Origin of the sequence: uncultured Jatrophihabitans sp., assembly GCF_964244045.1 — a bacterium.
Taxonomy (GTDB): domain Bacteria; phylum Actinomycetota; class Actinomycetes; order Mycobacteriales; family Jatrophihabitantaceae; genus Jatrophihabitans.
The window spans coordinates 112,051-167,021 of record NZ_CAXTHK010000005.1 but is presented as its reverse complement, the minus strand read 5'-3'; the positions used below and the strand labels follow the sequence as shown (position 1 = coordinate 167,021).

The 54,971-nt window shown below is 69.6% G+C and carries 62 protein-coding genes and 1 pseudogene (2 of these 63 only partly in view); 37 read left to right on the top strand and 26 right to left on the bottom strand.

Going from position 1 to position 54,971, the window contains the following annotated elements; translation table 11 throughout:
- Positions 1–301, bottom strand: the 5' portion of a protein-coding gene (locus tag ACFFC4_RS06475; RefSeq protein WP_375498934.1) for a DUF305 domain-containing protein. 227 nt of this gene lie to the left of the window's left edge; 301 of the gene's 528 nt are visible here — the first part of the coding sequence; the start codon lies at positions 299–301; its stop codon lies off the left edge, out of view.
- 32 nt (positions 302–333) lie between these two features.
- Between ACFFC4_RS06475 and ACFFC4_RS06470 the strand changes: the two genes are divergently transcribed.
- The 6 genes from ACFFC4_RS06470 (at position 334) to prcA (ending at position 5,346) form a co-directional block, all read left to right on the top strand.
- Positions 334–1,224, top strand: a complete 891-nt coding sequence (locus tag ACFFC4_RS06470; RefSeq protein ID WP_375498932.1) for an AAA family ATPase — start codon at positions 334–336, stop codon at positions 1,222–1,224.
- 31 nt (positions 1,225–1,255) lie between these two features.
- Complete coding sequence (locus tag ACFFC4_RS06465; protein WP_375498930.1) at positions 1,256–2,665, top strand: VWA domain-containing protein; 1,410 nt, start codon at positions 1,256–1,258, stop codon at positions 2,663–2,665.
- An 89-nt stretch (positions 2,666–2,754) separates the two neighbouring features.
- A complete protein-coding gene (locus ACFFC4_RS06460; RefSeq protein ID WP_375498928.1) occupies positions 2,755–2,961 on the top strand; it encodes a ubiquitin-like protein Pup in 207 nt (68 codons plus the stop codon).
- A gap of 19 nt (positions 2,962–2,980) precedes the next feature.
- Complete coding sequence (locus ACFFC4_RS06455; protein WP_375498926.1) at positions 2,981–3,622, top strand: endonuclease VII domain-containing protein; 642 nt, start codon at positions 2,981–2,983, stop codon at positions 3,620–3,622.
- Positions 3,623–3,730: 108 nt separating this feature from the next.
- Complete coding sequence (prcB, locus tag ACFFC4_RS06450) at positions 3,731–4,549, top strand: proteasome subunit beta (RefSeq protein ID WP_375499034.1); 819 nt, start codon at positions 3,731–3,733, stop codon at positions 4,547–4,549.
- Between the two features lie 38 nt (positions 4,550–4,587).
- Positions 4,588–5,346: a proteasome subunit alpha gene (gene prcA / locus ACFFC4_RS06445; protein WP_375498924.1), complete on the top strand. Its 759-nt coding sequence runs from the start codon at positions 4,588–4,590 to the stop codon at positions 5,344–5,346.
- A 15-nt stretch (positions 5,347–5,361) separates the two neighbouring features.
- On the opposite strand, the gene ACFFC4_RS06440 is transcribed toward prcA, so the two are convergent.
- Entirely contained in the window at positions 5,362–5,871 is a 510-nt protein-coding gene (locus ACFFC4_RS06440) for a ubiquinol-cytochrome c reductase iron-sulfur subunit (RefSeq protein ID WP_375498922.1), read from the bottom strand.
- Positions 5,872–6,017: 146 nt separating this feature from the next.
- On the opposite strand from ACFFC4_RS06440, the gene ACFFC4_RS06435 reads away from it, so the two are divergent.
- Positions 6,018–6,527, top strand: a complete 510-nt coding sequence (locus tag ACFFC4_RS06435; RefSeq protein ID WP_375498920.1) for a sigma-70 family RNA polymerase sigma factor — start codon at positions 6,018–6,020, stop codon at positions 6,525–6,527.
- On the top strand, positions 6,520–7,203 hold the full coding sequence (locus ACFFC4_RS06430; protein WP_375498918.1) for an anti-sigma factor family protein: 684 nt from the start codon (positions 6,520–6,522) through the stop codon (positions 7,201–7,203). Before ACFFC4_RS06435 ends, ACFFC4_RS06430 begins: the two co-directional genes overlap by 8 nt.
- Positions 7,204–7,207: 4 nt before the next feature.
- Here the strand turns inward: ACFFC4_RS06430 and ACFFC4_RS06425 are convergent, their stop codons facing one another.
- Genes ACFFC4_RS06425 through ACFFC4_RS06415 form a run of 3 tightly spaced genes read right to left on the bottom strand, consistent with a single transcriptional unit; the run spans position 7,208 to position 9,221 of the window.
- Entirely contained in the window at positions 7,208–7,804 is a 597-nt protein-coding gene (locus tag ACFFC4_RS06425; protein ID WP_375498916.1) for a TetR family transcriptional regulator, read from the bottom strand.
- Entirely contained in the window at positions 7,797–7,967 is a 171-nt protein-coding gene (locus tag ACFFC4_RS06420) for a rubredoxin (protein ID WP_375498914.1), read from the bottom strand. The genes ACFFC4_RS06425 and ACFFC4_RS06420 overlap by 8 nt, the downstream gene beginning before the upstream one ends.
- 33 nt (positions 7,968–8,000) lie before the next feature.
- On the bottom strand, positions 8,001–9,221 hold the full coding sequence (locus ACFFC4_RS06415; protein ID WP_375498912.1) for an alkane 1-monooxygenase: 1,221 nt from the start codon (positions 9,219–9,221) through the stop codon (positions 8,001–8,003).
- A gap of 129 nt (positions 9,222–9,350) precedes the next feature.
- Between ACFFC4_RS06415 and pafA the strand changes: the two genes are divergently transcribed.
- From pafA to ACFFC4_RS06350, 13 genes are all read left to right on the top strand, one after another.
- Positions 9,351–10,709: a Pup--protein ligase gene (pafA, locus tag ACFFC4_RS06410; RefSeq protein WP_375498910.1), complete on the top strand. Its 1,359-nt coding sequence runs from the start codon at positions 9,351–9,353 to the stop codon at positions 10,707–10,709.
- 62 nt (positions 10,710–10,771) lie between these two features.
- Positions 10,772–11,134: a hypothetical protein gene (locus tag ACFFC4_RS06405; RefSeq protein WP_375498908.1), complete on the top strand. Its 363-nt coding sequence runs from the start codon at positions 10,772–10,774 to the stop codon at positions 11,132–11,134.
- A gap of 4 nt (positions 11,135–11,138) precedes the next feature.
- Positions 11,139–11,447, top strand: a complete 309-nt coding sequence (locus tag ACFFC4_RS06400; protein ID WP_375498906.1) for a hypothetical protein — start codon at positions 11,139–11,141, stop codon at positions 11,445–11,447.
- Complete coding sequence (locus ACFFC4_RS06395; protein ID WP_375498904.1) at positions 11,444–11,845, top strand: YbaB/EbfC family nucleoid-associated protein; 402 nt, start codon at positions 11,444–11,446, stop codon at positions 11,843–11,845. The genes ACFFC4_RS06400 and ACFFC4_RS06395 overlap by 4 nt, the downstream gene beginning before the upstream one ends.
- Positions 11,845–12,336, top strand: coding sequence for a hypothetical protein (locus ACFFC4_RS06390; protein ID WP_375498902.1), 492 nt, complete (start codon positions 11,845–11,847; stop codon positions 12,334–12,336). Before ACFFC4_RS06395 ends, ACFFC4_RS06390 begins: the two co-directional genes overlap by 1 nt.
- A 51-nt stretch (positions 12,337–12,387) precedes the next feature.
- Complete coding sequence (locus ACFFC4_RS06385) at positions 12,388–13,110, top strand: hypothetical protein (RefSeq protein WP_375498900.1); 723 nt, start codon at positions 12,388–12,390, stop codon at positions 13,108–13,110.
- 3 nt (positions 13,111–13,113) lie between these two features.
- Complete coding sequence (locus ACFFC4_RS06380; protein ID WP_375498898.1) at positions 13,114–14,031, top strand: hypothetical protein; 918 nt, start codon at positions 13,114–13,116, stop codon at positions 14,029–14,031.
- The gene (locus ACFFC4_RS06375; RefSeq protein WP_375498896.1) at positions 14,028–14,420 is read left to right on the top strand and encodes a hypothetical protein; all 393 of its coding nucleotides are present in this window, start codon (positions 14,028–14,030) and stop codon (positions 14,418–14,420) included. Before ACFFC4_RS06380 ends, ACFFC4_RS06375 begins: the two co-directional genes overlap by 4 nt.
- Positions 14,421–14,546: 126 nt before the next feature.
- Entirely contained in the window at positions 14,547–15,500 is a 954-nt protein-coding gene (locus ACFFC4_RS06370; protein WP_375498894.1) for a helix-turn-helix transcriptional regulator, read from the top strand.
- Positions 15,501–15,528: 28 nt separating this feature from the next.
- The gene (locus ACFFC4_RS06365; protein ID WP_375498892.1) at positions 15,529–16,500 is read left to right on the top strand and encodes a helix-turn-helix transcriptional regulator; all 972 of its coding nucleotides are present in this window, start codon (positions 15,529–15,531) and stop codon (positions 16,498–16,500) included.
- 36 nt (positions 16,501–16,536) lie between these two features.
- Entirely contained in the window at positions 16,537–16,743 is a 207-nt protein-coding gene (locus ACFFC4_RS06360; RefSeq protein ID WP_375498890.1) for a hypothetical protein, read from the top strand.
- 26 nt (positions 16,744–16,769) lie between these two features.
- Positions 16,770–17,726 (top strand): twin-arginine translocase subunit TatC, encoded by a 957-nt coding sequence (gene tatC, locus ACFFC4_RS06355; protein ID WP_375498888.1) that lies wholly within the window; start codon positions 16,770–16,772, stop codon positions 17,724–17,726.
- 91 nt (positions 17,727–17,817) lie between these two features.
- Positions 17,818–18,612 (top strand): diacylglycerol/lipid kinase family protein, encoded by a 795-nt coding sequence (locus ACFFC4_RS06350; protein WP_375498886.1) that lies wholly within the window; start codon positions 17,818–17,820, stop codon positions 18,610–18,612.
- Positions 18,613–18,799: 187 nt separating this feature from the next.
- Here the strand turns inward: ACFFC4_RS06350 and ACFFC4_RS06345 are convergent, their stop codons facing one another.
- Entirely contained in the window at positions 18,800–19,012 is a 213-nt protein-coding gene (locus tag ACFFC4_RS06345) for a molybdopterin-binding protein (RefSeq protein ID WP_375498884.1), read from the bottom strand.
- An 81-nt stretch (positions 19,013–19,093) separates the two neighbouring features.
- Here ACFFC4_RS06345 and ACFFC4_RS06340 point away from each other — a divergent pair, with 81 nt between their 5' ends.
- Positions 19,094–21,823: a DEAD/DEAH box helicase gene (locus tag ACFFC4_RS06340; protein WP_375498882.1), complete on the top strand. Its 2,730-nt coding sequence runs from the start codon at positions 19,094–19,096 to the stop codon at positions 21,821–21,823.
- 65 nt (positions 21,824–21,888) lie between these two features.
- Positions 21,889–22,938: a DUF4333 domain-containing protein gene (locus tag ACFFC4_RS06335; protein WP_375498880.1), complete on the top strand. Its 1,050-nt coding sequence runs from the start codon at positions 21,889–21,891 to the stop codon at positions 22,936–22,938.
- Between the two features lie 9 nt (positions 22,939–22,947).
- Here ACFFC4_RS06335 and ACFFC4_RS06330 read toward each other — a convergent pair whose 3' ends face one another.
- On the bottom strand, positions 22,948–23,850 hold the full coding sequence (locus tag ACFFC4_RS06330; protein WP_375498878.1) for a 5'-3' exonuclease H3TH domain-containing protein: 903 nt from the start codon (positions 23,848–23,850) through the stop codon (positions 22,948–22,950).
- Positions 23,851–24,864 carry a LacI family DNA-binding transcriptional regulator gene (locus tag ACFFC4_RS06325; protein ID WP_375498876.1) on the bottom strand — a complete coding sequence of 338 codons (1,014 nt, stop codon included), beginning with the start codon at positions 24,862–24,864 and terminating at the stop codon, positions 23,851–23,853.
- Positions 24,865–24,981: 117 nt separating this feature from the next.
- On the opposite strand from ACFFC4_RS06325, the gene ACFFC4_RS06320 reads away from it, so the two are divergent.
- From ACFFC4_RS06320 to ACFFC4_RS06310, 3 genes are read left to right on the top strand one after another with little or no spacing between them, the layout of a single operon-like run.
- Positions 24,982–26,457, top strand: coding sequence for an amidohydrolase (locus tag ACFFC4_RS06320; protein WP_375499032.1), 1,476 nt, complete (start codon positions 24,982–24,984; stop codon positions 26,455–26,457).
- A gap of 43 nt (positions 26,458–26,500) precedes the next feature.
- Positions 26,501–28,102 (top strand): apolipoprotein N-acyltransferase, encoded by a 1,602-nt coding sequence (gene lnt / locus ACFFC4_RS06315; RefSeq protein WP_375498874.1) that lies wholly within the window; start codon positions 26,501–26,503, stop codon positions 28,100–28,102.
- Entirely contained in the window at positions 28,099–28,836 is a 738-nt protein-coding gene (locus tag ACFFC4_RS06310; protein ID WP_375498872.1) for a polyprenol monophosphomannose synthase, read from the top strand. The genes lnt and ACFFC4_RS06310 overlap by 4 nt, the downstream gene beginning before the upstream one ends.
- A gap of 15 nt (positions 28,837–28,851) precedes the next feature.
- On the opposite strand, the gene ACFFC4_RS06305 is transcribed toward ACFFC4_RS06310, so the two are convergent.
- Positions 28,852–30,261: a sugar porter family MFS transporter gene (locus ACFFC4_RS06305; RefSeq protein ID WP_375498870.1), complete on the bottom strand. Its 1,410-nt coding sequence runs from the start codon at positions 30,259–30,261 to the stop codon at positions 28,852–28,854.
- A 115-nt stretch (positions 30,262–30,376) separates the two neighbouring features.
- Here ACFFC4_RS06305 and ACFFC4_RS06300 point away from each other — a divergent pair, with 115 nt between their 5' ends.
- Positions 30,377–31,402, top strand: coding sequence for a 5'-3' exonuclease H3TH domain-containing protein (locus ACFFC4_RS06300; RefSeq protein ID WP_375498868.1), 1,026 nt, complete (start codon positions 30,377–30,379; stop codon positions 31,400–31,402).
- Between the two features lie 80 nt (positions 31,403–31,482).
- Here the strand turns inward: ACFFC4_RS06300 and ACFFC4_RS06295 are convergent, their stop codons facing one another.
- The 6 genes from ACFFC4_RS06295 to ACFFC4_RS06270 form a co-directional block, all read right to left on the bottom strand.
- Positions 31,483–31,830, bottom strand: a complete 348-nt coding sequence (locus tag ACFFC4_RS06295; protein WP_375498866.1) for an RNA polymerase-binding protein RbpA — start codon at positions 31,828–31,830, stop codon at positions 31,483–31,485.
- A gap of 158 nt (positions 31,831–31,988) precedes the next feature.
- Positions 31,989–32,729, bottom strand: coding sequence for a thymidine kinase (locus ACFFC4_RS06290; protein ID WP_375498864.1), 741 nt, complete (start codon positions 32,727–32,729; stop codon positions 31,989–31,991).
- Positions 32,730–32,758: 29 nt separating this feature from the next.
- A complete protein-coding gene (locus ACFFC4_RS06285; protein ID WP_375499030.1) occupies positions 32,759–33,505 on the bottom strand; it encodes a glycerophosphodiester phosphodiesterase family protein in 747 nt (248 codons plus the stop codon).
- A 43-nt stretch (positions 33,506–33,548) separates the two neighbouring features.
- Positions 33,549–34,445 carry a hypothetical protein gene (locus ACFFC4_RS06280; protein WP_375498862.1) on the bottom strand — a complete coding sequence of 299 codons (897 nt, stop codon included), beginning with the start codon at positions 34,443–34,445 and terminating at the stop codon, positions 33,549–33,551.
- 106 nt (positions 34,446–34,551) lie between these two features.
- The gene (locus ACFFC4_RS06275; protein ID WP_375498860.1) at positions 34,552–35,388 is read right to left on the bottom strand and encodes an SDR family oxidoreductase; all 837 of its coding nucleotides are present in this window, start codon (positions 35,386–35,388) and stop codon (positions 34,552–34,554) included.
- A gap of 46 nt (positions 35,389–35,434) precedes the next feature.
- Positions 35,435–36,766 carry a cytochrome P450 gene (locus ACFFC4_RS06270; protein ID WP_375498858.1) on the bottom strand — a complete coding sequence of 444 codons (1,332 nt, stop codon included), beginning with the start codon at positions 36,764–36,766 and terminating at the stop codon, positions 35,435–35,437.
- A 131-nt stretch (positions 36,767–36,897) separates the two neighbouring features.
- Here ACFFC4_RS06270 and ACFFC4_RS06265 point away from each other — a divergent pair, with 131 nt between their 5' ends.
- A complete protein-coding gene (locus tag ACFFC4_RS06265) occupies positions 36,898–37,119 on the top strand; it encodes a hypothetical protein (protein ID WP_375498856.1) in 222 nt (73 codons plus the stop codon).
- Here ACFFC4_RS06265 and ACFFC4_RS06260 read toward each other — a convergent pair.
- Both ACFFC4_RS06260 and ACFFC4_RS06255 read right to left on the bottom strand, forming a co-directional pair.
- On the bottom strand, positions 37,067–38,584 hold the full coding sequence (locus ACFFC4_RS06260; protein WP_375498854.1) for a PH domain-containing protein: 1,518 nt from the start codon (positions 38,582–38,584) through the stop codon (positions 37,067–37,069). The two genes, ACFFC4_RS06265 and ACFFC4_RS06260, sit on opposite strands and share 53 nt — an antisense overlap.
- Positions 38,581–39,072, bottom strand: coding sequence for a PH domain-containing protein (locus tag ACFFC4_RS06255; protein WP_375498852.1), 492 nt, complete (start codon positions 39,070–39,072; stop codon positions 38,581–38,583). Before ACFFC4_RS06255 ends, ACFFC4_RS06260 begins: the two co-directional genes overlap by 4 nt.
- Positions 39,073–39,131: 59 nt before the next feature.
- On the opposite strand from ACFFC4_RS06255, the gene ACFFC4_RS06250 reads away from it, so the two are divergent.
- Together ACFFC4_RS06250 and ACFFC4_RS06245 are read left to right on the top strand one after the other, a co-directional pair.
- Positions 39,132–39,524, top strand: a complete 393-nt coding sequence (locus ACFFC4_RS06250) for a DUF2237 family protein (RefSeq protein ID WP_375498850.1) — start codon at positions 39,132–39,134, stop codon at positions 39,522–39,524.
- 309 nt (positions 39,525–39,833) lie between these two features.
- Positions 39,834–41,132, top strand: a complete 1,299-nt coding sequence (locus ACFFC4_RS06245) for an ice-binding family protein (protein WP_375498848.1) — start codon at positions 39,834–39,836, stop codon at positions 41,130–41,132.
- Positions 41,133–41,160: 28 nt separating this feature from the next.
- On the opposite strand, the gene ACFFC4_RS06240 is transcribed toward ACFFC4_RS06245, so the two are convergent.
- Genes ACFFC4_RS06240 through ACFFC4_RS06225 form a run of 4 tightly spaced genes read right to left on the bottom strand, consistent with a single transcriptional unit; the run spans position 41,161 to position 44,827 of the window.
- Positions 41,161–41,823, bottom strand: coding sequence for an MBL fold metallo-hydrolase (locus ACFFC4_RS06240; RefSeq protein ID WP_375498846.1), 663 nt, complete (start codon positions 41,821–41,823; stop codon positions 41,161–41,163).
- A gap of 45 nt (positions 41,824–41,868) precedes the next feature.
- Positions 41,869–43,125: a DUF4032 domain-containing protein gene (locus ACFFC4_RS06235; protein ID WP_375498844.1), complete on the bottom strand. Its 1,257-nt coding sequence runs from the start codon at positions 43,123–43,125 to the stop codon at positions 41,869–41,871.
- 23 nt (positions 43,126–43,148) lie between these two features.
- Complete coding sequence (locus tag ACFFC4_RS06230) at positions 43,149–44,525, bottom strand: mycothione reductase (protein ID WP_375498842.1); 1,377 nt, start codon at positions 44,523–44,525, stop codon at positions 43,149–43,151.
- A gap of 26 nt (positions 44,526–44,551) precedes the next feature.
- Positions 44,552–44,827 (bottom strand): hypothetical protein, encoded by a 276-nt coding sequence (locus tag ACFFC4_RS06225; protein ID WP_375498840.1) that lies wholly within the window; start codon positions 44,825–44,827, stop codon positions 44,552–44,554.
- A gap of 32 nt (positions 44,828–44,859) precedes the next feature.
- Here ACFFC4_RS06225 and ACFFC4_RS06220 point away from each other — a divergent pair, with 32 nt between their 5' ends.
- From ACFFC4_RS06220 to ACFFC4_RS06210, 3 genes are read left to right on the top strand one after another with little or no spacing between them, the layout of a single operon-like run.
- Positions 44,860–46,608, top strand: coding sequence for a proline--tRNA ligase (locus ACFFC4_RS06220; protein WP_375498838.1), 1,749 nt, complete (start codon positions 44,860–44,862; stop codon positions 46,606–46,608).
- Positions 46,605–48,554 (top strand): prolyl oligopeptidase family serine peptidase, encoded by a 1,950-nt coding sequence (locus tag ACFFC4_RS06215; RefSeq protein WP_375498836.1) that lies wholly within the window; start codon positions 46,605–46,607, stop codon positions 48,552–48,554. Before ACFFC4_RS06220 ends, ACFFC4_RS06215 begins: the two co-directional genes overlap by 4 nt.
- Positions 48,551–49,228 (top strand): uracil-DNA glycosylase, encoded by a 678-nt coding sequence (locus ACFFC4_RS06210; protein WP_375498834.1) that lies wholly within the window; start codon positions 48,551–48,553, stop codon positions 49,226–49,228. Before ACFFC4_RS06215 ends, ACFFC4_RS06210 begins: the two co-directional genes overlap by 4 nt.
- On the opposite strand, the gene ACFFC4_RS06205 is transcribed toward ACFFC4_RS06210, so the two are convergent.
- Positions 49,225–49,404, bottom strand: coding sequence for a hypothetical protein (locus ACFFC4_RS06205; RefSeq protein WP_375499040.1), 180 nt, complete (start codon positions 49,402–49,404; stop codon positions 49,225–49,227). The genes ACFFC4_RS06210 and ACFFC4_RS06205 overlap by 4 nt on opposite strands.
- An 86-nt stretch (positions 49,405–49,490) precedes the next feature.
- A pseudogene (locus ACFFC4_RS06200) lies at positions 49,491–49,685 on the bottom strand (carbonic anhydrase); the annotation flags it as partial.
- A gap of 61 nt (positions 49,686–49,746) precedes the next feature.
- Here ACFFC4_RS06200 and ACFFC4_RS06195 point away from each other — a divergent pair.
- Complete coding sequence (locus ACFFC4_RS06195) at positions 49,747–50,013, top strand: CopG family transcriptional regulator (protein ID WP_375498832.1); 267 nt, start codon at positions 49,747–49,749, stop codon at positions 50,011–50,013.
- Positions 50,010–50,384, top strand: a complete 375-nt coding sequence (locus ACFFC4_RS06190; protein ID WP_375498830.1) for a type II toxin-antitoxin system death-on-curing family toxin — start codon at positions 50,010–50,012, stop codon at positions 50,382–50,384. The genes ACFFC4_RS06195 and ACFFC4_RS06190 overlap by 4 nt, the downstream gene beginning before the upstream one ends.
- Here ACFFC4_RS06190 and ACFFC4_RS06185 read toward each other — a convergent pair whose 3' ends face one another.
- On the bottom strand, positions 50,385–50,849 hold the full coding sequence (locus ACFFC4_RS06185) for a PPOX class F420-dependent oxidoreductase (RefSeq protein ID WP_375498828.1): 465 nt from the start codon (positions 50,847–50,849) through the stop codon (positions 50,385–50,387).
- A 61-nt stretch (positions 50,850–50,910) separates the two neighbouring features.
- On the opposite strand from ACFFC4_RS06185, the gene uvrA reads away from it, so the two are divergent.
- Positions 50,911–53,844, top strand: a complete 2,934-nt coding sequence (gene uvrA / locus ACFFC4_RS06180) for an excinuclease ABC subunit UvrA (RefSeq protein WP_375498826.1) — start codon at positions 50,911–50,913, stop codon at positions 53,842–53,844.
- Positions 53,845–53,848: 4 nt separating this feature from the next.
- On the opposite strand, the gene ACFFC4_RS06175 is transcribed toward uvrA, so the two are convergent.
- Entirely contained in the window at positions 53,849–54,337 is a 489-nt protein-coding gene (locus tag ACFFC4_RS06175) for a GNAT family N-acetyltransferase (RefSeq protein WP_375499028.1), read from the bottom strand.
- A complete protein-coding gene (locus ACFFC4_RS06170) occupies positions 54,337–54,855 on the bottom strand; it encodes a GNAT family N-acetyltransferase (RefSeq protein WP_375498824.1) in 519 nt (172 codons plus the stop codon). Before ACFFC4_RS06170 ends, ACFFC4_RS06175 begins: the two co-directional genes overlap by 1 nt.
- A gap of 75 nt (positions 54,856–54,930) precedes the next feature.
- On the opposite strand from ACFFC4_RS06170, the gene ACFFC4_RS06165 reads away from it, so the two are divergent.
- On the top strand, positions 54,931–54,971 hold the 5' portion of the coding sequence (locus ACFFC4_RS06165) for an MFS transporter (RefSeq protein WP_375498822.1). 1,183 nt of this gene lie beyond the right edge of the window; 41 of the gene's 1,224 nt are visible here — the first part of the coding sequence; its start codon is at positions 54,931–54,933; its stop codon lies beyond the right edge, outside the window.

Below are 54,971 nucleotides of genomic sequence, written 5' to 3'. Positions count from 1 at the left end.
GGTGCAACGCCATGGTCGCGCCGGCAGCGGTGTCGACCGTCGTCCCTTCCGCCTGAGTGCGCATCCTGCTGAGCTCCGGCGTCTGCTCGCGCACGATGCGCCGGGCGAACGCCCGCACCCGCGGGTCGCTGGCGCGGGAGACGCCCAGCTCCGCGACCGCGATGGCCCGCTCGTGGTGCGGGATCATGTCCGATAGGAACGTCCGGTCCGCATCGTTCGGCTTCGGGTCGCTGCTGCAAGCACCGAGCAGCCCGACGGTCACGACGGCCGCGACGAGGGCGGCGGCGCTGCGGCGAGGCACCTGCCCACCGTACGTTCGGCCGTCGGGGCAGGATGGGCGGTGTCGTCCCGCCGTCGTCTGGAGCCCGCGTGTTCTCTTCCCCCGCCGAGGTCGCGCGCCAGCTCGCGAGCGTGCACTACCTCGCCGACACGGCGACGGCCACGACCGTGTTCGTCGCCGATTCGTTGCAGCGGCCGCTGCTCGTCGAGGGGCCGGCCGGCGTGGGCAAGACCGAGCTGGCCAAGGCGATCTCAGCCGCAACGGGCGCCGAGCTGATCCGGTTGCAGTGCTACGAGGGGCTCGACGAGGCGCGGGCGCTGTACGAGTGGAACTACCGCAAGCAGCTGCTGCGGATCCAGGCTTCAGGAGACCAGCAGTGGGAGCAGACCCACGACGACATCTTCACCGACGAGTTCCTGCTGACCCGTCCGCTGCTCACCGCCATCCGTCGCGACGGGCCGACGGTGCTGCTCATCGATGAGGCCGACAAGACCGACATCGAGGTCGAGGCCCTGCTGCTCGAGGTGCTGTCGGAGTTCCAGGTGACGATCCCCGAGCTGGGGACGATCACCGCCACCCGTCGCCCGTTCGTGCTGGTGACCTCGAACGCGACGCGCGAGCTATCCGAGGCGCTCAAGCGGCGCTGCCTGTACCTGTACCTCGACTACCCGACGCCCGAGCGCGAGAAAGAGATCATCGTCGAGCAGGTGCCCGAGCTACGGGCCGACCTCGCCGAGCAGATCGCCCGGACCGCGGCCACGCTGCGCACCCTGGAGCTGAAAAAGGCGCCGTCGGTCGCCGAGACGATCGACTGGGCCCGCACGCTGCTGGCGCTGGGCATCGACGATCTCGACGAGGCGGCCATCGCGCGGACGCTCGGCGTGGTGCTGAAACACCACTCCGACCACGGCCGGGCGACGCAGGAGCTCGGCCTGCATGAATGAGCGACGCTCGCGGAGCGAACAGGGGGCCAGCGTGCGTTCTTTGCTGGATCGGCACATTGCGTTCGTCGACGCGCTGCGGGCTGCTGGCCTCACCGTCTCGGTGGCCGAGGGGCTCGACGCGGTGCGGTCGATCGGGAGCATCGACCTGCTCCAGCGCGAGCAACTGCGTGCGGCGCTCGCCGCGACGTTGGTCAAGCGGCAGTTGCAGCGGCCGACCTTTGACACGATGTTCGACCTGTACTGGCCGAACGTCACGGGGGAGTCGGCGGCGGCGTCGAGCGACACGCAGGCGCCCGAGCGCGATCCCGCTGCCGCGCCTCGCGGGCCGCTCGAGGATTCCGACCGCGACCGGTTCCGTGAGGACCTCGCCGACTACCTCGCGTCGGGCGACGAATCACGCTTGGACGCGCTGGCCCGCGACGCGGTCTCGACGTTCGGCCAGGTGCCGGGGCGCAAACGGGGGCAGACGACGTGGTCGAGGTTGAGCACGATGCAGCGGGTCTCGCCCGAGACGTTGATGGCCCGCATCCTGGCCACCGTGCTGGGCGAGGCCGACCGGGGTGGCCTCGGCGAGCGGCAGGCCCGGACCATGATCGCCGAGCGCATCCGGCGCTTCGAGCAGCGCGTCGACGCCGACGTGCGCCGTCGCCTGGCCGAGGAGGGCGACCCGGAGCGGGTCGCGAAATCGTCGGTACGGCCGAGCCTGGAGCAGGTGTCGTTCCTGAACGCGACGCGCGACGACCTCGCCGCGTTGCGCCGCGAGATCCAGCCGCTGGCTCGCCGGCTGGCCGCGCGCTTGACCCTGGACCAGCAGCGTTCTCGGCGGGGGCAGCTGGACTTCCGGCGCACGGTGCGTGCTTCGCTGTCGACCGGCGGCGTGCCGATGCAGACGCACCACAAGCCCAAGCGGCCGAACAAGACCGATCTCGTGGTGATCTGCGACCTCAGCGAGTCGGTGGCCGCCTTCGCGCAGTTCACCTTGCTGTTCGTCTACGCGCTGCGCGAGCAGTTCAGCCGGGTGCGCGCCTTCGGCTTCGTCGACGAGCTGGACGAGCTCACCCGGTTCTTCGTCCCCGGCGGCGACGTGCTCGACGCGGTGACCCGGCTGACCCGCGAGGCCGACGTGACCTGGGTGCTCGGGCGCACCGACTACGGCCGGGCCTTCGAGCTGTTCGGCCAGCGCTTCCCCGACGCGGTCGGGCCGCGGACCTCCTTGCTGGTGCTCGGCGACGCGCGCTCGAACTACGGCGTGCTCGGCCTCCCGGTGCTCACCCGGCTGGCGTCGACGGCCAAGCACACCTACTGGCTCAACCCCGAGCGGCAGGCGATGTGGGACACCGGCGACTCGCGGGCCGCCGACTTCGACAAGATCGTGCCGATGACCGAGTGCCGCAACCTCGCGCAGCTGACCGCGTTCGTGAAGGAACTCGGCCCGCGCTGAAAACTGCCTGCTCCGCATGTCGTTGCCGACGCAGAATTGTCATACCTGCGAGCTATGTTTGAGCCATCTTCAACGAGAGGAGGCCGCCCATGCCCACCCACGACAGCGGCCAGAACCGGCAGCAGCGTACCCATGAGGACGAGGTCGAGCAGACCGTCGAGTCCACCTCCGACGTCGCCGAGCGACACGAGAAATTGACCGAGGATGTCGACGCGATTCTCGATGAAATCGACGACGTCCTGGAGGTGAACGCCGAGGACTTCGTTCGGGCATTCGTTCAGAAAGGGGGCCAATGATGTTGATCTTGTTACAGGTATGGACATGAAACTTTGCCCTGATTGCAAACAAGATCTGCCGTTGACTGAGTTCCTTCGCAACGCCCGTATGAAGGACGGCCTGTCGTTCTACTGTGCCGCTTGCTCGCGGGTCCGCAGCCTGATCAGCAAGCGCAAGCGACTCGGTCCGCCACGAACTCGAAATCGACAAGGCCCGGCGAGTGTGCCGGAGGGCCAGAAGTGGTGTCCGGACTGCGGAGGGGTTTTCGACCTCGATTACTTTGCGCGCAACCGAACACAGGTGAGCGGTCGAAACCCTTACTGCAAGAAGTGCCATGCAGTCAGAAGTCGGCAATCGCATCTCCGCCGCAAGTACGGCCTCACCCCGGCCGATGTCGACCGGATGCTCGAGGAGCAGGGCGGGCTGTGCAAGATCTGCCGCGAGGCACCGGGTGTGCACGTCGACCACGACCACGCGACCGAGCGGGTGCGCGGGCTGCTGTGCTTCAACTGCAACGGTGCGCTGGGCCAGTTCCGCGACCGTCCCGACCTCATGCTGCGCGCGTCGATGTACCTGCAGGGCGGCCCGCAGCAGGTCACCGACTTCCTGCCGTTCAGCCTGGCGCTGGTGCACGGCGAGTTCGAGAGCCAGCGCCCGGCCGACGAGCCGGCCCCCGTCTGACCGACGCGCGACCGCTGACGCCGCCTGGGTAGGGTCGGATGACACCCAGCCAGGCAGTAGCGAGGAGCGACGTTGAGCATCGATCGATCCGGTTCATCGAGCGCCCCGCTGGGCGGCGTGCACGGGATCCTGCGTTACGCAACGCAGCCCGGATCGTCGTCGTTCAGCGATTTCCTGCACACCGCCGCACCCGAACTGCTGCCCGTCGCGCCTGATCCCGCCACCGTCGCCGCTCTGCCGCACGCCACCACGATCGTGGCGGCGCAGTACGCCGACGGCGTCGTGATGGCCGGCGATCGGCGCGCCACCATGGGCAACCTGATCTCGCAGCGCGACATCGAGAAGGTCTACGCGGCCGACGAACACACGCTGATCGCCATCGCCGGCGTCGCCGGGCTGGGTCTTGAGATGGTGCGGCTCTACCAGGTCGAGCTCGAGCACTACGAGAAGATCGAGGGCACCGACCTGACCCTCGACGGCAAGGCCAACCGGCTGGCCACCATGATCCGCGGCAACCTCGGCATGGCCCTGCAGGGTTTGGCCGTGGTCCCGCTGTTCGCCGGCTTCGACGTCACCGCCGCGGATGTCTCGTCGGCCGGCAAGATCTTCAGCTACGACGTCACCGGGTCCTGCTCCACCGAGCGCTACTACCACTCGGTCGGCTCGGGCTCGCTGTTCGCGCGCGGCGCGATGAAGAAGCTGTGGCGTCCGAACCTCTCCCTCGACGAGGTCGTCCGCGTCGTGGTCGAGGCGCTGTACGACGCGGCCGACGACGACTCCGCCACCGGTGGTCCCGACGTCACCCGCGGTATCTATCCGGTGGTCATGACCGCCACGGCAGCCGGTACCGAGCGGATCGACGACGACGTGTTGGGCACGGTGGTGCGCGAGCTGCTCGTCGAGCGCGAAGCCCGCCCGGGCGCCTGACGCCGCCGCCGAACGCCTGAGCAACCAGGGAGCCAGCTATGTCGATGCCGTTCTACACCTCGCCCGAGCAGATCATGCGCGACCGCTCGGAGTACGCCCGCAAGGGCATCTCCCGAGGACGCAGCGTTGTGGTGTCGACGTATGCCGACGGCGTCCTGTTCGTCACCGAGAACGCGAGCACGGCACTGCACAAGGTCAGCGAGATCTACGACCGCATCGGCTTCGCCGCCGTCGGGCGGTACAACGAGTTCGAGAGCCTGCGCGTGGCCGGGATCCGGCTCACCGACCTGCGTGGCTACAGCTACGACCGCCGCGACGTCACGGCGCGGGCCCTGGCCAACGCCTACGCCCAGACGCTTGGCGCCATCTTCACTGAGCAGCAGAAGCCCTATGAGGTCGAGCTGTGCCTGGCCGAGGTCGGTGACTCCGCTGAGCGCGATCTGCTCTACCGGCTCACCTACGACGGCACCATCGTGGAGGAGCCAGAGTTCATGGTCATGGGCGGGCAGGCCGAGCAGCTCACCACCGAGGTGCGGAACAACTTCGTGGCCGGGCAACAGTTGCGCGAGGCGCTGAACGTCGCGGTGTCCACTCTCGGCAGCGCAGGAGGCAAAGACGGTGCCCACCGGACCATTCCTGCCAACCAGCTCGAGGTAGCAGTCCTTGATCGCAACCGCGGTCAGCGCAAGTTCCGGCGTGTCACCGGCCTGGCCCTGACCGAGCTGTTGCCCGAGCCCGCCGCTGACGAGCCGACGGCTGAGCCGGCTCCGGCCGACATGCCTCCGCACGACGCCTGAGGACCGAGCGAACGGTCAGGCTTCGGTCACCGCGCCGCCGGTGACTGCAACGTCGATCTTCGGCAGCGGTGACGGAGCGGGGCCGCCCAGCACCTTGCCCGTCTTGGCGTCGAAGGTCGACCCGTGACATGGGCAGTCGAACTGCCCGCCCTTCGGTTTCACCGTGCAACCGGTGTGCGTGCAGATGGCGCTGAAACAGACGGCCGTGGCCGTCCCGGTTCGGGTGACGATGGCCGGCTTACCGTCGGCCAGCTTCACCGCCTTCGACGACCCCACGGTCAGGTCGTCCAGCGCGACCAACGACTTCCCGGCAGGCGCGCTCGCCGGCGACGTACCTGCCGCGGTCGAAGTCGCCGGAGCGCTGCTCGACACCTCCGGCTGCGCCGTCGTCACGTTCGACGCGGGCGGAGAGACGACGTCGGCCCCGCTACTGTCGTCGGACTCGGTGGACCCGCCGGAACACGCCGCCAGGACCGCCACCCCCGCCACTCCGGCCCCGGCCGTCAGGATTCCTCGCCTGCTCACAGCTCTCTCGATGGTCACGTGACGTAGAACGGTTGAGAGCTCTACCAGGTTCGCCAGCCAGGGCTTCGAACCAAGACCACCCCCGATCCGTAGTGCTGTCCGTGCGGACAATCCTCCGGTCGGCCGACCGACCTCGTGAGGGAGCCGTGCGCACCGACGACGCCGAGCTGTTGCGCGAGCTGCACGCCGAGCACGGCACGGCGCTGTGGGGTTACGTCGTCGGGCTGACCAACGGCGACCGCGCTCAGGCGCAGGACGTCGTGCAAGAGACGATGCTGCGGGCCTGGCGCAATCCGCACGTCCTCGCGCAGGCCAACGGCTCGGCGCGCGGCTGGCTCTACACGGTGGCCAAGCGCCTCGTCATCGACGACTGGCGCACCGCGCGCTCACGTCGCGAGCGAGTGACCGGCGACGTGCCCGAGCGACCGGTGGCCGACTACACCCAACGCGTCGTCGATCGACACGTCGTCGTGCAGGCCATGCAGACGCTGTCCGTCGAGCATCGTGCCGTGCTGCACGAGTGTTACTTTCGTGGCTCGTCGGTGAGCGAGGCCGCGCAGGCCCTTGGTATCCCGCCGGGCACCGTCAAGTCGCGGACGCACTACGCCTTACGCGCGCTTCGACTCGCTCTCGAGGAACTGGGCGCCGATGCCTGATCCCGACCCCTTTGCCCAGCTCGACGCGGCCTACAGCCTGGGTGCGCTGGACGCCGACGACCTCGCCGCCTATGAGGGGCATCTGCGCGGCTGCGCCGCCTGCCGTGTGCGCGTCGAGCAACTGCGCCCCACCGTCCGCCTGCTGGCCGCGGCCCGGGTGGACGACCCGACCGTCGACGCCGTTCCCGACACGCTCCTGCCCGACACGCTCCTGCCCGGCCTGCTGCGTCGAGCCGAACGCGAGCGAACCCGCCGGCGCTGGGTCGTACGCAGCATCGCCGGCTTCGCTGCGGCCTGCCTGGTCACCCTTGTCGTGGTGCTCTGGCCGGCCTCGACGTCGCGACCGGCCTCGCGAGCGCTCGTGGCGGTGCGCACCACACCGGTCGAGGTCGAGGCAACCGCCCGTCTGGTGGCCAGGCCGTGGGGAACGGAGATCGACGTGCGCTGCCGGCACGAGCGCTACGCCGCGTCGTCGAGCGGTGGGGCGCGAGGTGGCTCGAGCTACGGCCTGCGGGTCATCGACCGTGACCGGAACACCTACAACCTCGGCACCTGGTCAGCGGAGTCCGAGCGCGCCATCTCCTTCACGGGGGGCACTGCGGTCCGCCGGGAGCGCATCGCCCGCGTGCAGATCACCCTCCCGGACGGGACGCCCATCCTGCAGCTCGTCCTCTGACCATTCAGCCCAGCACCGAGTCGACGAACGGTGCAAGCAGCCGGCTCACGTCGCGCGCAACAACGTCCGGCGCGCCGGCGGGCAACAGTGCGTGGCTGATAGCCAGCCGTACGAGCGTTTCGGCGACGGCCTGGGCATCGGCGCTGTTCACCTGCGGCCAGACCTCCCGGATCAGCATCGCGATGCGACCGCCGGCCAGCGCGTGGCCGATGCCGGTGAGCAGCTGCATGAGCTCGCCCTCCGACGACGTGTCGGACACGATGATCTTGACGACGGGCTCGTCGGACGCGAGCTCGAGAAACAGCGCGAACGCCTCGCGTAGCGCGGTGTGCGCGTCGTCCGCATGCTGGCGTACCGCTTCGGATGCGGCGATGACCAGCCGCTCGATCTCCTTCGCGACGTAGGCCTCTACCAGCGCATGGCGCGAGCCGAATTCGTTGTACAGCGTCTGCCGGCTCACGCCGGCTGCGCGCGCGACGTCGGACATCGTGGTCGCCGACCAGCCGCGGGCCCGGGCCAGGTCGTCGACGGCGGCAATGACGGTGTCGCGCAGCAACGTCCGGGCCGCGGTGGCATACGGCACCGCCGCGGACTCAGTCATCGGCGATGGTGACGAAGTCGACCTTGTCGCGCACGCCGCAGTCCGGACACGGCCAGTCGTCGGGAACGTCAGCCCAAGCCGTGCCGGCCGGGAAGCCCTCGCCCGGCGCACCTGTCGACTCGTCGTAGGTGTAACCGCACACCTCGCAGCGGAACCTGGCCATGCCGCCATCCTCCCCACGCTGCGACGCGCCCAGTCAGGCGGCCTCGGCCGACCTCTCTGCCGAGCCCGCCCCGTATCGGGCGAGCAGCCGCTCGCGGGCGTGCGGCGCGATGTTGGCCTGGGTGAGGTCGCCGTCATAGTGCGCGAAGACCCGCTTGTCCATGACGCGTCGCCACAGCGGCGGCAGGTAGGCCAGCAGGATCATCGCGGCATAACCGGCCGGCAGCTGTGGGGACTCCTCGAAGTGCCGCAGCGACTGGTAGCGCCGGGTGGGGTTGGCGTGGTGGTCGCTGTGCCGCTGCAGGTGGTACAGGAACAGGTTCGTCGTGAGGTGGTTGCTGTTCCAGCTGTGCCGCGGGGTAACGCGTTCGTACCGACCGTTGGGCAGCGAAGCCCGGCGCAGGCCGTAGTGCTCGATGTAGTTGACGGCCTCGAGCAAACTGAAGGCCAGCACCGCCTGCAGGAGCAGGTACGGCCAGATGCCGACACCGAACAGGACGATGGTGACGGCCCAGAGTCCGACCGTCATGGCCCAGGCGTTGAGGACGTCGTTGTGCAGCGACCACACCGACCGGTCCATGCGTCGCAGCCGGGTGCGCTCGAGACGCCAGCCGTTGCGAACGCTGCCCGCGACCGTCCGCGGCCAGAACCGCCAGAACGACTCGCCCAGGCGGCTGGAGGCGGGGTCGTCGGGCGTGGCCACCCGCACGTGATGCCCTCGGTTGTGCTCGACGAAGAAGTGCCCGTAACCGCACGGGGCCAGGGCGATGCGGGCGAACCAGCGCTCGAGGTGTTCCTTCTTGTGGCCGAGCTCGTGCGCGGTGTTGATCGCGACCCCGTTGAGCATGGCCAGCGAGACCGCGAGCCCGACGCTGTCGACGACGCCCAGCCCACCGTGCCGCGTCATCAACCAGAAGCCGGTGAACCACGTGACGAACTGGCACGGCAGGAAGAGGTACGTGACCCAGCGGTAGTAGCGGTCCTGTTCGAGCCAGGCAAGCGCGTCCTCCGGCGCGTTGGACGGGTCGTCACCAATGACGAGGTCCAGCGACGGGATGAGTACGTAGATGACCATGGGCCCGATCCACCAGAACACGCCGGAGCCGGTCAGGTTCACCAGGCCCCAGCCGACGAACAGGAAGAGCGGCACGATCGTGCCGAGCAACCACAGGTAGCGCTTGCGATCGCGCCACAGCGGACGTTCGGGCGACGTCGCCCCGCTCGCCAGTCGGCCCGAGAGAGATCCTGCGCGCATGCCGCCTCCACGTTTGACATCGTCGTCGTCGAAATCCAGACAGTAGACAACAACGCATCTTTTGTAAAGACAGCGCGTAACGGGTAGTTCGGCAGCCGTCCACCCAGGGCCGTGGTTACTCTGCAAGGTATGTACAAGCGCATCCTGGGCCTGGAGAACGAGTACGGGGTCACGTGCACGTTCCACGGTCAGCGGCGCCTGTCGCCGGACGAGGTGGCGCGCTACCTCTTTCGCCGGGTGGTGTCCTGGGGTCGTTCGTCGAACGTGTTCCTCAAGAACGGGGCGCGCCTCTATCTCGACGTCGGCAGCCACCCCGAGTACGCCACCCCGGAATGCATCACGCTCGAGAGCCTCGTCGCGCACGACAAGGCGGGTGAGCGCGTCCTGGAAGGACTGGTCGTCGACGCCGAGAAGCGCCTGCACGACGAGGGCATCGCCGGCGACATCTACCTGTTCAAGAACAACACCGACTCCGCCGGCAACTCCTACGGCTGCCACGAGAACTACTCGGTCGGCAGGCACGGCGAGTTCAGTCGGCTCGCCGACGTCCTCATCCCGTTCCTCGTCACTCGCCAGCTGATCTGCGGCGCGGGCAAAGTGCTGCAGACGCCGCGCGGCGCCGTCTACTGCGTCAGCCAGCGGGCCGAGCACATCTGGGAGGGCGTCAGTTCGGCGACCACCCGCAGCCGCCCGATCATCAACACCCGCGACGAGCCGCACGCCGACGCCGAGCGCTACCGACGCCTGCACGTCATCGTCGGGGACTCGAACATGAACGAGTCCACGACGTTCCTTAAGGTCGGCTCCGCTGACCTCGTGCTGCGCATGATCGAGGACGGCGTGCAGTTCAACGACCTCACGCTCGAGAACCCGATCCGCGCCATCCGCGAGATCAGCCACGACCTCACCGGCACCCGGGCGGTACGCCTGGCCGCCGGGCGCAGCGCGTCGGCGCTACAGATCCAGCGCGAGTACTACGGCAAGGCTGTCGATTTCGTTGCCCGCAATGGTGAGGACGCGTCGGCCAAGCGAGTGCTCGAGCTGTGGGGTCGCACGCTCGACGCGATCGAGAAGCAGGATTTGAGCCTCATCGACCGTGAGATCGACTGGGCGACCAAGTACCAGCTCATCGAGCGCTACCGGGCCAAGCACGACCTGCCGCTCAGCTCGCCGCGGGTGGCGCAACTGGATCTCGCGTACCACGACATCTCCCGTACCCGCGGGCTCTACTACCTGTTGCAGCGCAAGCATGCCGTCGAGCGCGTCGCCAGCGATCTGGAGATTTTCGAGGCCAAGAGCGTGCCACCCCAGAACACCCGCGCCAAGCTGCGCGGCGACTTCATCAAACGTGCGCAGGAGCGGCGCCGCGACTTCACCGTTGATTGGGTGCACCTCAAGCTCAACGACCAGGCGCAGCGCACCGTGCTGTGCAAGGACCCGTTCCGCAGCGTCGACGAGCGGGTCGAGAAGCTCATCGCCTCGATGTGAGCGGTTGACACCGTCGCCTGTTCGTACGCAGATGACCGGCTTGTCCGCTATAGGCTGCGCGAATGGCTGACGACCCCGGCGCCGTCGTGGACGCCCTGCTGGACCGGCTTGTCACAGTGCTCTCCGGTACCGCCGGCGACGCCCCCTCCACGACCGGCACGGCAGCCGACGATCAGATCGTGGCGGTGCTGCGGCGGGGACGTGTCGAGTCGTTGAGCCTGGATCCGCGGGTGCTGCGCGATCGCGGGCGGGTCGCAGCCGACATCGTGACCGCCGTCAACGCGGCAATGGATGCCGCGCCCCGAGTGGGTACGGGGTCCTCGATTGTCGAATCGCTGAAGGCCATCCAGGAGGACTCGCTGCAGGTGACCGGGCAACTCAACGGTTCGCTGCTTGCCTCGCTCGAGCGCATCAGAGGAGCGTGACGCAGTGCCCGGTTTCACCGTGCGACCCGACGACCTGCACCGGGCGGGACAGGCCCTGGAGCAATCCGGCCGTGACCTGCACGAGCAGTGGCAGGCGCTGAAGGCCCGCACCCAGTCGATCAAGTTCGGCACAACCGACACCGTGTCCCCGCTCATCCAGATGACGCTGATGGGGGCAGTCCTGATTGCCGACGACTGCTTCGGCTCGTCCAAGGGTGCGCTTACGAACCACGCCGCGGCCCTGCAGAACGCGGCCGGCCACTACTCGAACGCCGAGGCGACCAACGTGGGTCTGTTCGGGGCCGGCGAGTGAGCGCGGACCTCGACGACCTGATCGCACGCGCCCGTACGGCGCTCGCCGAGGGCGGGGCGACCGACGTCGTCGAGTCGGAAGCCGGGACCTATGTGGGTACGGCGGCCGACGGGCTCGTCCGCGTCGAGGTCAGCGCTGTCGGCCGGCTCACCTCGCTGCAGATCGACCCGCAGCTGTTCGACGGGCCCCTCGAGGATGTCGCCGATGCTGCACGGTCAGCGATCAACGTCGCCCTCGACCGTCGGCCGGGGCAGGTCGACTTCGCCCCCGTGATCGACGTCGTCCGAGCGACCCAGGTCCAGGCCCGCCGCCAGCTGGACGAGATCACCCGCGGCATCGCCGACGTGACCGGACATGTGCAGGCCGCCCGTCCGGCTACGAGCGCGGAGGCGAGCTGATGGGCCTGACCCTGCCGGGCGAGCTGGAACGACTGCTCAATGACCTCGGGTTCACCTGGCCGGAGGTCGACGAGCAGGAGCTGTTCGAGGTGGGCGGAGAGTGGTGCTCCTTCGGGAGCGTGGTGGCCGCCGCGCATCAGTCGAGCACCGGAGCCACGGAGGAGTTGCTGGCCACCAATCAGAGCGCGGGACTGGATGCGTTCTCGACCCGCATGCAGCACCCGCAGTCGCCGCTGTCGGTGCTCGGGCAGGCGAGCACCGGCGTCGAGGCGGTCGGCGCAGCGATGTACTGCGCGGCCGGGCTTGTGCTCGGGTTGAAGATCAACACGATGATCAACCTGATCGCGCTGCTCTGCGAGATCATCTCCGCCATTGCCGAGGCCGTGCCCACCTTCGGTGCGTCGCTTGCCGAGATCCCGGTCTTCAAGGAGATCACGAACCGCATCATCAACGCGATCGTCAACGAGGCCGTCAATGCCATCCTCAGCTGAACGCCGGAACTCGCAGTGGTAGCGGGCGAGGCGGCGGTCGAGCGCGAGGCGGTGGGCATCATCGCCAAGATGGCCAAAGATGCCCTGCCCAGGGCGGAAGAGATCTTCGGCGAGCGGGCGGCTCGTGACGGGTTGTCCGGAACAGCGAGAGACATCCTCAAGGGGCGTGAGGAGGCCGCCGTCGCGAAGTTGTCGCAGGAAGGCCGCGATGCGGCGGCGGACGTGGCCCGCCGCGCCGCGACCAACGAACCCGCCATCACCAGCACGCTCGAGCGGGTCGTCGCCGACACACCGGGCGCCGAGCTGGTGGGTAAGGAGTTCCGGCTCAAGTCCGACGACTCGCTACTTCGCAAGGTCGCCGGCGACGTGGACGGCGGCAAGACGGCCTCCGAAGCCGCCGGCGGCATCAACGACGCCGTCCGGTACACGATCACCTCCTCGCCGGAGGAGTACTCCACGGTGACGTCGGACGCGATCGCGAAGATGCGCAGCGAGGGTTTCGAGCCGATCGCGATGAAGAACAACTGGGGCGACGAGGGTTATCAGGGCATCAACTCGACTTGGCGCTCGCCGAGCGGACAGACCTTCGAGATGCAGTTCCACACCCCCGAGAGTTTCGCCGCGAAGGAAGCCACACACACGATCTACGAGATGGAACGGGTGTTTCCCAAGGAAGATCCGATCCGCAGACTGCTCGGCAGGGAGCAAAACCCGGTGTTCGGGCAGGTGACCCGTCCGCCGGGCGCGCGGGTCTTCGATTTCGGTGGGGGGTAGCCGATGATCGACTGGCAATACGTGCTTGTCGGTTCGAACGACGATCACGACCGGGCCCTCGCCGCAGCGCTGGACGACGACGCTTCGACGGTGCTCGTCCGCACCGTCGAAGGATTGGCGGCCGATGACCTGCTGCGTCCCGACGGCAGCTGGCACGACACCGACCGCCTGCGGCGGATCACCCACCGCGGTGACATCGCCTGGGCCGTGCCGATCACCCACGCCGAGGCGCGTCGCGTCGTTACCTCATGGCGTGCTGCGGGCCGGCTGCATGCCGACCCCGAGCTCGACGAGCCCGTTCCGGCCGAGCTCCTCGCGCAAGCACGTGTCGATGAGTGCGCTGCACGCCTGCGCGCGGCGCCCCCGCTCGCCGCCGCGGCCGTTCAGCGGGTGCGCGGCGAGCTGCTCGACCCGTCGGGCGAGCTGGCCGGGCCGTGGCTGGCCGGCGCCGGCCGCCTGGCCGTGCCCGTGCAGTCTGCGATCGGGTTGCACTACCCGGACGACATCGAGCGTGTGCGCGCGGCGTTCGCGTCCGTCGGGGCCGAGACGCTCTGGGCGGTAAGCGTCGCCGACGCCGACAAGATCGCCCGCTGGGGTGTGCCCACCGCCGTCGAAGTGCCGAATGAAGGCGATTGGCTCGGTGCTTTCGGGTCGGTGTACTTCGCTACCGGTGACGTAGTCCTGACGACCACGCAACTGGACGCGGTCATCCTGCAGCGCGTCGATCATGGCGTGCTCGCCGGAGAGATCGACTTCGTCCGTTGCGTGCTGGGCGGCAGTCCCGAGGACGCATGGGAGGCGTTCGCGGCTTACCTGCGCGGCGAGTCCTACCGCACGCCGACACGAGATCTCACCGGGGTGGCCGAGCGCTACGGCCCCAGGAAATGGACGTCCGCGAGCGAGGAAGGAGCGCCGTCATGACGTCGGCCGAAAGCACGCAGTGGGAATACTTCCTGGCGGGTGAACCCCTCGATGACGATCACCGGGGACAGGGGTTGATCCGATTGCCCGCAGGAGGGCCGGTGTCGCTGGCCGAGTCGGTGGGCCCAAGCGGGGAGTGGCAGCTAACCGACACGCTGTGGAAGAACCGCTACGAGGGCAGGGACGAGCCGGTGCACCCGATCAACGTCCGGGATGCCGAGGCGCTGCTGCTCCGCTGGGTCAGCACCGGACGGCTGGCGAGATACCCGTCGGCTGGTTCGAACATCCCGCCCCAGCAGGCCGAGCGGCTGACGCAGGCCGATCATGAGGCGCGAGCGGTCTGGAACCGAGTGCAGGCGCCGCCGGGTGCCACCGAGATCAGTTTCTGACCGGCACTGTGCCACCGCGCTTCGGTATTCGCGTTTCCGCTGGGGTGCCTGATCGGCCATGATCGGGCCATGACGGGTGAGCGTGCCGCGGAGCGCAAGCCGCGGGCGCGGATTAGCTTTGAGGACATGGCAGCCAGGCGTGCGGAACGACTCGTCAACCTGGTCATCTGCCTGCTGTCCACCCGTCAGTTCCTCACCGCCGAGCGCATCCGCGACGCCGTGCCGGGCTATGAGGCCGCCGACGGCGCGAAGGCCACCGACGAGGCGTTCAAGCGGATGTTCGAGCGCGACAAGGCCGAGCTGCGCGACCTGGGCATCCCGCTCGAGACCGGCCGCAACAGTCACTTCGACGCGGAGGACGGGTATCGCATCCGCCGGCGCGACTACGAGTTGCCACCCATCGAGTTCGATGCCGCCGAGGCTGCCGCGGTGGGCCTGGCCGCCCGGCTCTGGCAGTCGGCGACGCTGGGTGAACCGGCCCGGCAGGCGTTGATCAAATTGCGGGCCGCGGGGACCGACGTCCGCGCGTCCGACGCTCCGGGCGCCGTGCCGCAGCTCGACGCGAGCGACCCGAGCCTGCCGCCGCTGCTGACCGCCTCGCGGTCGGCAACCGTCGTCCAGTTCGACTACACGAAGCCCGGCGCGGCGCAGCCCGAGACCCGCACGCTCGAGCCGTGGGGCGTGCTGTCGTGGCGTAAGCGCTGGTACGTCGCCGGCTTCGACCGCGACCGCGGCGAGCCGCGCAGCTTCCGGTTGGGCCGCATCACCGGCACGGTCCGGACGGTTGGCGAACCCGGCGGCTTCGAGCGACCCGAGCACGTCGACCTGCCGAGGCTGGTCACCGGAATCAAGCCCGAGCGCGACCGGGTGGCGTTGGTCGAGGTCACCGGCGCGGGTGCGGGCCAGCTGCGCCGCATCGCGCAGTCCGAGCGCGACGGGTTGCTCACCATCGACTTCACCGACACGGAGTGGTTGGCCCGCATCATCGCCGGCAGCGGCTCGGCGGCGCTGGTCCTCGAGCCGCCGGACCTGGTCGCGGCCGTGATCGCCCGGCTGCGTGCCGTTGCGGCAGCGACATGAGGGCACCAGAAGCGGGAGGGTCGAGCTGATGGCGATCAACTCGAACGAGCAGCGGCTCCCGCGCCTGCTGGCGCTCGTGCCCTACCTGCAGGCCCGACCGGGCATCAGTGTCGAGCAGGCCGCGGCGGACTTCGGGGTCACCGACGCGCAGCTGCGCCGCGACCTCACGCTGTTGTGGATGTGCGGGCTGCCCGGGCACGGACCAGGTGACCTGATCGACCTGTCCTTCGAGGGCGAGAACGTCGAGGTCCTCTTCGACGCCGGCATGTCCCGGCCGCTGCGGCTGACCGCCGAGGAGGCGCTGGCCCTGGTCGTCGCGCTGCGCACCCTGGCCGAGACGCCGGGGCTGGCCGACACCGACGCGGTGCAGCGGGCACTGGCCAAGGTCGAGTCGGTGGCCGGCGAAGCGGTCCGCGACGAGACCGTGGCCGTGCAGCTCGACGCCGCTGAGCGGCTGCTGCCGGTGCTGCACAACGCCGTGGACCGGCGCCATGCCTTGCGGATCCGCTACTACAGTGCCTCGCGCGACGAGACGAGCGAGCGCACCATCGACCCGCTGCGGATTTTCAGTGTTTCCAGTGCCGACGACACCTATTACGTGGAGGCCTGGTGCCGGCGCGTCGAGGGCATGCGGGTCTTCCGGCTCGACCGCATCGAGGACGTCGTCGAGCTCGACGAGCCGTCCTCGGTGCCGGCCGGCATCGAGCTGCGTGACCTGTCCGAAGGTGTGTTTCAGCCCGCCGCCGAGCACCTGCTCGTCGGGCTGCGGCTCGGGCCGGCCTATGCGTGGGTCGCGGATTACTACAGCACCGAAACCGTCGAGACCGGGCCCGGGCCCGAGGACGGCCAGCTCCTGCGCATCGAGCTGCGGGTGGCCGACCCCGCGTGGGTACGGGCACTCGTGTTGGGCTCGGCGGGGCAGGTCGAGGTGCTCTCGCCGGAGTGGCTTGCTGAGGACGTGCGCGCCGAGGCGGCCCGCACACTCGCCGCCTACGGCTAGGCGTTTCCTCCGTCGACGCGACGTAGAGTGCTCGTCGTGGAGTGGATCCCGATCGGCGCCTGGCTCGCCGCGGTCGTCGTGGCGATCGTGGTGCTCGGGTTCTGCGCCTACGAGCTGGCCTGGAAGGCGCGCCGCCTGCGCCGCGATGTCACGCAGCTGCAGAGCCTGAACGGTCAGCTCGTCGAGCTGCAGAGCGGCATTGCGGCCGCTCAGGAGCGCATCGCCGCAACCGGACTGCGCTGAGCACCGATGCCGAAGCGGGGACGGGCGTGACCCGGGCCGACGAGCGGCGCAGCGACGTGCCCAAAGCCGTCGTCAAGGTGCGCAAGCCGAGGAAGAAGCGACCCCCCAAGACCCCCGACGGCCGGATGGCCGTCCTGGACCACCTGCGCGAGCTGCGTCGGCGGATCATCTGGGCGATGGTGTTCATCGCGGTCGGAGCGGTCGTCGGGTGGGTGCTGTACCTGCATACCCTGGATTTCCTCAAGCAGCCCTATTGCGACGTCCCGGCGAAATACCGGGTCGTCTCGGCCGCCAAGGGCGCGCCGCCGTGCCCGCTCATCTACCACGGCGTGCTCGACGGGTTCACCGCGCGGCTGAAGGTCTCGGTCATCTCGGGAATGATCTTCACTGCCCCGTTCTGGCTGTACCAGATCTGGGCGTTCATCACTCCCGGGCTGAAGAAGAACGAGCGCAGGTACACGATCTCGTTTATCGCGGCCTCGACCGTGCTGTTCGCGGCGGGCATGTCGCTGGCCTACATCGTGCTCTCGAAGGGTCTGCAGGTCCTGCTCGAACAATCCGGTTACGGCACTCAGGCCCAGCTGACCATCAACGACTACCTCTCTTTCGTCACGTTGATGCTCGTCGTGTTCGGTGCCGCGTTCGAGCTGCCGCTGCTCGTCGTGATGGCGAACATGGCCGGCGTGCTGTCGGCGAAGGTCCTGAAGAAGTCCCAGCGCATCGCGATCTTCCTGATCTTCCTGTTCGCGGCCGTCGCCACGCCGTCGACCGACCCCTTCACCATGTGCGCCATGGCCATTCCTATGGTGATCCTGTTCGAGGCCGCGGTGCTGTTCGCCGTCATCCACGACCGCCGCAAGGCCCGGCGCAAGGCGGTCGAGCGCGCCGACCCGCATCTGGAGGACGACGCCCCTTCGGTGGTCGACCCGATCCCGCAGCGGCTGCCGATCGCTCCGTCCGACAGCTGGTCCGACACCACGTGACCCGCCGGCGCGTCGCCCTCGTCGTCAACCCGGCGTCGGGTGTGGCAAGGCGGCCCGCGTCGCCCACGCCGTGGCCGAGCGACTCGGGGCCGTGGCCACTGTGCAGATCCACCAGGCGTCCTCACCCGAGGGTTCGCGCGAGCTGATCGCCGGGGTCGCCGCGTCGTGTGATGCGGTGGTTGTGCTCGGGGGCGACGGCATCGTGCACCTCGCGGCCCAGTCGCTCGCACAGACGTCCGTGCCGCTCGGCATCGTGGCGGCGGGCACCGGCAACGACGTCGTCGACACGCTCGGGCTGGCGGCCGATCCGCTGGCCGGCGCCGACGCCATCGTGGCCGCACTGGACGCCGGGACCTCGCGTCGCCTCGACCTGGGTCGCACCGAGGACGGCCGGTGGTGGGTGACCGTCCTGTGCGCCGGGTTCGATTCGGCGGTCACCGAGCGCGCGAACGCATTGCGCTGGCCGAAGGGCCCGCGCCGTTACGACGTTGCCATCGCCGCCGAACTCGTCCGCCTCGCCCCGCGACCGTTCCGCTTGGAACTGGACGGCGAGGTGCTCGACGAGCCCGCAATGCTCGTAGCCATCGGCAACGGGCCGCAGTACGGCGGCGGCAAGCGCATCTGCGAGGGCGCCCGGATGGACGACGGGACGTTCCTGGTCACCGTCGTGCGGCCAGTGGGCCGGCTGACGTTCGCCCGGATCGCGCCGAAAATGGCCACCGCCGGCCACCTTGGTCACCGGGCTGTGACGCAACACGTCGCCCGGCGGGTCACCGTCTTCGCTCCTGACACCCCCGGGTATGCCGACGGCGAGCGGCTAGGACCGCTGCCGCTGACCACCGAGTGCGTGCCCGGAGCGCTGCGCGTGCTCGTCCCGCCCCGCTGACCTCTCCCGACGCCCGAGAGATGGGTGCGGACCGCTCGCGTTCTGCCATCACGTGCGATGGCGGACCGAGTGACTGACTGTTACACCAAGTAGTCATTGCGTGCGGCCTGCTTGCCATCGCAGGCAATGGCAGGCAATGGCAGGCAATGGCAGAACGCTAGCGGCGGCGACAGGTAGCTGTCGACTCTTAGCTGTCGACGCCGATCATCACTTCGGTGGACTTCACCAAGGCGGTCACGGGCGCACCGACGGTGAGTCCGAGGTCGGCGACCGCGTCCCTGGTGATCGATGCGGTGATCTGCTGGCCGCCGTCGAGGTCGACCTTGACGATGCTCATGACCGAGCCGTCCTCGATGCTCGCGACGGTGCCGGTGAGTTGGTTGCGGGTGGACAGGCGCATGTGAAACTCCTCTGCGGGAAATCGATTGAGGCGGGCTCGGCGGATCGGGGTCGACGGTAACGCCCTCACTAGTGTGGAGGGGTGTCCTCGCCGAGTGAGCGGTACGCCGCGTCCCGGCGCCGACGGGGCCGGCCGATCCTCATCGACTTTCGCGCCGAACTGTCGTTCCTGCTCGACCCGTTCCAGGAACAGGGGTGCGAGGCGCTCGAGGACGGCTACTCGGTTCTGGTGTGCGCACCGACCGGAGCGGGGAAGACCGTCGTCGGTGAGTTCGGAGTGCACCTAGCGCTCGCAGCCGGGCAGAAGTGCTTCTACACAACGCCGATCAAGGCGTTGTCGAACCAGAAGTACAACGACCTCGTCGACCGCTACGGGCCCGGTCAGGTCGGCCTGCTGACGGGTGACACGTCGGTCAACGCCGATGCGCCCGTGGTCGTGATGACCACTGAAGTGCTGCGCAACATGCTGTACGTGGGCAGCCCGGCGCTGACCGGTCTCGGCTACGTGGTGATGGACGAGGTGCATTACCTGGGCGACCGCTTCCGCGGCGCCGTCTGGGAAGAGGTGATCATCCACCTGCCGGCGGCGGTGCGGCTGATCTCGCTGTCGGCGACGGTCAGCAACGCCGAGGAGTTCGGCGAATGGCTGGTCTCGGTGCGCGGCGAGACGAGGGTGATCGTGCACGAGGAACGGCCGGTCCCGCTGTGGCAGCACGTGTTGGTGGGCAACCGGATGTTCGACCTCTTCAGCGCGGACGGCTCGTCCGTGGACGCGCAGCTGATGCGCCATGTCGCCGACCGCACCCGCTATGTCGATCCGGTACCCAATCGCCGAGGCGGGAGGGGCCCGCGCGGGTGGCGACCCCCGAACCGTCCCGAGATCATCGCCCGGCTCGATCGCGAGGGCCTACTGCCGGCGATCACCTTCATCTTCAGCCGGGCCGGATGTGATGCCGCAGCGAAGCAGTGCGTCTGGGCCGGCATGTGGTTGACCACCGGGGACGAGCGGATCGAGATCGACGAGGTCATCGACGAACTGACCGTCGACGTCCCGCGCGAGGACCTTGACGTGCTCGGCTACTGGGAGTGGCGCGACGGGCTGCGGCGCGGCGTGGCCGCGCACCACGCCGGGCTGATCCCGGCCTTCAAGCAGACGGTCGAGGAGCTGTTCGTCCGCGGTCTCGTCCGGGCCGTGTTCGCCACCGAGACCCTAGCGCTGGGCATCAACATGCCGGCCCGCACCGTCGTGCTCGAACGACTGACCAAGTACAACGGCGAGGCGCACGCCGACGTCACGCCGGGGGAGTACACCCAGCTCACCGGCCGGGCCGGGCGTCGCGGCATCGACGTCGAAGGGCACGCCGTCGTCGTCTGGTCGCCCGACGTCGACCCGCAGCGGGTTGCCGGTCTGGCGTCGAACCGCACCTATCCGTTGCGCTCGTCGTTTCGACCGTCGTACAACATGGCGGTCAACCTTGTCGGTCAGCTCGGCCGGCCCGCCGCGCGCGACTTGCTCGATGCCTCCTTCGCGCAGTTCCAGACCGACCGCGGCGTCGCCGGGTTGGTGGCGCAGATCCGTCGCAACGACGAGACACTGCGTCAGCACAAGCGGCACATGCAGTGCCATCTGGGCGACTTCGCCGAGTACGCCGACCTACGTCGTCGGGTCGGCGAGCGCGAGTCGCTGCTCGCGCGGGAGGGCGCCCGCGAACGGCGCGGCGCCATCGCGGCCTCGCTCGAAACGCTCAAGCGCGGTGACGTCATCAGGGTGCCCCGGGGCCGCCGAGCCGGACTGGCGGTAGTGCTCGACCCGGGCGTGGCGCCGCGCGACGACCCGCGCCCGCTGGTGGTCACCGAGGGGCGGTGGTCGGGACGGTTGTCGCTCGTCGACTTCCCGACCACGGTGGACGTCCTGGGCACAGTGCGGGTGCCCAAGCACGTCAACCACCGCTCGCCGCAGGAACGACGCGATCTTGCCGCCAGCCTGCGTGCGCTCGACCTGCCCGACGACGTTCCCCGCCGGTCGAAGCGAGCGAGTGCAGACGTCACGTCCGACGGTGACGCCGAGGTGCTGCGGCTGCGCCGCGCGCTGCGGGCCCATCCGTGCCACCAGTGCGCCGACCGCGAGGAGCACGCTCGCTGGGGTGAGCGCTACAGCCGGTTGGCCCTCGAGAACGAGGGTTTGCGACGGCGCATCGACGGTCGTACCGGGTCGCTCGGCCGCACCTTCGACCGGATCTGCGAACTGCTCGACGAGCGGGGTTATCTCCGCGGCGACGAGACGACGCAGGCCGGCCGGCAACTGGCCCGTATCTGGTCGGAGACCGACCTGCTCACCGCCGAGTGCCTGCGCGCCGGAGTCTGGGAACATCTCGATCCCGCCGAATTGGCGGCGGTCGCGTCCTGCCTGGTCTACGAGGCGCGCCGTGAGGAACTGCTGGTCGACACCATGCCGAGCCCCGCCGTACGCGACGCGCTGGCCGGCACCGAACGGATCTGGGCCGACCTGGCCGACGCGGAGGAGCAGCGACAGCTGCCGCCGAGCCGAGGCCCGCAACTCGGCTTCGTGTGGGCGATCTACCGCTGGGCTCGTCAGGAACGGCTCGACCGCGTGCTGGGCGTAGCGGCCGAGCGCGGCAGCGAGCTGTCGGCCGGCGACTTCATCCGCTGGTGCAAGCAGGTGCTTGACCTGCTCGAACAACTTGCGGCGGCGCCTGGCCCGGGCGGTGGCACCTCGGCGATCGCTGCCACCGCGCGCAGCGCAGCAGCAGCCATCAGACATGGTGTCGTCGCGCAGAGCATGCGGCCCTGACCCACGCGCGCGGTGACAGGCGATACCGTGAGCCCGGCTCGAACGACCAGACGGTGAGGTAGCGCATGTCCGACCAGAACAACGAGGGTGGCAACGCCGGCCAGCAGTGGCCGCAGAACACCCCGCCGCAGCAGCAGAGCTGGCCCCCCTCGCCGCCGACGAACGACGAGCCCGGCGGGGACACTCCGCGCAGGGACACTCCACCCAGCGACGAGCCTGACGACGCGCACGCGACGATGGTGGTCCCGCGGTTCAGCGGCGACCCCACCCCGGGTGGGCAGGCGCCGAGTCAGGGCGCGCCGCCGCCGTTCCGCCAGCAGCAACCGCAACAGCCCGAATACGGCCAGCCCCAGTACGGCCAGCCCCAGTACGGCCAGCCCCCATACGGGCAGCAGCAGCCGCAGTACGGTCAGCCCCAGGCTCCGGCGAGCCAGCCCCAGGCGCCGCCGAGCCCGTGGAGCTCGCCGAGCTCACAGCAGCCAGCACCTCGTCCGCAGCCTCCGAGCGCAGCCGGCGGAGCGAGCCACGAGACCATGGCGATCCCGGCCGGCTCGTTCGGCGCTCAGAGCCCGTACGGCCAACCCGGTTTTTCGCAGTCGTCGAGCGCCCTCGGCCAGGGCGACCAGGGCTACGCCCAGCAGGACTATGGCCAGCAGGGCTATGGCCAGCAGGGCTATGGCCAGCAGCCCTATGGCCAGCAGCCCTATGGCCAGCAGCCCTACGGCCAGCAGCCCTACGGGCAACAGACGTACGGCCAGCAGGGCTACGGGCAGCCCGGTTACGGTCAGCCCGGCCCGTCCTCGCCCCAGCAAGCGGGAAAGAGCAAGAAGGGCCTGTGGCTCTCGCTCGTCGCGCTCGTGGTGGTGATCGCCGTGGCCCTCGTCCTGGTCTTCGCGGTATTTAAGCCGTTTGCCGACAAGAAGCTCAGCCACACTGCGGTCGAGAAGTACATCGCGTCGCACTTCAGCACCAGCAACGTGACGTGCAACGACGGCAAGAACGCGACGGTCAAGAAGGGCGCCACCTTCACCTGCACGGCGTCGGGCAACACGACCTACCGGGTGCGCATCACCGACACCAGCGGGGCCAAGTACACCGTCCAACCGAAGGGGTAACGCGACGGATCAGCTGCGGGCGGCGGCAACAGCCTTCGTGAGCCGCTCGATCGAGCTCTCGATGCCCAGCTCCGCGGTGAGGTGCGCCAGCCGCTCGGGATCGCGTGGTTCGAGCGGCAGCTCGTCGTCGACCTCATCGACCGGGGCGTCGATCCGGCCGCGAACGGCGGCCGGTGCCTTGGCCAGGTAGTCGAGTGCGGCGCGCACCTTCGCCGCGGCGCCGGCGGGGAATCCGTCGTCGCCTGCCTGCGCGGCGAGCACGATGTCCTCGACGGCGCCAAACCGGCTCACAAGCGCCGCGGCGGTCTTCTCGCCCACGCCGGGCACGCCGGGCAGCCCGTCGCTGGGGTCGCCGCGCAGGACGGCGAAGTCGGCGTAGTTCGTGGCCGGGATGCCGTACTTGGCCCGCACCGCCGCCGGCGTCATCTCTTCCATCCTGGCGATGCCCTTGCCCGTGTACAGCACGGTGACCCGCTCGTCGGCGAGCGCGAGCATGTCGCGGTCGCCGGTGACGACCTCCACGAAGTCGGTATCGCGATAGGCGAGGGTGGCCAGCACGTCGTCGGCCTCGAAGCCCTCGGCACCGGCACACGCCAGGCCGAACGCGGTCAGCACCTCGAGCAGCAACGGCACCTGCGGGCTCAACAGGTCGGGCACCTCCTCGCCGCCATCGGGGGCCACCCGATGCGCCTTGTAGGTGGGGATCAGTTCGACGCGGAACGCGGGCCGCCAGTCGAGATCGAGGCAGGCCACCCAGCGCGACGGGCGACGCTTGTCGATCAGCGAAGCGGACATGTCCAGGAAGCCGCGGATCGCGTTCACCGGCCGGCCGTCGGGCGAGGTCACCGACTCGGGGACGGCGTAGAACGCCCGGAAGTACAGCCCGGCCGCGTCGATCAACATCAGCGTCATTCAGACGCCGCCCTCGGTGCTCGCCCGCAGGACGAGCTCGGTGGGCAGGACGACGGCCGGTTCGCGCGGCAGCTCGTCGTCCGGGCCGGCGATCAGGGCGAGCAGCCGCGTCGTAACGTCCAGCGCCTGGACGCTCACCGGCTGGCGCACCGTCGACAGATCCATCAACTCGGCGTAAGGCTGGTCGTCGAAACCCATGACCGCGATGTCGACGCCGGCCTGCAGACCCGAGCGGTGGATCTCGCGCAGGGCGCCGTACGCCATCTCGTCGCTCTCGGCGAACAGCGCCGTGGGCCGCTCCGGCAGGTCGAGGAAGTAGCGGGTCGCGGCCTGGCCACCTTCGACGGTGAAGTAGCCGAGCCGCTCGAGCGCCGGGTCGAAGTCGATGTCCGCGTCGGCCAGGCTCTGGCGGTAGCCGTCGCGGCGGTGCAGCGGCGGGGTGAAGCGCATCGGGTCGTCGGTGTCGCCGCCGATGAGGCCGATGCGGCGATGCCCCAGGCCTGTCAGGTGCGTGACGGCCGACTGCGCGGCCGCGACATCGTCGATGCCGGCCGACAGGAAACCGTCGCGCTGGATGCCGAGCAGGCCCACCGGACGGTTGAGTGCGGTGAGGGCCTCGAACTCGGCGTCCTCGAGCACCAGGCTGGCCACGAGCACACCGTCGACGCGCTTACGCATCGGCATCTCGTCGAAGAAGCGTTTGCGGCCTTCCTCGCTACCCAGGTTGTAGAGCAGCAGGTCGAGTCCGGCGCGGCGCAGCTCGGCCTCGACGCTGTCGATGACCTCGGCGAAGAACCAGCGGTTGACGAACGGAACCACCAGCCCGATGGTCGCCGTACGCCCGCTGGCCAGGCGCGCCGCGAAGGGGGAGGCGACGTAGTTCAGCTCGGTGGCCGCGGTCAGGACGCGATCGCGGGTGCCGGCGGCGACGTCGGGGAGCCCGCGCAGCGCCCGGGAGACCGTCGCGATCGACACTCCGGCCCGCCGGGCGACGTCCTCGATGCTGGCGACCACGAACACTCCCTCTTCGTCGAGCGGTGGTTACGTGACTGTAAACGCTACCGTCGCGGGGTGCAGACCCTCTACCGCCACGGACGTGTCCACACCTCGGCCGGGAGCGATGACACCGCGATGCTGGTCGACGGGGGCGTATTGCAGTGGATCGGTGACGAGCAGCGAGCCGACCAGTCAGCCGGTCTCGCCGGCGTACGGGTAATCGACCTGGACGAGGCGCTGGTAACCGCGGCGTTTGTCGACGCGCACGTGCACGCGACGTCCACCGGCCTGGGATTGACCTCGCTCGACCTCACCGGGTGCCGATCGCTGGCCGAGGCCCTGCGCGCCGTCGAGATCGCGGCGCGCGCCGCCCGCGGCCGACCGCTGATCGGCGGGGGGTGGAGCGAGATCGACTGGCCCGAGGGTCGACCACCGACGTCGGCCGAGCTCGACCGTGCGTCGTACGGCGGCGTTGTCTATCTGGCCAGGGTGGACGTCCATTCGGCTGTCGTGTCGAGCGCCCTGCGCGCGGCGGTGCCGGGGCTTGCCGGTCCCGGTGTCGGCGCCGACGGGTGGATCCGCGAGCCGGCGCACGACCGCGTGCGCGAGGTGGCGCTGCAGACCGTGACCCGCGGCCAGCGCCGCAACGCACAGCAGGCCATGCTGCGCCGCGCCGCGTCGCTCGGGATCGTGGCGGTACACGAGATGGCCGGCCCGGTGATCTCGACCGAGGACGACCTGCTGGAACTGATCGACCTCGCCGCCGACCCCGCGCTGCCCGATGTCGTGCCCTATTGGGGCGAGCTCGGCGCGGTCGACAAGGCGCGCCAGCTCGGGGCCGTGGGCGCGGCGGGCGACCTGTTCTGCGACGGTTCGCTGGGCTCGGCCACTGCGGCTCTACGTGAGCCCTACCTCAGTCACCCCGGCGAGACGGGGCTGCTGCGCTTCGCCACCGAGGACATGGCGGCGCACGTCGAGAGCTGCGTGGCTGCCCGCCTGCAGACCGGCTTCCACGCCATCGGCGACGCCGCCGTCGATCAGGTGCTCGACGCCTTCGAGCTGGCCTCGACGCGGCTTGGCCGCACGGTCGGCACGGGGCAGCGCATCGAGCATGCCGAGTACGTCCGCGACCCGGCCCGCCTGGCCGCGTCGGGGCTCACCGCGTCCATGCAGCCCTGCTTCGACGCGCTGTGGGGCGGCACCGCCGGTATGTACGCGCAGCGGGTCGGTGCCGACCGCTCGCTGGCGCTGAACCGCGTGGGGGACCTGGCAGCAGCCGGCGTGCCCCTGGTGTTCGGCTCGGACTCGCCGGTGACCGAGCTCGGCCCGTGGGCGGCGGTGCGGGCCGCCGCGCACCACCACGACCCCGCCGCTTCCATCAGCGTGGCCGCGGCGTTCGAGGCGCACACCCGTGCTGGTTGGCGAGCCGGCGGTAGTACCGAGGACGGCGTCCTTGCGCCCGGCCGGCCCGCCACGTTCGCGGTATGGCGCACCGGGCTGATCGGCGGCGATACCGGCCTGCCTGCGTTGACACCCGATCGGCCGCTACCGGAGTGCCTGGCTACCGTGTTGCGCGGGTCGGTGCTGCACGACACCGGTCTGCTTGCCTAAGGCGGTGCGCCTCGACTCAGCTCCGCTCGGCGATACTGGACCGATGCGCTCCGCCTTGCCGATGCACGCCGCTCGTGCGCCCCGCTTCCCGGCGCGCTGGGCGGCGCTGGTCGCGGTCGGCGGCGGGGCGGCCGGGGTGCTTGCGTTCCCGCGTTTCGGGCTGTGGCCCTTCGCGTTCGTCAGCGTGGCCATGCTGTCGGTGGCCGTGGACGGTCGGCGCCTGCGCACCGGATTCTGGCTCGGCTACCTCTACGGCGCGGCGTTCCTGCTGCCGCTCGTGCACTGGACCGGCATCTACGTCGGCCCCGTCCCGTGGTTGATCCTCTGCCTGTTCTTCGCCTTGTTCTTCGCGGTCCTGGGCGCCGTGCTGACCGGTCTCGTGCGCCTGCCGCTGCGCCCGTTCTGGGTGGGCGCGGCGTGGGTGCTGCAGGAGTTCCTGCGTGACCGCATCCCGTTCGGTGGTTTCCCGTGGGGGCGCCTGGCGTTCAGCCAGGCCGAGTCCCCGCTGAGGTGGTTTGCCGCGCTCGGCGGGGCACCGCTGGTCACCTTCGCAGTGGCGGTGGCCGGCGCGGGTCTTGCCGAGGCCGGGCTGGCGCTCGCGCCGCTCGCCCACCGCACGGTGGTCGGTGGGGTGGCCGTCCTGGTCGCCGTGCCGGCCCTCGGCCTGCTGCTCGGCGTCCCGCTCGACCCCGGCCACGGCGGACGGCACGAGACGATCGCGCTCATCCAGGGCGGGCTGCCCGACACCGGCAGTCTTGACATCGAGACCCGCGCCGAGCAGGTGCTCGACAACCACGTCCGGCAGACGTTGAGACTTGCAGCTCGCGTCGATGCCGGGACCGTCGCGCGTCCCAGCCTGGTGCTGTGGCCCGAGAATGCCTCCGACGTCGACCCTTTCGAGAACCCCGACGCCTACGCCAAGATCGACAAGGCGGTGAAGGCGGTCGGTGCGCCCGTGCTCGTCGGCGCCATCCTGGACGGTCCCGGTGCGAACCACCGCCGCAACGTCGGCATCCTGTGGTCGCCGGCCACCGGACCCGGAGCGCAGTACGTCAAGCGGCACCCGGTGCCTTTCGCCGAGTACATTCCGCTGCGCGGCATCGCCGAGGCGGTCAGCTCAGATGCCAAGACCGTCACCCAGGACATGGTCGCGGGCACGGGCGACGGTCTGGTGCGCGGTGGCCCGATGCCGATCGGCGACGTCATCTGCTTCGAGGTCGCCTACGACGACCTCGTGCGCTCGTCGGTGTCGGCCGGCGCCCAGCTGCTCGTCGTGCAGACCAACAACGCCACGTTCGGGCACACGGCCGAGACCTACCAGCAGCTGGCCATGAGCCAGCTGCGGGCCGTCGAGTTCGGCCGCACCGTCGTCCAGGTGGCCACGACCGGCAAGTCCGCGGTCATCGGTCCGGACGGCGAGATCATCGACAGCTCGGGCCCGCTGTTCCGCTCGGCGATCCTGGTCGATTCGATGCAGGTGCGGACGGCCACTACGCTCGCCACCCGTGTCGGGGCGGTGCCGGAGTACGCGCTCAGCCTGGCGGTCATGGCCGGTCTGGCCCTCGCCTTCTGGCGATCTCGCCGCGACCGGATCGGGGAGTCAGTTCAGCCCGTCGATGCGCAGGAAGAGTTGATCACGTCATGAGCAGGGTGTTGGTCGTGGTCCCCACCTACGACGAGCGCGAGAACATCGAGCGCATCATCGCGCGCGTCACGGCCTCCGTACCGGGCGCGCACCTGCTGGTGGTCGACGACGGCAGTCCCGACGGCACCGGCAAGATCGCCGACGAGATGGCCGACGGTGATCCGCGCATCCACGTCCTGCACCGCACCGAGAAGGCCGGTCTCGGCGCGGCCTACATCGCCGGCTTCGACTGGGGCCTCGCGCAGGGCTACGACGTTCTCGTCGAGATGGATGCCGACGGTTCGCACGCACCGGAGCAGCTGCCCCGATTGTTGGCCGCCCTCGACGACGCCGATCTCGTGCTGGGCTCGCGCTACGTCACGGGCGGGGCCGTCGTGAACTGGCCCCGCTCGCGTGAGCTCATCTCGCGTGGCGGCAACCTCTACACCCAGCTCGCGCTCGGCCTGCGGTTGCGCGATGCAACCGGTGGGTACCGCGCGTTCCGTCGCACCGTGCTCGAGGGCATCGACTACGCTGGCGTCGCCTCGCAGGGTTACTGCTTCCAGGTCGACCTCGCCCGCCGCGCTGTCGAGGCGGGTTTTCGTGTCGTCGAGGTGCCGATCACCTTCGTCGAGCGCGAGCGTGGCGAATCGAAGATGAGCGGCGAGATCGTGCGCGAGGCTTTCCTGCGCGTCACCCAGTGGGGCGCCCGACATCGCGCGCAGCAGCTGCGCGCAACCGTTCGGCGCCGCTGATTCGCGCGGCGGTGCCTACGCCGCGACGGGGTGGTCGTGCTCGTCGTGGGGTTTGCCGTCGATGGCTTCCTCGATCTTGGCCAACGTCATGCCCTTGGTCTCGGGCACCTTGGCGATCACGTAGACGAGCGACAGTGCCGTGACGACGCCGTAGGCGACGAACGTCCCGGTGCGCCCGATCCAGGAGATGATCGACAGGTAGGACACCGCGACCGCCAGGTTGGCCAGCCAGTTGGCCATGGTCGCGATCGACGCGGCCTGGCCGCGGACCCGCAGCGGGAAGATCTCGGCGATGAGCAGCCAGACGATCGGGCCGAGGCTGATCGCGAACGAGCCGACGTAGAACGCGAGTGCGATGGTGGCGAAGACGGCGCCGCTGCCGCTGAGGCCGATGGCGAACGTGGCGGCCAGCGCCCCGATGCCGACAATCATGCCGACCATGCCCCAGATCAGCAGCGGGCGGCGCCCGACGCGATCGAGATAGCGCACGGCCAGGACGGTCATGAGCACGTTGGTGACGCCGACGATGACGAGCGCGAGCAGTGAGGCGGACGATCCGAGACCGGCCTCCTGCAGCACGGTGGGCGCGAAGTAGATGACGGTGTTGATGCCGGTGATCTGCTGGATGACCGCCAGCATGACCCCGAGAATCAGCGCCGGACGGAGCCGGCGGTCGAGCAGGTCGCCGATCGAGCTCTTGCTCTCCTCGCGTGCGACGTCCTTCACCGACGCGATCTCCTCGTCGATGGCGTCGTCATCATCACGGAGGCCGCGCAAGACCTCCCGGGCGTCGTCCTCGCGGCCCTGCCGGACCAGCCACGCAGGGCTCTCCGGCTCACGCACGATGCCGAGACCGAGAACTATCGCCGGCAGCAGCGCCAGGCCGACGCTCACCCGCCAGTCACCGTGCCCGGACAGCCCATAGGCGACGAGCTCGCTGACCAGGATGCCGATCGTCACCGAGAGTTGGTTGAGCGAGACGAGCGCGCCGCGCCGCTCGGGTGGCGCGATCTCGCCGATGTAGAGCGGCACGACGAACGAGGTCGACCCGACCCCGACGCCGATGACGAACCGGCTGATCCAGAAAACCCACAGCGCGGGGGCGAGCGAGGACAACAGCAGGCCGACGACGAAGACAATGCTGGTCAGCAGGATGGTGCGCCGGCGGCCGAGCTGGTCGGCGATACGGCCCGCGACGAGCGCACCCACCGCGGCCCCGGCGAGCAGGATGGCCACGACGAGGCCTTCGAGGAACGGCGAGTTGAGGTCGAAGTCGCTGGAGATGTTCGGCAGGACGCCACCGACGACGCCGGTGTCGTAGCCGAACAGGATGCCGCCGACCGCGGTGAGCGCCGCGGCCTTCGTAACAGCGTTGCGGTGCTGCTTCGCGAGCCCGGACCGGCTCGTCTGCTGCGTCCGTGCCATAGCCCGCTCCTGTGGGGGTGCTGTTGAAACCTCGACGAAACGTTTACCCAGGGCAACCCGATTCGGCACGCGGCGATGGGCGGAGTTGTCCGTTAGCGGTGGCAGAGTGGGGCACGTGGAACAGCCGGTAGTTCTTGCCGTCGACGGCAACTCGCTGGTGCACCGCAGCTTCCACGCGCAGGCGCAGACCGGGCAGCCGTCGTGGGCCGTGCGCGGGCTGCTGACCCAGTTGGTCGCCGCGGTCGAGCGGGTGCGGCCCGCGTTGGTCGTGGTGGGTTTCGACGATCCCGAACAATCCCTCCGCCGCGAGCGCTGGCCGTCCTACAAGGCAAACCGTGTCGACAAGCTCGAGACTCTCGTCGAGCAGCTGCTCGAGGCTGCGGCGGTGCTGCGCGAGATCGGCGTGGCCGTGGTCGTGCCCCCAGGCCTCGAGGCCGACGACGTCCTTGCGTCGGCGGCGGCGTTCGCGCCACGGCACGGCGCCCGGACAGTGATCGCGACGTCCGACCGCGACGCCTTCGCCCTCATCGACTGCCATACCCACGTGTTGCGCATTATCAACGGCGGCGTCGACGCCTCGCCGACAATGACCGCCGAGCGGCTAGTGATGCTGCTCGGCGTGCGTCCCGAGCAGTACCGCGACTTCGCCGCGCTGCGCGGTGACCCGTCCGACAACCTGCCCGGCGTGCGGGGGGTCGGACCCAAGCTGGCCGCGCGCCTGCTGGCCGAATTCGACTCGGCCCGCGCCGCCTTCGACGACCTCGACGCGGTTGCCGCCCGGCTCGGCGCCGCAGCGGCGCGGCGGCTGGCTGCTGAGGGCGCTCGCGCGGCGTGGGAACTGAACTGCCAGGTGATGACGATGCACGCCGATCTCGAGCTCGGCCTCGACCTGGGCCAAGGTGCCGGCGTGTTGCCGCTGGCCGCCGACCCGGTTGCCGCGGCGTTCCGCGCGCGCAACCTCACCTGGTCGGCTGGCAACGCCGTCCGGGTGTTGGCCGAGGTAGAGCCCACCGACGCCCCGTCGGTTGAGCATGCCGCCGAACGGCAATGGTGGCGCACGTCGAGCCCGCGACGGCTACCCCCACTCCCTACGCGGGCAGCGAAGCAGCGGGCGGCCGTCGGCCAGCTGTCGTTGTTCTGACAGACCCAACCCCTTCAAACCCGATACGCGACAAAGCCGCCCGGACCTACTGATCCGGACGGCTTCGGCAATGTCGTGCGTCAGGCGCTCTTCTGGCCCCTTCGGGCCCGCAGGACGTCGAGCCGCTCCGCGAGAACCTCTTCGAGGTCGGCGATGGTGCGGCGCTCCATGAGCATGTCCCAGTGGGTACGTGGCGCCTTGACCTTCTTGGCCTCGGGCTCGGGGCCATCGATCAGCTTGGCGACCGTTCCGTCGAGCCGGCAGTCCCACGTGCTGGGCAGCTCGGCCTCTTCGGAGAACGGAACGGAAAACTCGTGGCCGCGCTCGCATCGGTACGCGGCGACATTACGTGGGGCCGGCTCTGCCCCGTACTCGGTCTCGTAGCTGATGGCGCCGAGCCGACTGCCTCGCAAAGTGCGATCTGCCATGGTGGGCACCTCCTCGGACGAGCTGATTGAGCCCGCGGAATTGCCTGGGCTCTCTGTGGTGCACAACGAGTGTGCTCCCTTGAACGTTCCCATATGCTGCCGGTGGTAACGATGTCAAGCCCGCGTCGCTCAGAGTTCTGCCAGGGTGCGGGTCCCCGTCAGACGTCCAGACTCAGCTGCCCGCGCACGCTCGTGTCGCCCAAATCGCCGCGCCGATGATGCATGCGGCACAGCACCTGGTAATGCACCGTTGGCTTGTCGGCCGCGCCGCTGTCTGAGTCCTCTGGCGCCGTGTCGGCCACGACGACGGTGTCGCCCTCGCGTACCACGCGGCCGTCGACGACTCGGGCGTTGAGCCGGCCGGGCCGACCGCACCAGCACAACACCTCGACGTGCACGGGTGCGATCTCGTCGGCAAGCTCGACCAGCCGCTGGGCGCCGGGCAACAGGCGGGTACGGAAATCCGTCGCCAAGCCGAAGCAGTAGACGTCGACATGCCAGTCGTCGACCAGTTCGGCCAGCTGGTCGACGTGCCCAGCGGTGAGGAAGCCGGCCTCATCGACAATCAGGTAGTCGACGTGCTGCCCGGCCGACCACCGCTCGTGCACCAGACGGCGCAGGTCGGTGTCGTCCTCGACCTCGATGGCATCGCGGGCCAGCCCGACCCGGGTGGTGATGGTCGCGCCGCCGGAGCGGTCGTAGCGTACGAGGCGCAGACCGTGCCGGCCCTGCCGCGCCTGGTTATGGTCAATCTGCAGTGCCAGCGTGGACTTGCCGCAGTCCATCGGGCCGTAGAAGAACTTCAGCTGCGCAGGCATCGGCGTAGCCCGGCGATTGCCGGCCGCGGGAACGGACGACAGCGCCCCGACCGACACGTTGGTGCCGCGGGGCTCGACCACGCGGCGAGGCTACCGGGTTCGCGGGCCGGTCAGCTCCACTCGCCGCGCTCGCGCAGCACGTCGCGCAGCACATCGGCCCGGTCCGTCATCACGCCGTCGACGCCCAGGTCGAGCAGCCGCTCCATCTCGGCGCGCTCGTTGACCGTCCAGACGTGGACGCGCACGCCGAGCCGGCGGGCGGCGGCGAGATAGCCGGCGTCGACGAGTGGAACCGCCCCGATGCGCAGCGGCACCTGCGCGCAGCGACCACGCAGCCCGGCCGCCGCCGAACCCCGGGCCAGCCGCAGACCGAGCGCCTCGAAAGGCGGGAGGCCGGTGACGAGGTCCGGGCCGAGCAGCCGCCGCATCGTCCGAACCCGCCGTCCCGAGAACGCGCCGACACACACCCGGGGCAGCGCTGCTGTCACCCGAACCGCGTCGGCCGTTGGGCCCAGGCCGCTGTCGGCCTTGACGTCGAGATTGACGCACACGTCAGGCCAGGCGCCGAGGACGTCGGCGAGCAGCGGGATGGGTTCGCTGCCGCTGATTCGGGCCCGGCGGACCTGTGACCACGGCAGCCGGTCGATGCGCCCGCGGCTGTCGGTGACCCGGTCGAGCGTCGAGTCGTGGAACGCCAGGGCGACGCCGTCTGCGGTGACCCGGACGTCGGTCTCCAGGTAGCGGTAGCCGAGGTCGATGGCCGCCTGGAACGCAGCCATCGAATTCTCGCCGCCGTGCGGTGCGAACCCGCGGTGGGCGAAGGCGATGGGGGAGTCGGCGTCGAGGAACCGGGTCAGCGCAGCTCCACCTCGTCCGGGACCGGGACCTGTCGCTGCGCGCTCATGGTCCGGTGGGGAAGTTGCTAGGCAGGCCGCTGGGCAGGGTGGTTGGGAAGCCGCTCGGCAGGAGGCTCTGCAGTTCGCTCGGCACGCCGCTCGGCAGGATGCTCTGCAGATCACTCGGCACGCCGCTGGGCAGAAGGCTCTGCAGATCACTCGGTAAGCCGCTGGGCAGATTGCTGGGCAGGCCGCTCGGCAGGGTGGTCGGCAGGCTGTTGGTGAGGCAGACCTTCCAGTTGCCGCTCTCCTTGACGGTCGGCAGGTCTACCGACTCGGGCTTGCTGCGGCCCGTCGAGGTGGCCGTCACCCGCACCGTCGCCTTGTCGGCACTCTGCTGCGTGGTCTTTCCGATCGTGTAAGAGGTGACGCGCCCGCCGTCTGTCAGGGACAGCCCGGTGGTGGCCAGCGCCTGATCGGCACGGCACAACGCCTCGCGCGCACCGGAGACGTCGTTGTTCTTGGCCGCCTCGAGCAGGGCACGCGCCGCGGCACTGGGCGAGGACGCGTTGCCGCTGTCGTTGCCGCCGAGGACACCCGTCAGGAACAGCGCCAGCACGACGACGCCGGCCACCACAACCGCGCCCGCGGCGAGCAGGAGACCCTTGTTGCGGCCCGAGCGTCCGGGCTGCGTTTGCCCGTACGGGGGTTGCCCGTACGGGGGTTGCCCGTACGGGGGTTGCCCGTACGGGGGCTGGCCGTACGGGGGCTGGCCGTACGGGGGCTGGTCGTACTGGGGTTCGCCGTATTGGGGCTGCTGCGGTTGCCCGTACTGGGGCTGGCCGTATTGGGGCTGCTGCGGTTGCCCGTACTGGGGAGGCCCCGGTTGCGACCACTGGGGCTGACCCGGCTCGCCCGGCTGTCCCGGTTGCCCGGGCTGACCCCACTGCGGACCGCTCATGATCATCCCTCCGGCGTGCACGCGCCGCGCCCCGAAGCGGGAACCGGCCGGCTTCATGGTTCGGCGCGCCACGGGGGCGCGTCAAGGCGAAACGATCTGCATCGCCTTACAGGAAGATGTCGATCTCGAGATCGTCCTCGGTCCCGTCGCCGTAGCGGTAGCCGGACAGGTCGGTGATGCCGGCCTCGGCCAGCACCTCGTCGTCGATGAAGGTGTTGCCGGTGCAGTCGCGCGACGAACGCGTCAGCACGGCGTACGCCGCGTCGGCCACGATCTCCGGGCGGCGGGCCTTCGCAAGCTGCGCGTCACCGCCGAGCAAGTTCTGCACGGCGGCGGTCGCAATGAGGGTGCGCGGCCACAGGCAGTTGGCGGCGATGCCCTCCTCCCGGCGGCCCTCGGCGACACCTAGCGTCAGCATCGTCATTGCGTACTTGCTGATCGTGTACGGCGCGTGGCGGGCCAGCCACTTGCGGTCGAGGTTCAGCGGCGGCGACATCGTGAGCACGTGCGCATTGTCGGACTTCGCCAGGTGCGGCAGGGCGGCGCTCGTCAGCAGGAAGGTGCCGCGCGCGTTGATGTCGAGCATGAGGTCGTAGCGCTTCGGCGGCAGCTCGCCGATGGTGCTGAGGTTGATGGCCGAGGCGTTGTTGACGACGATGTCGATGCCGCCGAAGCGCTCGACGGTCTGTGCCACGGCGCCTGCTACCGACGTGTCGTCTCGTACGTCGCCCACGATCGGCAACGCGTTACCACCGGCCGCGGTGATCTCCGCGGCGGCACTGTGGATGGTGCCGGGCAGCCGCGGGTCGGGGGTGTCGGTCTTGGCCAGCAACGCGATGTTTGCGCCGTCGCGGGCAGCGCGCACCGCGATGGCCAGGCCGATGCCGCGGCTGCCGCCGGACATCAAGATGGTGCGGCCGGCGAGGGACGGGGACGAGGTCACGGTGGCTGCCTTCCGATAGGGATGCTTGTCATCGTCACACGGCCCGTCAGAGCCGGTGCAGGATCACCGGCAGGCCGTCTCTGGGGCGGGGCAGGGACGACCAGTCGAGCGGCATCTCGTAACCGTCCGGCACCGAGAGGCGGTACCTGCGCAGCAACTGATGCATCGTCGCCTTGATCTCCATGCCGCCGAAGTACATGCCGATGCACTTGTGCACCCCGTTGCCGAACGGCATGAACGCATGCCGGTGCACCTTGTCCTCGCGCCGGTCGTCGGCGAACCGGCCCGGGTCGAAGCGCTCGGGGTCGGGCCACCATTCCTCGAAGTGGTGCACGCCCCAGAGGTTGGCGGCGACGAAGGTGCCGGCCGGCACGTGGTAGCCGAGCAATTCGGTGTCGGCCGAGGCCCTGCGGATGACCCCCGGCACCGGCACGACAAGACGCAGGGCCTCCTTCATGACCAGGTCCAGGGCGACGAGCTTGTCGAGGTCGTCGTAGGCCACGGTGTCGGTGCCCAGCGCGAGCGACTCGTCGCGACAGCGGTCCTGCCACTCCGGATTCGTGGCCAGGTAGTAGGCCATCGAGGTCAGGGTGATCGTCGACGTGTCGTGCGCAGCCATCAGCAGGAAGATCATGTGATTGACGATGTCGGCGTCGGTGAAGCTCTCGTCCTCGACCTGCGCGTGACACAGCGCCCCGAACAGGTCGGTGCCGTCACCAGCTCGCTTTGCTGCGATGCGCGGCGTCAGGTACTGCTCGAGCGTCGTGCGTCCATGTAGGCCGCGCGACCACCGCAGGCCTGGCACCGGGAAGCGCACGAAGGCGTTCGCTGCTCGGACGGCGTCGACGAATGCGGTGTTCAGCCGGTCGGCATCCACACCGGTCTTGGCGCCCATGAAGGTGTTGGTCGCAACGTCCAGGGTCAGCTGTTTGATGCTCGGGTAGAAGGCGAGCATGCCGGCCTCGGGCCAGCCGGCCAGGCTTTCGGTGATGGTGCGGTTCATGGGCTCGAGGTAGCCGGCCAGCCGCCGCGCAGTGAACGCCTCCTGCATGATGCGCCGGTGCGAGTGATGCTCGGCGCCGTCGAGCAGCATGAGCCCGCGCCGGAAGAACGGGCCGATGAGGAAGCCCCAGCCCGGACCGCTGTCGAACACGCGGTTGCGATTGGTCAGCACCTCGCCGACGGCGTCCGGGCCGAGGGCCGACACCCAGTTCTTGCCGAGCGCCCGCATCGACGACACCGGCCCGTGCTTGTCGAAGCGGGCTCGGCTCGTGGTGAGACGGCCGCTGACGAAGTCCCACGACTGGTGGATGAGCGGCAGCCCGGCGTCGCCGGGCAGCTCACGCAGATCGGTGCGGGCGGGTCGGGTTGTCGTCATGCTCAGCTCCCCTGCCGGGCCAGGGGTCCGACCCTAGTGTGATGACGAGCTGGCACGAGGAAGGCCTGGCGGTATCAGCGTGCGTTCGGTCTGTGTGCGCGCGCCAAGCGCCGGCCACGACCATCGCTCAGGTGCGCGTGACCATCGACGCCGGGTACGGCGTGGTGGCCGGTGACCCCCACAAGGCAACTGCCATGCTGGTTAACGCCTTCCCCGACCTCGTCATCGACACCATCTCGGTGCTGAACTCGCTCGGACTGGCCGAGCGCCGCCGGGCCCGGGCCACCGTCGTCGACGAACTCACCGCATCGTGGCTCGGGGCGCTGGGGCAGGTCGCCGCCGGAACTGGCTGAGCAGCTCGGGCGTGACTGCGTCGGCCAAGGCGATTGCCACCGGCGTCTCGACGTCGAGCACCCGGTAACCCTGTCGGCCGGCGGCGGTGGTGGCCGTCAAGGTGCTCAGACCCGCACGGCGCTGGAACAGCGAGGCGTGCAGCGTCCAGCCGATCACCGCGTGGTCGGCCAGCACGACTCGGCGCCGGATGAGTGAGCCGGAGCGGGTGACGAGAGCGCCGTCGACGTGCGCGTGCCCAAGCGCGGCGGCCCGGTCGGCCGCAAGCGGAACGCTGGTCGCGAGAAGAACCACCGCGACCGGCACCGGCCACAACGAGCCGCCGGTCTGCCAGCCCACGCCGGCTGCGGTGACGAGCACGGCGCCGCCGGACAGCGCACGCACATAGCGCCGTCGCCGTGCCCTGAGCCCGTGCGACACGAGGTCGACGGTGAGCGCCGTCGCCCCGTTCAGGACACGTGCGGCGGCCGCGCGGGCCCGGTCCACCGGCGCCGGTGGCAGCAGCACCTCGCCGCCCTTCTCGGCGCCACGCCCGACCCGGAGCCCGGTGGCGATGCTGAGGGTGCGAGCGCCGCCCACCGCTCTGAGCAGCAGCGGCCGCGACAGTTCGATGCCCACCAGTCGACGTCGTTCGATGGTGGTGGCCCGGGTGGTGAGCAACCCGCGGGTGACCTGCACGGCGCCCCCGTCGTGCCGGACGAGCCGGAAGTTCCAGAACGCCAGTACGTAGCCGATCACGGACGTCACGGTGACGAACACCAGGATCGCGGCCCCGACGACGACCACCGCCAGCGCGGTAGGCGCCGCGTCGAGACCGTGCCCGACGGCTCGCAGCGGACCCGAGTGCAGCAGATCGACCCCGGACTCGCCCTCCACGCGCCAGGCAAAGCCCCACACGAGCAGGCCGGTGACCACGCCGGACAGCGTGAACGGCGCCAGCGCGATCCAGCTGCGTTCGAGCCGGGCGAGTTCGTCAGCCGGTTCCGATCCTTGATTGGTCATGGCGACCGGCGTGCGGTGCAGCAGCTCGCGTCGCAGGGACTCAGCGCCCACAGCGGTCAGACCGTCGAGGACGATCCGGGACTCGTTCTTGCGATCGGACGTGCCGGTACCGACGACCACCCGCGACAGGCCCAGCACGCGATGCAGCAAGTGCGCGGTGACGTCGACGGTGCGGATGCGGTCTCGGCGGGTGGCCACGGTGCGTCGTCGCAGCAGGCCGTGTCGCAGCTGCACCTGCTCATCGGTGATTCGCAGTCGCGTCGTGAACCAGCGGGTGATCGACACGGCCACCACTGCAACGGCAACCGCGAGGCTGGTGAGCAGGCCATGACCGCCGGCGTGCCCCGCGAAGAAGACACCGACCAGCGCGGGCAGGGCGCGGCCGAGCTCGATGATCGGATGGATCGCCAGCATCCGCGGGCTCAGCCGGTGCCACGTCGGCGCGGACGTCGGCTGGACGCTCATGTCCCGTCCCCGGTGCTGGCCTGCGCGCGTTCGGTGAGCCATTGCACGACGTGCTCGGCCACCGCGCTGTCCAATGCGTGGATGCTGATCGGGCCCTTTGCCGACGCGGTAGTCACCGTCACGTCGGCCAGCCCGAACAGCTGCTCGAAGGGTCCGCGACGCGTGTCGACGGTTTGCACCCGGGCCAGGGGAGCGATGCGCCGTTGCTGGGTGAGCCAGCCGGTCTGGGTGTAGACGGCGGTGTCGGTGATCTCCCAGCGGTGCACCCGGAAGCGCCACTGCGGCATGACGACGAGGCGGGTCAGCGCGAGCGCGGCCGTGACCACGACGAGCGGGACCACTACCGCGGGGCGGGCGTCGGTGGCGAGCAGCACCGTCGTCTCGAGCACCGCGATGGCGAGCCAGGCCGGCAACGCCCGCACCGTCCAGTAGAGGCGGGCCCGCTCGCTCACCAGGTGCGCAGGTTCGCGCAGCGCGATGACGGACACCCGCTCATGGTGTCACCGGCGTTGCCCCACGCCATGATCACCCGTGTCAGACTGCGGTCGTGCCTGTTGATCGCAACGTGCTCGGTACCGAGCTCGACGAGTGCGGCACCGAACCGCTCACCGGATTCTTCCGCGACGGCTGCTGCACGAGCGGACCGCAGGACGTCGGCAACCACACGGTGTGCGCGGTGGTGACGGCCGAGTTCCTGGCCCATCAGCAGCGCGTCGGCAACGACCTGTCGACGCCGCGACCGGAGTTCCGCTTCCCCGGATTGGAGCCCGGCGACCGCTGGTGTGTGGTGGCACTGCGCTGGCTGCAGGCGCACGAGGACGGGGTCGCACCGCCGGTGGTGCTGTCGGCCACCAATGAGCGTGCGCTCCAAGTCATCCCGCTCGAGGTGCTGCAGACGTACGGCGTCGACGTGCCCACTGATCCCAGCGCCTTGTCCTGACCTGCTCACGCAAATTTAACGTATGGTTACCGTAGGACGGTTCCGCACCCCCCGGATGGCGGGCCGTCCGCGGACTGACCCGTGCCGCGCGTGCGGGCCGAGAACCGCGCACGTGATCTCACCCGCCGCGTCGAGGCACCTGACGATGCCGCGGTGACGACGACACACCGAGCTGCGGGAGCTCGGGAGTACTGCCCCGTAGCTCTACGGCGTAGCCCGACGACGACTGCGAGTCGTGTCATGTCTCCTCGCCCCTCCCTAGCGACGACAACCCGACGCCGGGTCGGTGCCGCCGCGCTCGTTCTCGGCATGGCCGCAGCTGTGGTCCTGAATGCGGCCGGGCCGGCTGAGGCGACGGACCGTGTCGACCTGACCACCGCCGCGAGCTTTGCCGTGCTGGCCGGTACCTCGGTCACCAACGACGCGGTGGACAGCACCAGCACGACCACCATCTCCGGAGACGTCGGCGTGAGCCCCGGTTCGTCCGTCACCGGTTTGACTCCGGGCATGGTCAGCAGCGGATCCATCCACAGCAACGACGCGGCGGCGATCGCGGCTCAGAACGGGCTGAGTGACGCGTACGCCGCCGCGGCGCCGTCGACACCCCCGGCCGGGGCGGAGACCCTCGGCGGGCGAACGATCTACGCCGGGGACTTCGGTGGCACGACGCTGGCACTCACCGGCACAGTCACGCTCGATGCGCAGGGCGACCCCAATGCGGTGTTCGTGCTGCAGGCGACGACCAGCTTGGACATCGCCGCCGCCGGTGTTGTCGTGCTCGCAGGCGGGGCTCAGGCCTGCCACGTCTACTGGCAGGTCGGCAGCTCAGCCACGCTGGGTGCAGGCGCCACGCTCGCCGGCAGCTTCCTCGCCGACTCCACGATCACCGTGGGCGCCGGCACCACGATCGACGGGCGCCTGCTCGCGAAGTCGGGAGCTGTCACGCTCATCGACGACACGGTGACCCGGCCGATCTGCGCGCCGCCTACCGAGACGAGCACCGCCACGACGTCGACCGGTCCATCGACCGACGCGAGTACGGCCTCGACGGGCTCCACCAGCACGACTTCGACAAGTACGGGTTCGACTACCAGCAGTTCTACCAGCACCGGTTCGGCCAGCACGGGTTCGACTGACAGCGGCTCGACCACCAGCGGCTCGACCACCAGCGGCTCCACCAGCACCGGCTCGGCCAGCACGGGTACGACCGACGCGGCGCCAGTCGTCGCCACGATCGGCCCCGCCAGCGGCCCGTCGTCCGGTGGCACGACCGTGACGTTGCACGGTTCCGGCTTCGTGGCCGGCGCAACGACGGTGACAGTCGGGGGTGTGCCGGTGCCGGCCGGCGACGTGCAGGTGCTCAGCCCGACGCGGCTCACGTTCGTAACTCCAGCCCACGCGGTCGGCGCGGTGTCGGTGGTCGTCACCACGCCCCGCGGGTCCAGCGGCACAGGCTTGACCTTCAGGTACGCCGGCGAGACCTCACTGGCGACGACGGGCCCGCCGGACACGCTGGTGGTCGGTGGCACGGCATTGGCCCTGCTCGCGGCCGGCGGCCTCATCCTGGGCCTCGCCCGCCGCCCCCTAACCGCCGGACGACACCGCTAGTCGCACGGTGCCGGCTCGGCCGGTTGCCTCACCAGCCGCGGGTACGCCACTCGGCCAGGTGCGGGCGCTCGGCTCCGAGCGTCGAATCGTCGCCGTGGCCGGGGTAGAACCAGGTCTCGTCGGGCAGCACGTCGAAGACGCGGGCCTCGACGTCGTCGACGAGCTGCGTGAAGTCCTCGGATGAGCGGGTCTTGCCCACGCCGCCGGGGAACAGCGAGTCGCCGGTGAACAGGTGCGGCACGCCCTCGGGGTCGCGGTACAGGACGGCCACCGAGCCGGGGGTGTGCCCGCGCAGCGCGATGATCTCCAACGACAGATCGCCCAGCGTGACGTGGTCACCGTGGGCAAGCCGTTCGTCGACGGCGACCGGCAGCTCGTCGGCATCCTCGGCCCCGGCGTAGACGGCCGCACCAGCCGCATCGACCGTCTCGGCCAGCGCCTGCCAATGGTCAGGGTGCCGGTGCGTGGTCAGGATCGCCGAGACCGGCGGCCCCTCGAACTCGACAAGCTCGCGCAGCCGCGGCGCCTCGTTGGCGGCGTCGATCAACATCGCCTCGTCGGTCTGCGTGCACCGCAGCAGGTACGCATTGTTGGACATCGGCCCGACGGCCAGCTTGGCGATGGTCAGCCCGGGCAACCGCCGCACGTCCATCTCGCCGCCGACGGTGACGGCTCCGGTGTACTCGCTCATGGGTCGAAACTATCGGTCGCGCGGCGGGGGTGGGCGAGCGGGCGCTCAGTCGAAGATCGGCGTGAACTCCTGGGTGGGCGGGCCCTGCGAGAAATCGACGCGGGTGTCGGGGAGGTCCTGCAGCACAGTGCCGACATAGGACGCGACGGCAGCGGACCGGCCCACGTCGTAACCCTGCGCCTCGGACTGCAGCCAGCGGTGCTCGTTGATCTCGTGGTAGAGCTCGGCGTCGGGCAATTTCACCCGCAGTTCCGGCGGTACGAGGCTGAGCGTGCCGTAGAACTTCTCGTTCATCCACCGGCGTGCGGCGGCAGCGTCGTCGACGGTGATGCCGGTGCCGGACTCCCATTTGGCCTTGAAGCGGGCGAGGTCGCTGAGCAGGGCACGGGCCTGGTTCTCCTGAACCCGCAGGCCGGTCAGGGCAAACAACCGGCGTTGGTGGTGGCCGGGCTCCACGACCTGCGGGTCGAAACGCAGCCGCAGGCCCTCTGGTTCGGTCCTCACCGACAGCTCGCCGATGTCGAAGCCCAGCTTGTTCAATCGCCGCAGCTGGGCGTTGATGCGGTAGTTCTCGCCGGGCGGTACCAGGACGTCATGGGTCAGCTCGTCCCACAGACCGTCGTAGCGTTCGGACAGCGTCTGGGCCTGGGCGATGACGTCGACGTTCGGGTCGAGCAGGCCGGCGGCCTGCAGGTCGAACATCTCACCGGCGATGTTCTCCGTCGCGATGTCGAGGTCGTGGCGGCGCTGCCCGGGTGACAGCTTGTCGTGCAGCTCGCCGGTCTCGGCGTCGACCAAGTAGGCGGCCAGCGCACCGGCGTCGCGGCGGAACAGCGTGTTCGACAGCGAGCAGTCACCCCAGTAGAAGCCGGCCAGGTGCAGTTGGACGAACAGAGCGGCCAGCGCGTCGAGCAGCCGGTTGCGCAGCTCGGGCAGGCCGCGTCCCGTGAACAGCGAACGGTAGGGCTGCGAGAACTGCAGGTGGCGGGTGAAGAGCAACCCACCGAGGGTCTCGCCGTCGTCGGCAACGCGCTCGACGACCGTTCCGAACGCCTCGACCACCGGCACCGACCGCTCGGCGATGGCCCGCAGGAGGTGGTGCTCGCGAAGCACGTAGCGGTCGGTCGCCTCCTTGACGGCGAACACCTCGCCGGTGAGTTCGACGAAACGCACGACGTGCCGGGACATCCCGCGCGGCACGTCGACCAGGATCTCGTCCGGCCACTCGAGCAAGGGCAGCGTCAGGGGCAGTTCGAGGACGGCGGTGTTCGACCCGAGCGCGGTCAGGCGGAAGCTGCCCACGAGACCAGTCTAGGAGGACGGAGCTAAGGAAGTTTCAACGCGAGCAACGCATTTTCGACGACCTCGGTGAGGGCGGGGTGGATCCAATACTGCCCGCGCGCCATCTCCTGCACGCCTAGCCCGAAGCTCATGGCCTGGATCAGCGGCTGGATCAACGTCGAGGCCTGCTCGCCCATCAGGTGTGCGCCGATCAACTGGCCCGTTGCGGGGTCGGCGAGCAATTTGCACACGCTCGTGGTGTCGACCATTGCCCAGCCGTAGGCGGTGCTGCCGTACTCCTGGGTCACGCTGACGTAGGGCCGGTTGTACATCTTGGCGGCGTCCTCGGTGATGCCGACAGAGGCCAGCTGCGGGTGGGTGAACACCGCCGACGGGACGAACCGGTGATCGGACTCGACCAGATCGTCGGGGTGGGCCAGGTTGTGGGCCACCACGCGGGCCTCGTGGTTGGCGACGTGCTTGAGCTGGTGGGTGGAGCTGACGTCGCCCAGCGCCCAGATGTTCTCGGCGGTGGTCCGCTGGTAGGAGTCGACCTTCACCCGGCCGTCGGCGCGCAGCTCGACGCCCGCGTACTTCGCGGCGAGCCGGTCCCCGTTGGGGATGCGGCCCGTGGCGACGAGCAGGACGTCGGCCTCGACGCTGCCATCGTCGGCGAGCTCGACGCGGACGCCACTTCCCGAGTGCGAGAACCCGACCGGGTGCGTCCCAACCCGCAGATGCCACTTCTCGCGGACGAGGTCGGTGAACCGGTCGGCGATCTCATGGTCCTGGTCGTGCAGCAATCCCGACCTTGCGAGAACGGTGGTGTGCGTGCCGAACGCTGAAAAGATGTGCGCGAACTCGGCCGCGATGTAGCCGCCGCCGACGATGACGATCGACTCGGGCAGCTCGGGCAGCCGCATGATCGTGTCGGACGTATGGAACGGCACACCCGACTCGATGACCATCTCGGGCACCATCGCTCGCGACCCGGCGGCGATCACCACGTGATCGGCCGTCAGGGTCTCCCCGGTGCCGAGCTGAAGGGTGCGGGGCTCACCGGAGTCACTGAACTCGGCGTGGGTCTCGTAGAGCGTGACGTTCGGCGAGCCCGTGCGCCGGTACTCCCGCCCGCCGGCTGAGATCGCGTCGATGCGCCCGAAGATTCGGTCACGGATCGCCGGCCAGTCCACGGACACCACGCCGGGGGACAGGCCGAGGCGTTCGGGGTGGGCGGCGTTCTCGGCGAGGTCGGCGGGATAGACGTACATCTTGGTCGGGATGCAGCCCACATTCAGGCAGGTGCCGCCGAACCAGGACGTGTTCTCCTCGACCAGGGCGATGTCCCAGTCGTCGAGTTCCGGTGTGACCAGGGAGTTCCCGGAGCCCGAGCCGATGATGACGAGATCGTGGTGCGGCATCCGCCGAATCTACGTGAACCTACTGCTCACCGACGGGCCACGGCTTCGACCATCAGATCCCCGAACAGCACCACGAACTCGGCGCTGCGGAGCCCGCGGGTGGCGAGCCACGCGCAGACCTTGCGGCAGTCCCGCTCGAGGTACGCCGGTCCCCTGCGGGTTGGCCACCAGATCGACGATCTGCAGACCTCGGTGTCCAGGGCGTTGCGGTCGGTGACCACGCAGCCGGGTACGGGATCCGGGCCGGGCTGAGCGACGGCGTAGGACGAGTCACCCTGGGGCGCGTCCTGTGCGCAACGCAACCGATTTTCGCGGCCCCACTAGCCTGAGTGCCGTGCTGCGACTCTCCACCCTCTTCCTGCGAACCCTGCGTGACGACCCCGCTGACGCCGAGGTCCCGAGCCACCGGTTGCTGGTCCGCGCCGGCTACGTGCGGCGGGTGGCGCCGGGCATGTACTCATGGTTGCCGCTCGGTCTTGCCGTGCTGGCCAATGTCGAGCGCATCGTGCGCGAGGAGATGAACGGCATCGGCTCGCAGGAGGTGCACTTCCCGGCGCTGATCCCACGCGAGATCTTCGAGGTCAGCGGGCGGTGGCAGGACTACGGCGACACGCTGTTTCGCTTGCAGGACCGCAAGGACGCCGACTACCTGCTGGCGCCCACGCACGAGGAACTGTTCACCCTGCTCGTCAAAGGTGAGTACTCGTCGTACAAGGACTATCCGCTCTCGCTGTACCAGATCCAGACGAAGTACCGCGACGAGGCGCGACCGCGCGCGGGCATCTTGCGCGGGCGCGAGTTCATCATGAAGGACTCGTACTCCTTCGATCTCTCGCACGAAGGTCTCGAGACGTCGTACAAGGCGCACCGCGATGCCTACGAGCGGATCTTCACCCGGCTCGGCTTCGACTACCGCATCGTGTTCGCGGTGTCGGGCGCGATGGGTGGTTCGGCGTCTGAGGAGTTCCTCGCGCCGGCCGCGTCCGGTGAGGACACCTTCGTGCAGTGCACGAACTGCGACTACGCGGCCAACACCGAAGCGGTCGAGATCGCGGCGCCCACGCCGACCGATCCCGCAGACCACCCGGCCGAGCAGGTGCTCGACACGCCGGACACGCCGACCATCGACACGCTCGTGACGCGGCTCAACGAACTCGTCCTCCGGGGGGAGCCGTTCACCGGCGCGGACACGCTGAAGAATGTCGTGCTGCGCACCCAGTCGCCCGGGTCCGACGAGTGGGAGCTGCTCGTCGTCGGCGTGCCGGGCGACCGTGACGTCGACCTCAAGCGTCTCGGCGGGCAGCTGGAGCCGACCCTTGTGGAGCAGGCCGGGCCGGACGATCTCGCCACTCAACCCGGGCTGGTCAAGGGTTACATCGGCCCGCAGGTACTGGCCGATCTCAAGATCCGCTACCTCGTCGACCCGCTCGTCGTGCCTGGCAGCGCATGGGTCACCGGCGCGAACGAGGCCGGCAAGCACGCGGCGTTCGTCGTGCGCGGCCGGGATTTCGAACCCGACGGCGAGATCGGCGCCGTCGAGATCCGTGACGGCGACCGGTGCGCGCGGTGCGGCTCGCCGCTGCAGATCGCCCGCGGCATCGAGCTGGGGCACGTCTTCCAACTCGGCGAGAAGTACGCGAAGACATTCGGACTCACCGCGCTGGGTCAGCACGGCAAGCCGGTGACGGTGACGATGGGCTCGTACGGGGTCGGCATCACCCGCGCCGTCGCCGCGCTGGCCGAACAGACCTTCGACGACAAAGGGCTGTGCTGGCCCAAGGGCATTGGTCCGGCCGACGTGCACCTCGTCGCTACTGGCAAGGACGACGCCGTCTTCGACGCTGCCGAGACCCTTGCTGCGTCGCTGGAGGCGGCTGGGGTGCAGGTCATGTACGACGACCGCCGCGGCGTCTCGCCGGGCGTCAAGTTCAAGGACGCCGAGCTGATCGGCGTCCCGGTCATCGTGATCGTCGGTAAGGGCCTTGCCGACGGCACCATCGAGGTCCGTGACCGGCGCAGCGACGAGCGTTGCGACGTGGCCGTCGATGATGCGGCCGAGGCCATCCGGGCGCTGGCTCAGTGAGCGACCCGCTGACGGCGCCGTACGGGTCATGGGTCTCGCCGATCACCGCCGCCGACTATGCGGCCGGCTCGCACCCCGTTGCCGGCGGCACGTTCGTGGGCGACGAAGTGTGGTGGCTCGAGCTGCGCCCGGCCGAGGGCGGTCGGTACGCGGTCCGCCGCACGGGAGCCGACGGTGCGCCCGTGGACGTCCTGCCCGCACCGTGGAACGCCCGCACCCGGGTGCACGAGTACGGCGGCGGCGCCTGGACGACGTCCGGCGATGCGCTGGTGTTCGCTGAGTTCGGCGACCAGCGGCTGTACCGTCTCCTGCCCGGCGAGCAGCCCACGCCATTGTCGCCGGCGCCGGATGTCGTAGCCGGGCTGCGCTATGCAGAGCTGCGCATCGTCGACGACGAGGTGTGGTGCGTACGCGAGACGCACGATGCAGCCGGCAACGTCGTCCGTGATCTGGCTGCTGTGCCCCTCGACGGCTCGGCAGCCACCGACCCGTCCGCCGTGCGCTCCATCGTCGGCGGCTCGCACTTCCTGGCCGGTGCCCGCGTCTCACCCGATGGTCGGCGCCTGGCCTGGATCGCCTGGGAGCACCCGCAGATGCCCTGGGACGGCACCGAGCTCCGCATCGCCGACCTCGTCGACGGGGTGGCCGCGAACGTGCGCACGCTGCTCGGTTCGACGACCGAGTCGGTGCTGCAGCCGGAGTGGGCGTCCGACGACGCGGTGTTCGCGATCAGCGACGCCAGCGGCTTCTGGAACCTGTATCGCGTCGGCGTTTACGACGGTGCTGTGGCCGCGCTGCACCCGATGGCGGCCGACTTCGGCGGCGCGCTGTGGCAGCTCGGAATGCGCTGGTACACCCCGCTGGACGATGGCCGGCTGCTCACCGTGCGCACCTACGGCACCGACACCCTCGCCGTCCTGGACCCGGTGTCCGGCGAGCTGACGGACCTGGACCTGTCAGGCAACACGTCGATCGCGCTCGGTGGCCGCCGGGGGAGCGAGGTGCTGCTCTCGACCGGTGGCGCGAAGATCGTCGACGGCTTGCGACGGTTCGAGCTCGGCTCATCGACGCTGCGCGACGTGCGCCTCGACGCGGACAACCTGCCCGACGCCGGGTACTTCCCGGACGCCGAGATGATGACCTTTCGCGGCGAACAGGACCGCGACGTCCACGCCGTCGTCTATCCGCCGCACAATCCGGACTTCGAGGCGCCGGAGGGTGAGCGCCCGCCGTTCGTGGCCTTCGTGCACGGCGGCCCGACGGCGCGGGTCAAGCCGCAGCTCGCGGTGATCATTGCCTTCTTCACCAGCCGAGGCATTGGCGTGGTCGACGTCAACTACGGCGGGTCGACGGGCTACGGGCGCGAATACCGCGACCGGTTGCGGGGCCAGTGGGGCGTGGTCGACGTCGAGGACACCATCACCGCGGTGCTCGGCCTGGCCGAGGCCGGCCTCGCCGACCGCTCGAGACTCGCCATCGAGGGCGGTTCGGCCGGTGGTTGGACGGTGTTGAGCGCGCTCACCACCTCCGACGTCTTCGCCTGCGGCACGTCCTTCTTCGGGGTCGCCGAGCTGGTGCAGTTCGCCGCGGACACGCACGACTTCGAGTCGCGCTACCTCGACGGCCTCATCGGTCCGCTGCCCGAGGCACGCGAGCTGTACGACACCCGCGCGCCGTTGAACAACGTCGCCGGACTGTCCTGCCCGGTGCTGCTACTGCAGGGTCTGGACGACCCGATCGTGCCCCCTTCGCAGGCCGAGCTGTTCCGCGACGCCCTGCTCGCCAAGGGCATCCCGCACGCGTACCGCGCCTACGAGGGCGAGTCGCACGGCTTCCGCAAGCGCGAAACGATCATCGACTCGCGCGAGTCCGAGCTGTCCTTCTACGGCCAGATCATGGGCTTCGAGACGCCCGGCATCCCGTCTCTCGACCTCCGGCGTTCATGAGTCCGCGTCCGCTGAGCGAGATCCTCGATCCCGGCTGGGCCGTTGCCCTCGAGCCGGTCGCCGACCAGATCGCAGGCATGGGGCAGTTCCTGCGCGACGAGATCGCAGCGGGCCGGCGCTATCTCCCGGCCGGCGAGCACGTGCTGCGTGCCTTCACCCAGCCGTTCGACGACGTCCGGGTGCTCATCGTCGGCCAGGATCCGTACCCGACCCCGGGCCACCCGATCGGGCTCTCGTTCGCGGTGGAGCGTGACGTGCGCCCGATCCCGCGCAGCCTGGCCAACATCTATCGCGAGCTGAAATCGGATCTCGGTGTCGAGCCGCCGGCGCACGGCGACCTGACGTCGTGGTCGCAGCACGGGGTGCTGCTGCTCAACCGGTGTCTGACCGTGGCGCCCGGCGCGTCCGCATCGCACCGCGGCAAGGGCTGGGAAGCGGTTACCGATCAGGCCATCCGTGCGCTCGTGGAGCGGCAACGGCCGCTCGCGGCCATCCTGTGGGGCAAGGACGCGCAGACCCTGCGGACGTTACTCGGCGCCACGCCCCGCATCGAGTCGGTGCACCCGAGCCCCATGTCCGCCGACCGCGGCTTCTTCGGCTCCAAACCGTTCAGCCGGGCCAACGCCCTGCTCGTCGAGCAGGGCGCCAACCCGGTTGATTGGACGCTCGACTAGCTCGTCACGAGCGTCCGGTCGGGATGCTCGTCGTCGGCCACGAATGCGTTCGTCGCAGGGTCGAGCACGGTGCACCGTGCGCTGGAAAGGTCGAAGAACATCCCGACGAGCTGCAGACCGCGTTCCTGCTGCGCCCGCGACACCGAATCGATGCCGGCCAGCCGGTCGAGCTGCACCCGGACGTTGACCTTCGCCAGCCGGTCCGCCGGGTCGATGCCGTTACCCGGCTCGTCCTCGTAGGTCCGCAGCGAGTCCGCTCCGCCGCCAGCCAGGTGCCGAGCGCTCCGTCGGCACCGCCGGCCAGCAGTGCCTTCATCGCCCCGCGGCCGGAGTGCCCACAGACGACGATGCGGCGCACGCCCAGCACGTCGACGGCGTAGTCGACGGCCGCGGCCACCGACGCGTCACGACCATCGACGGGCACCAGGTTGCCGATAGCACGGACGCGCTTGCGCACGTCTGTTCACCGTTCCCACGTCGCCCGGGCGGCAGCTTGGTGCAATGTGTCCGTGCCCTAAGTGCCCGATGTATCGCTGATCACCGTGGTGTCGCGGTGGTATCACGGCGGTATCATGGACGGCATGGCCATGACCCTTCGCCTCACTGACGAGCAGGACGCCGCGCTGCAGGCGCTTGCCGATGCGCAGCACATGAGTAAGCAGGAGGCTGCTGTTCATGCGATAGAGGAACAGGCGGCACGCATCGCCGTGGCGCCCGACGTCAAGCGGTGGGCCGATCATGCCTTGGAGCGCTACGAAGGCTTGCTCGACCGCCTAGCTCAGTGATTCGATATCTGTCGCTCGACGACGTCCTTTACCTTGCGGCCCGGCTCGGCGAACCGACCCCGAGAGATGCCGGTCTGGTCGCGTCGGCCGTTGCTCGCCCCCAAACAACCGTCTTCGGCGATGACGCGTACCCAGATCTGCACACCAAGGCGGCGGCTCTGCTGCACTCGCTGGCGCGCAATCACGCGTTCGTCGACGGCAACAAACGGGTGTCCTGGCTGGCTGCCGGCGCGTTCTACTGGGTAAACGGCTTCGAGTTGGACGCCCCGGAAGACCCGGCCTACGACCTGGTCATCTCGGTGGCTACCGGCGATCTCGACGCACCCGAGATCGCTGAGCAGCTGAGCGCGTGGGTTCGCCCGCGGTCATGACTAGTCGGCGAGCCGAGCCGGGAAGCCGCCGGTCGCGATCGGTCCCCACCGGGTCGGCGTGATGCGGATCAGCGACTTGCCCTGCTCGGTCATCGCCTGCCGGTACTCGTCCCAATCGGGGTGCTCGCCGCTGATCGAGCGAAAGTAGTCGACGAGCGGGTCGAGCGCGGCGGGTAGGTCGAGCACCTCGGCGGTGCCGTCGACCTGCACCCACGGACCGTTCCACTCGTCGGACTGCACCATGATCGAGCACTCCGGAGTACGGCGCAGATTGCTGACCTTGGCCCGTTCGGGGTAGGTCGAGACGACGATCCGACCGTCGGCGTCCACCCCGCCGGTGACCGGGGACAGCTGCGGTGATCCGTCGCGACGGTGGGTGACCAGGGTCATCCGGTGGCGGGGACGCACGAATTCCAGCAGTTCGCCGAGCGCGACGGTGGTGTTGGTGGCGATGGAGCGCGGCATGACACGTGTCTACCCGTCCCGGGGGCCGTCCGGTGTCGGTGCCGGTCATTAGGCTCGGAGCGTGAACGATCGACTCATCGTGCGTGGCGCCCGCGAGCACAACCTCAAGGACGTCAACCTCGACCTCCCCCGCGACGCGATGATCGTGTTCACCGGGTTGTCCGGGTCGGGCAAGTCCAGCCTTGCCTTCGACACGATCTTCGCCGAGGGCCAGCGCCGCTACGTCGAATCGTTGTCGGCGTACGCCCGTCAGTTCCTGGGCCAGATGGACAAACCGGACGTCGATTTCATCGAGGGTCTGTCGCCGGCAGTCTCCATCGACCAGAAGTCGACGTCAAAGAACCCGCGCTCGACGGTCGGCACCATCACCGAGGTCTATGACTACCTGCGCCTGCTCTGGGCGCGTATCGGCAAACCGCACTGCCCGGTCTGCGGCGAGGCGATCGCCAAGCAGACCCCGCAGCAGATCGTCGACCGCATCTTGGCGATGCCGGAGGGCACCCGGTTTCAGGTCCTCGCCCCCGTCATCCGCGAGCGCAAGGGCGAGTACCTCGACCTGCTCGGTGACCTGCAGACCAAGGGCTTTGCCCGCGCCCGCATCGATGGCATCGTGCACCCGCTGACCGATCCGCCCAAGCTGAAGAAGCAGGAGAAGCACACCATCGAGGCGGTCGTCGACCGGCTCTCGGCGAAACCGTCGAGCAAGCAGCGCATCACCGATTCGGTCGAGACGGCGCTGGGGCTGGCCGGGGGAGTCGTCATCCTCGACTTCGTCGATCTGCCTGATGACGACGAGCACCGCGAGCGCCGGTACTCCGAACGACTTGCCTGCCCGAACGACCACCCGCTGGCGATCGACGAGCTCGAGCCGCGGTCGTTCTCGTTCAACTCGCCCTTCGGCGCCTGCCCGGTGTGCACGGGGCTCGGCACCCGGCAGGAGGTCGACCCCGAGCTCGTCGTTCCGGACCCGGAGAACACGCTGGCCGGCGGGGCCATCGCGCCCTGGGCCAGCGGCCAGACCAGCGAGTACTTCCTGCGCCTGCTGCAGGGTGTCGCCGAAGCCGTGGGGTTCAGCCTCGACACCCCCTGGGAGAAGCTGCCCGCGCGGGCCCAGAAAGCCGTGCTCCACGGCGTCGACGACCAGGTGCACGTCAGCTACCGCAACCGCTACGGCCGCGACCGGTCCTACTACGCCGCCTTCGAGGGCGTCGTGCCGTGGATCGAACGCCGTTACACCGAGACCGACAGCGACTACTCGCGCGAGAAGTACGAGGGCTACATGCGCGAGGTGCCCTGTGCCACGTGCCGCGGCACCCGGCTCAAGCCCGAGATCCTCGCCGTCACCGTGCACGACCGCTCGATCGCCGAGATCGCCGCGCTGTCCATCGGCGACGCGGCCGAGTGGCTGGCCGGGCTCGACCTCGACCAGCGCGAATCGATCATCGGCGAGCGGGTGCTCAAGGAGATCAACGCCCGGCTGGGGTTCCTCGTCGACGTCGGCTTGCACTATCTGTCTCTCGACCGCGCCGCGGCCACCCTGGCCGGTGGTGAGGCGCAGCGCATCCGACTGGCCACGCAGATCGGGTCCGGGCTGGTCGGCGTCCTGTACGTGCTGGACGAGCCGTCCATCGGCCTGCACCAGCGCGACAACCACCGGCTCATCGAGACGCTGGTGCGGTTGAAGAACCTTGGCAACACCCTGATCGTCGTCGAGCACGACGAGGACACCATTCAGACCGCGGACTGGGTCGTCGACATCGGCCCGCTGGCCGGTGAGCACGGCGGCCGGATCGTGGTCAGCGGCACTGTCGACGATCTGCGTGCGTCCGAGGAGTCGATCACCGGGGCCTACCTGTCGGGGCGTCGGCGCATCGAGGTGCCGGCGCTGCGCCGGCCGCGCCAGCCCGGTCGTGAGCTGGTGGTCGAGGGTGCGCGTGAGCACAACCTGCGCAACGTCGACGTCGCGTTCCCGCTCGGCTGCTTCGTCGCGGTCACGGGGGTCAGCGGGTCGGGCAAGTCCTCCCTCGTCAACGACATCCTGTACGCCTCGCTGGCCAACAAGATCAACCGAGCCAAGCTGCCACCCGGGCGGCATAAGCGGGTGCGCGGCATCGAGCACCTGGACAAGGTGGTCGGCGTCGACCAGTCGCCGATCGGGCGGACACCGCGGTCCAACCCGGCCACGTACACCGGCGTGTTCGACCATGTCCGCAAGCTGTTCAGCGAGACCACGGAGGCGAAGGTCCGCGGCTACCAGCAGGGCCGGTTCTCGTTCAACGTCAAGGGCGGGCGCTGCGAGAATTGCCAGGGCGACGGAACCATCAAGATCGAGATGAACTTCTTGCCCGACGTCTATGTGCCGTGCGAGGTCTGCAAGGGCGCGCGCTACAACCGCGAGACGCTGGAGGTGCACTACAAGGGCAAGAACATCAGCGAGGTACTCGAGATGCCGATCGAGGAGGCTGCCGAGTTCTTCGCGCCCATCGAGCGCATCGCCCGGCACCTGCGCACGCTGGTCGAGGTCGGTCTCGGCTACGTCCGCCTGGGCCAGCCGGCCCCGACGCTGTCCGGCGGCGAGGCGCAGCGCGTCAAGCTGGCGTCCGAGCTGCAGAAGCGCTCGACGGGCCGCACGATCTACGTCCTGGACGAGCCGACAACCGGCCTGCACTTCGAGGACGTGTCCAAGCTGCTCGGCGTGCTGCACTCGCTCGTCGACAAGGGCAACTCGGTGGTGGTGATCGAACACAACCTCGACGTGATCAAGACCGCCGACTGGATCGTCGACATGGGTCCCGAGGGCGGTTCCGGCGGTGGCCTGGTCGTGGCCGAGGGCACGCCCGAGGACGTGGCCGAGGTCGAGGGCTCCTGGACGGGGACTTTCCTCAAGCCCTTGCTGGCCGGCACGAGCCGTACTCCGGCGGCCCGCAAACGATCGTCGCGCACGGCTGCGGCGCGCAAGTCCGGCCCACGACGGACGTCGGCCCGCAGCGCGTAGGGCGTCACGTCAGGTCGAGGTACATGACGTGCAGCCCGACGTAGCTGCCGTCTGACCGGCGGAATGCGCCCGGCACCGTCCCGACGATCAGGAACCCAAGGGACTGCCAGAGCCGGACCGCCGAGGTGTTCGTCTCGACCACCGCGTTGAACTGAATCCCTCGGAAACCCGCGGTGCGCGCCCAGTCGACAACGTGCGAGCCGAGCAGTCGACCGACGCCCCGACCCTGTGCGCCCGGATCGACCATGAAGCTTCCGGTGGCGACGTGGGAACCACGCCCGGGCCGGTTCGGTCCCATCGTTGCGGAGCCGAGCACGTGCGCACCGTCCATGGCGGCCACCGTCCGGGTCGGTGGGCCCGGCACCCACAGGGCCCTGGCCGCGTCGGAGGTCAGACCCTCGGGGTAGGCGTACGTTTCGCCGCCAGCCACGATGCTCACGAAGAACGGGTAGATCAACGGCCAGTCCTCGGCCGTTGTTTCACGAATGTTGATCACGTGATCGGGATCCAATAGCGGCCGATGGGCTTGCCGTCCAGCACGTCACCCGGCCACTGCGGGTCGCGGCGACCGCCGCAGGACTCGATGACCCTGATGGACGGGGTGTTCGAGTCGTCAGCGGTGAGCAGCGCATCGCGGACGTCGTAAGAGCGAGCAATGACGAGGCTCTGCCGCAGGATTTCGGCGGCGTACCCGCGTCGCCGGGCGTCCGGTAGGACGCCGTACCCGATGTGCCCGCCGCGGGCGAGCAGCCAGTCGGTCAGCTCGTGCCGGATCGAAGTGCGTCCGACGATCCGGCCGCCGACCTCGGCCACGAGGAACGTCATCGGAACGCGATTCGCCGCGAGGTTCACGCCGATGCGCACCTCGGCGAGTCGCTCAAGGTACCGGGACCATGTCAAGTCGTCGTCGTGTTCGAGCAGGAACGGGAAATCGTCGGCGGCGAGGGCGAGTTGGGCCGCGTGCGCCACCCGTTCGTCGTCCTGACGCAGCGGCCGGAGGATCAACCTCATGCTGGCTGACGCTAGCGGGCGTGGGTCGGCGCAGCGATGCATATTCGTGTCGGCACCCCGTGTCACTCTGGGCTCATGGGCGGGAGTCTCTACGGGCGCGTTCTGGCGGTGCGCGA

Bases quoted from the DNA above. Each gene is read 5' to 3' on its own strand.
- ACFFC4_RS06390 (WP_375498902.1), top strand. From the start codon at position 11,845: ATGGGCCTGACCCTGCCGGGCGAGCTGGAACGACTGCTCAATGACCTC.
- ACFFC4_RS06240 (WP_375498846.1), bottom strand. From the start codon at position 41,823: ATGAGCGAGTACACCGGAGCCGTCACCGTCGGCGGCGAGATGGACGTG.
- ACFFC4_RS06305 (WP_375498870.1), bottom strand. From the start codon at position 30,261: ATGGCACGGACGCAGCAGACGAGCCGGTCCGGGCTCGCGAAGCAGCAC.
- ACFFC4_RS06405 (WP_375498908.1), top strand. From the start codon at position 10,772: ATGGCTGACGACCCCGGCGCCGTCGTGGACGCCCTGCTGGACCGGCTT.
- ACFFC4_RS06370 (WP_375498894.1), top strand. From the start codon at position 14,547: ATGGCAGCCAGGCGTGCGGAACGACTCGTCAACCTGGTCATCTGCCTG.
- ACFFC4_RS06470 (WP_375498932.1), top strand. From the start codon at position 334: ATGGGCGGTGTCGTCCCGCCGTCGTCTGGAGCCCGCGTGTTCTCTTCC.
- ACFFC4_RS06185 (WP_375498828.1), bottom strand. From the start codon at position 50,849: ATGCCGCGCTCCATCGCCACCAACACCACCGTCGCGCTCGGCGAACTG.
- ACFFC4_RS06330 (WP_375498878.1), bottom strand. From the start codon at position 23,850: ATGACGCTGATGTTGATCGACGCGGCCGGGCTGTACTTCCGGGCGTTC.
- prcA (WP_375498924.1), top strand. From the start codon at position 4,588: ATGTCGATGCCGTTCTACACCTCGCCCGAGCAGATCATGCGCGACCGC.
- ACFFC4_RS06230 (WP_375498842.1), bottom strand. From the start codon at position 44,525: ATGCCGCACCACGATCTCGTCATCATCGGCTCGGGCTCCGGGAACTCC.
- lnt (WP_375498874.1), top strand. From the start codon at position 26,501: ATGCGCTCCGCCTTGCCGATGCACGCCGCTCGTGCGCCCCGCTTCCCG.
- ACFFC4_RS06320 (WP_375499032.1), top strand. From the start codon at position 24,982: ATGCTGGTCGACGGGGGCGTATTGCAGTGGATCGGTGACGAGCAGCGA.
- ACFFC4_RS06460 (WP_375498928.1), top strand. From the start codon at position 2,755: ATGCCCACCCACGACAGCGGCCAGAACCGGCAGCAGCGTACCCATGAG.
- ACFFC4_RS06280 (WP_375498862.1), bottom strand. From the start codon at position 34,445: ATGAGCGGTCCGCAGTGGGGTCAGCCCGGGCAACCGGGACAGCCGGGC.
- ACFFC4_RS06430 (WP_375498918.1), top strand. From the start codon at position 6,520: ATGCCTGATCCCGACCCCTTTGCCCAGCTCGACGCGGCCTACAGCCTG.
- ACFFC4_RS06170 (WP_375498824.1), bottom strand. From the start codon at position 54,855: ATGAGGTTGATCCTCCGGCCGCTGCGTCAGGACGACGAACGGGTGGCG.
- ACFFC4_RS06295 (WP_375498866.1), bottom strand. From the start codon at position 31,830: ATGGCAGATCGCACTTTGCGAGGCAGTCGGCTCGGCGCCATCAGCTAC.
- ACFFC4_RS06335 (WP_375498880.1), top strand. From the start codon at position 21,889: ATGTCCGACCAGAACAACGAGGGTGGCAACGCCGGCCAGCAGTGGCCG.
- ACFFC4_RS06245 (WP_375498848.1), top strand. From the start codon at position 39,834: ATGGCCGCAGCTGTGGTCCTGAATGCGGCCGGGCCGGCTGAGGCGACG.
- ACFFC4_RS06455 (WP_375498926.1), top strand. From the start codon at position 2,981: ATGGACATGAAACTTTGCCCTGATTGCAAACAAGATCTGCCGTTGACT.
- ACFFC4_RS06365 (WP_375498892.1), top strand. From the start codon at position 15,529: ATGGCGATCAACTCGAACGAGCAGCGGCTCCCGCGCCTGCTGGCGCTC.
- ACFFC4_RS06425 (WP_375498916.1), bottom strand. From the start codon at position 7,804: ATGACTGAGTCCGCGGCGGTGCCGTATGCCACCGCGGCCCGGACGTTG.
- ACFFC4_RS06375 (WP_375498896.1), top strand. From the start codon at position 14,028: ATGACGTCGGCCGAAAGCACGCAGTGGGAATACTTCCTGGCGGGTGAA.
- ACFFC4_RS06260 (WP_375498854.1), bottom strand. From the start codon at position 38,584: ATGAGCGTCCAGCCGACGTCCGCGCCGACGTGGCACCGGCTGAGCCCG.
- ACFFC4_RS06210 (WP_375498834.1), top strand. From the start codon at position 48,551: ATGAGTCCGCGTCCGCTGAGCGAGATCCTCGATCCCGGCTGGGCCGTT.
- ACFFC4_RS06415 (WP_375498912.1), bottom strand. From the start codon at position 9,221: ATGCGCGCAGGATCTCTCTCGGGCCGACTGGCGAGCGGGGCGACGTCG.
- pafA (WP_375498910.1), top strand. From the start codon at position 9,351: ATGTACAAGCGCATCCTGGGCCTGGAGAACGAGTACGGGGTCACGTGC.
- ACFFC4_RS06345 (WP_375498884.1), bottom strand. From the start codon at position 19,012: ATGCGCCTGTCCACCCGCAACCAACTCACCGGCACCGTCGCGAGCATC.
- ACFFC4_RS06310 (WP_375498872.1), top strand. From the start codon at position 28,099: ATGAGCAGGGTGTTGGTCGTGGTCCCCACCTACGACGAGCGCGAGAAC.
- ACFFC4_RS06420 (WP_375498914.1), bottom strand. From the start codon at position 7,967: ATGGCCAGGTTCCGCTGCGAGGTGTGCGGTTACACCTACGACGAGTCG.
- ACFFC4_RS06380 (WP_375498898.1), top strand. From the start codon at position 13,114: ATGATCGACTGGCAATACGTGCTTGTCGGTTCGAACGACGATCACGAC.
- ACFFC4_RS06270 (WP_375498858.1), bottom strand. From the start codon at position 36,766: ATGACGACAACCCGACCCGCCCGCACCGATCTGCGTGAGCTGCCCGGC.